Below are 57,254 nucleotides of genomic sequence, written 5' to 3'. Positions count from 1 at the left end.
CTCGTCTTCGCCGACGGGCGCGGCCCGCTTTACGACGCGCCCCTCGTCGCGAAGACCCTCGCCGTGATCGCGGGGCTCGTCGTCACCTACGCCGGCAACAAGGTGCTGACCTACCGCGATCGCCCCGCCGCCTTCAGCGTCGCCCAGGTCGCGCGGTACGCCGTGGTCAACGTCGCTGCAATCGGTTTGCAACTCGCTTGCCTCGCGTTCTCACGGTACGTCCTCGGATTCGACACGGTGCTCGCCGACAATATCGCCGGGACATTCATCGGCCAGGCGCTGGCGACCGGTCTGCGTTACGTCATGTACACGTTGTGGGTCTTCCCTCATTCGCCGGGACCCGACCCGATCACCGTCCTCGAGACGCACCTTCCCGACGAGATGCCGCACACCGGCTGACATCACCGTGTCGACCCGCGTGCTCCTCGGTGTCTCCCGCGGAGGTCACGCACCCCTCCACGACCGTCACGGCGCCGGACGGGACGCGCTCAGCGATCTGTTCGCGTGAGTTTCGCCCGCAGCGACTCGGACAGAGCGCCCACCGCACCACGGAACCCACGGGCTTCCGTCAGCGCGCCTTGCAGCATCTCGGCGTCGGTTCGGACGAGGTCGATCACCTGCGCCAGCTGGATCCGATCGCGATTGCCGGCCTCGATACGACCCTCTAGCACCAGTGCCTCGGCCTGCAGCGCCGCCACCTGCGCCTGGAGCGCCTCGACTGTGGGGAGGTCCAAGCTGGTCAGCTCCGCCTCCAGCTCCTCCGCTCGCGCCAGAGCACGACGAAGTTCTGCGCTCAAAGGGCCACTGGGAAGCGCCGCCGCCTTTCCCATCGCCACCTTCCGGCCGCGGATGATCGGCCATTCGTGGAACGGCGAATCGTAGTTGTCGATCTCGATCGACCGGTATCGGGCTCCGCCGTGCAGGAGTGCCACCATCAGGGAGAGTTGGTCGCGGCGGGAATATCGCAGCACGTGGTCGAACCACAATCTCATCGCCGCGTCCACCGCCTCCGATTTCCGGCGCACGATCATTCCGCCCCAGTGCGGACGGGCCGCGAGCACATCGGGGTACGCCAGCGAATAGTCGACGAGCTGTTCGTGGACGCGCGCCTTGTCGTCGTAATTGAGCCGAACGACTTCGTCGAACTCTTCGGCGACCGACTTCCGGAAGCTGTGAGCGGCAAAAGCCATGTCCACGTCTTCGTCGAGCCAGTCCTGGACGATTTCTTCCGGAGTGCGGCGGAGCACGACCGTCGCGTCGACGCAGAGTGTCACGTCGTACTCGGCGAGAGCTTCGTGGCCGAGGATCTTGTACACCCGCGAACTGCGGTGCAGATCCTGCGGAAACCGGGGCTCGACCAGAACGGTTCGCCAGCCATCGGCGGCGAGTTGATCGTCGTCCGTGAAGCAGATGAAGTCGGCCGAGCTGTCGTCGGAGGTCGGCTGCGGCAGAAGCGCATCGTATCCGCCCAGTAAGACCGTGTACACGCAGATCCTCGGCGTGGACGATTCGGGATCAACCGCAGAAGCAATGGAGGGCACCCGTCCACAATAGTGAGGGGCGAGCTGCGGGTAGGCTGATTGGCGGAAGTAGAGGTGTCATGCAAGCGCTTGTGACCGGTGCAGCCGGGTTTATCGGGAGTACGCTTTCCGAGCGTCTGGTAGCGGAGGGAGCGACCGTTGTCGGTGTCGACAACCTGTCCGACTACTACTCGACGGCGACCAAACGTGACAATCTCGCGCAGATCGACTCCGATCGCTTCTCCTTCGTCCACGCGGATCTCAACGAGATCGATCTGGAGCCGCTTGTCGCGGAGGCCGATGTCGTCTTCCACATCGCCGGCCAGCCAGGCGTACGCGGTTCGTGGGGCGAAGGCTTCTCGGAGTACGTCTCGGCGAACATCAGCGCTACTCAACGCCTGCTCGAGGCCACCAGCCGGACAGACTCCCGCCCGAAGTTCGTCTACGCCTCGTCCTCCTCGATCTACGGAGACGCGGAAGCGTATCCGACTCACGAACTCACGCTTCCGCGCCCCCGCAGCCCGTATGGGGTGACCAAGCTCGCGGGTGAGCAGCTGTGCCGCTTGTATGCGGCAACCTCGGGCCTCTCCACCGTCAGTCTCCGGTTCTTCACCGTCTACGGCCCGCGCCAACGTCCCGATATGGCATTCACCCGGTTCCTCACGGCGGCGCTCACCGGCACGCAGATCGATGTGTACGGCACCGGAGAACAGGTCCGTGACTTCACGTATGTAGACGACATCGTCGACGCCGTCAGTCGCGCTGCCACCGTCGATGTGGCTCCAGGATCGGTCTACAACGTATCCGGTGGCGGCAGCCATTCCGTCAACGAGGTCCTCGACATCATCGAAGAGCTCACCGGGCGTGAATTGAACGTGCGACGCCAGGGCAGTGCCGCGGGAGACGTGGCGCGCACCAGCGCCGAGACCACCGCTATCCGTCGGGATTTCTCGTGGACGCCGCGGACGGATCTCCGCGCAGGCCTGCAGAGCCAGCTCGAGTGGGTCCGCGGGGTGCTGGCGAGGGCCTGAGCCGCTCCGCTCAGCCGTGGGATGCGGTGATGGACGGGTCCGCGAAAATCGTGCCGGTCTGGCGGAACTCCAGCGGGACGAAGAACGTTGCCCCCTGCCACGCGACGTCGAATCGCTCGCCGCTCGCATCGGCCATCTCGAAGTTCACGAAGTACTGTCCCCCGGCGATGTGGAAGTCGGGCACGGTGTACCGGATCACGGCTTGCCCGACGGGCGTCGGTCCGTGCGGAATCTCGAGGCGTCTGGTCCCGGTTCCGAAGACGACCTGCCCCTGTGGAGTGTCGATGCTCATGCTCGAGTGCCAACGGTCGACCATGCTGGGGAAGTTCGCCCGGACCTCTACGAAGAGGTCGTCTCCGGGGCGGATATCCGTCCCGTCGACGCTGGATGAGGAGCTGACGGTCACCGCCTCGATCACGGGCATCGGAGTCACGGGCTCATCGGCCACCGCGGTGGCCTCCATCGTTTCCTTACGGCGTCCTTCCAGGATCTCCCGATGCACCCGCGTCGCGTCGGCGGCCGAGCCGATGAACGCGATCTCACCGCTGCTGAGGACGACTCCCTGATCGCAGATCTCCATGACCTGATCTGCGGAGTGGGATACCAGGACGATCGTGCGGCCCTCGCGTTGGAACTGGTGGATCTTGTCCATGCACTTGCGCTGGAAGGCTTCGTCGCCGACTGCGAGGACCTCGTCGACCAGGAGCAGGTCGGGATCGGTGTGCACCGCGACGGCGAAGGCCAACCGCACGTACATCCCGGAGGAATAGAACTTGACCTGGGTGTCGATGAACTCCGCGATTTCGGAGAACGCGACGATGCTCTCGAATCGCTCGTCCGTCTCGGTCTTGCTCAGGCCGAGCAGGGCGGCATTGAGGTAGACGTTGTCGCGGCCGGACAGATCGGGGTGGAAGCCGGCGCCGAGCTCGAGCAGAGCCGCCATACGACCTCGTCGCCTGACGTCGCCTGACGTCGGATCGATGATGCCGCCGATGATCTTCAGCAGCGTGCTCTTGCCAGACCCGTTCGGCCCCATGAGGCCGACCGTCGAACCCGCAGGAATGGTGAGTGAAACGTCCTTCAGAGATTGGAAGGCTTCGCGATGCGTTCGGCCTCGACGCCCGAGAGTGACCACCCGCTCCTTGAGCGAGTTGTCCTTTCGGATGACGAATTCTTTCGAGACGTTCTCTATGACGACGATGTCGGGACCGTCGATGGGGCCACGCTCGGTGTTCGATCTCATGTCACAGCTCCTGAGCGAAGTTGCCCTGCAGACGCGCGAAGACGCGTTGGAAAACCCAGATGAGAACCACTCCGATCAGGATCGCCACGACCATCCGGACAGCGAGCCCCTCGGGGTAGTCCGCGGGAGTCCCGTCGATCCAGAACGCTTTGTGGAATCCGAGGACCGCGAGTGTCACCGGATTGTTCGTGTACACCTGCAGAAGCCACGCGGGGAAGGAGAACTGGGTGAAGACGGAGTTGACCATCGTCCAGCCATAGACGATCGGGGACGCCCACATCGCCAGCATCAGCAACACCTGCGTCAGGTACTGCACATCGCGCAGGTACACGTTAAGCGCCGAGAGCAGGAGACCCAACGCCGTGCCGTAGACGACGACGATCATGAGCGACGGGATGAAGTAGAAGATCGACCAGGTGAACGGGGCCGCGCCGAGGATGATGCACGCCAAGACGAGCACACCGAGTTGCACGGCGAAGGTGAACAACGCGGACCCCACCGTCGCCAGCGGGAAGATCTCCCTCGGTACGTACACCTTCTTGACCAGCCCGGCATTGGCCACGATCGATGCAGTCGAACCGGACAACGTTTCCGAGAACAACCCGTAGATCGTCAGGCCGGAGAAGATGTAGATCGCGAAGTTGTCGATGCCCCTGGCGGCTCCGAGGAACTGACCCATGACGATGTAGTACACCGTCAACTGGACGATGGGATTGATGAGCGTCCAGAGGAGGCCGAGGACGCTGTCCTTGTAACGAGCTTTGATGTCGCGACGGATCAGCAGGCCGAGAAGTTGGCGGCGAGAGGCGATGGACTGGAGCGAGTACCAGAATCCGCGGAATCCACCCTGCCGGGATGCGACGGGCATCAATGGTTCGACGCGAAGTCGATCGAACCGCTCGAGAGCGCTGTCGGTCACTAATGCTCTCTTCTCCGTCAGCCAGGCGCAACAGCGGCCAACTATACCGTGACCGGTCCTGCGTTCTTCCTGTGTCCGTGACGACACCGGACACCCGAGCGCTGAAGTCGAGCCGGGCTACAATCGGCGCTGACCCGCATCGCCGCCTTCCGAGGCGCAATTGCGCGGATTTCAGCCCAGACACCCGCCCAGGAGATCTCAGTGCCCGAACATGTCCTCATCACCGGCGGCGCGGGATTCATCGGAACACGGCTCGCCGCACGGTTCGCCCGGGAGGGTCACACCGTTTCGGTGCTCGACGCACTTTCCCCGCAGGTCCACGGCGTGGGCGCCACCCCGTCGTCGCCTCTTCTGCAGCCGCTGAAGAAGACCGCGACGGTGCATCACGGCAGCGTCACCTCCACCGACGACGTGCGTCGGGCGCTGAGCGGCGTGACTCTCGTCGTCCACCTCGCGGCGGAGACCGGGACGGGACAGTCGATGTACGAGATCGACCGCTACGTCAACGCCAATGTCGGTGGCACCGCGAAGATCCTCGACCTGCTCGCCAACGAGAAGCACTCGGTGCGCCGCATCGTGGTGGCTTCGTCGCGCTCGATCTACGGGGAGGGCGCATACGAAACGGCGGATGGGCAGGTCGTCTACCCGCCGCACCGCTCCGACACGGATATGTCCGGCGGTGACTTCGACGTTCACATGCCCGGGTTCGGCCCCCTCACGATGATCCCGACCGATGAGGACGCCACGCTCCACCCCTCCTCCGTGTACGGGATCACGAAGCAGATGCAGGAGTCGCTCATCATGACGGTCTCCCCCACCATCGGGATCGAGCCCGTGTCCTTGCGCTACCAGAACGTCTATGGTCCGGGACAATCCCTCAAGAACCCGTACACCGGGATCCTGTCGATCTTCTCCACCCTCATCCGTCAGGGGAAGGAGATCAACATCTTCGAGGACGGTCTCGAGAGCCGCGACTTCGTGTACATCGACGACGTGGTGGAAGCCACGTACATCGCCGCGACGCATGCCCGCGCCGCCGGTGGCGTGTTCAACGTCGGGTCGGGCGTCGCCACCACGGTGAATGAAGTGGTCCGCGAGCTGTGCACCGCGTTCGGCACCGACGTGCCGACGCGGGTCACGGGCAACTACCGCCTCGGCGACATCCGGCACAACGTCGCGGACACGCGTCGCCTGCGGGACATCCTCGGTTACACACCGCAGGTCGCGTTCGCAGACGGCGTCGGCCGTTTTGTCGAGTGGGTCCAGTCCGAACCTCTCGAGAGCGACAGCTACGAGCGGTCGCTCGACGAGATGGCGACTCGGAACCTTCTCAAATGACGGGGTTCTTTCGCGCTTCGCCCTACCCGTACCGCAACAACAGCCTGAACCTGTTCAGGCTCGTCCTCGCGGGGCTCGTTCTGCTGACGCACGCGTTCTTCTTCGCAGGACGCCCGGAAAACCCCGGGTTCAACGGCGAGAACATCGGTGGATGGGCGGTTGCGGGATTCTTCGTCCTCAGCGGGTTCCTCATCACCCGGAGTCGATTCCGGACGTCGGCGGGCGCATTCCTCGTGCACCGGATCGCGCGCATCTTCCCGGCCTTCCTCATCTGCGTCACCGTCACGGCGTTCGTCTTCGCTCCGCTGGCTCTTCTTCTGCAGCAGGGAGATCTGTCGGGATTCTTCACGACCCCGGTGACCCCGTTCCAGTACGTGTGGGGCAACGCGACCCTGTACGTGCACGAATCTTCGGTCGGCGTGACACTCGCCAACGTGCCCTACCCGAATGCCTGGAACGGTTCGATCTGGACGCTCTTCTTCGAGTTCGTCTGCTACGCCGTCACCTGGGTCCTCGGCGCGTTCGCGATCTATCGGAGGTCGATGCTGCTCGTCGGCGCGGTGTGGGCGGGGAGCGTTGCGCTGCGCGCGTTGACGGGTACGGGAACAAACGCCGGTCTGGACGGGGATTTCCTGCAGCTCAGCCGGCTCTTCCCCTTCTTCGCCGGTGGCGCACTCATCTACCTCGTTGTCGTCCGGTGGGGAGTGATCAAGGCCGTCGGCGCCGCCTGCCTGCCCATTGCGGGAGCGTTGATGGCTTTCGTCCCCGTGATCGGCGGACAGCTCGCGGCACCCTTCCTCGCGTATGGATTGCTCTTCCTCTCGACCGTGATTCCGCAACCGCGCTGGGTCGCCCGCAACGACGTCTCCTACGGGTTCTATATCTACGCCTGGCCCATCCAGCAGCTCACGGTGGTCGCGGGCGGGCTCGCGTGGGGCTTCGTCGGCTACGTCGCCGTGACGATCGTGCTGACATTCGTCGTGGCTTGGGCGAGTTGGGTACTCATCGAGCGGCCCATCATGACTCGCGCGCGCAGGGAGAGCACCGCACCCGTCGACTCCCCCGGTATCCGTACCTGACCCTCGGCGTGGCTCGCCGCGGTAGCGGCTCCGCGCGCCGGGGCACCCATCGGCGACGTGGCAGGATAGGTCGTTGTGAAAGGTATTATTCTCGCCGGTGGCTCCGGAACCCGCCTGCACCCGATCACGTTGGGTGTCTCCAAGCAGCTGATCCCGGTGTACGACAAGCCGATGGTCTACTACCCGCTGTCGACGTTGATGTTGGCCGGGGTTCGAGACATCCTCATCATCACCACACCCCACGATGCGCCGTTCTTCGAACGACTTCTCGGGGATGGGTCGCAGTTCGGGGTCCAGCTCACCTTCGCGGTCCAGCCATCGCCGGACGGACTCGCACAGGCGTTCACCATCGGGGCTGATTTCATCGGTTCCGACAAGGTCGCTCTGGTCCTCGGGGACAACCTGTTGTACGGCCCGGGTCTCGGCACGCAGCTCAAGCGCTACGCCGACGTCGACGGAGGCGCGATCTTCGCTTATTGGGTCGCCGAGCCGGCAGCGTACGGAGTGGTCGAATTCGACGACGGCGGACTCGCCGTGTCCCTCGAAGAGAAGCCAACCCAGCCGAAGAGCAACTACGCCGTGCCGGGCTTGTACTTCTACGACAACGACGTCGTCGAGATCGCCCGGGGCCTGGCGCCGTCTCCGCGCGGCGAGTACGAGATCACGGACGTGAACCGTGCCTACTTGGAGGCCGGGAAGCTGAAGGTCGAGGTGTTGCCCCGCGGGACGGCGTGGCTGGACACCGGGACGTTCGACCAGATGACCGATGCTGCAGAATACGTCCGCACCATGGAACGACGCACCGGACTTCGGATCGGTGTTCCGGAAGAGGTCGCCTGGCGTCAGGGCTTTCTCTCCGACAGCGATCTGCGTGACCACGCGGCCCGGCTCGCGAAGTCCGGGTACGGGAAGTACCTGCTCGAGATCCTCGAGAGGGGGCGCTGATGTCGAAACTGCTCGTCACCGGCGGCGCCGGCTTCATCGGTTCGAACTTCGTCCACCACATCGTCGATCACACCGACCATCACGTCACCGTGCTGGACAAGCTCACGTATGCGGGCAACCGCGCCTCGTTGGCGGGGCTACCCGATGACCGCGTGGAGTTCGTCCGCGGGGACATCACCGACGCCCCACTCGTCGATGAGCTGTTCGCGCGAGCGGATGCGGTCGTTCATTACGCCGCCGAGTCGCACAATGACAACAGTCTGAACGACCCTCGCCCGTTCCTGGACACGAACATCATCGGCACCTACACGTTGTTGGAAGCGGCACGCAAGTACGATCGGCGGCTTCACCACATCTCGACCGATGAGGTCTACGGTGACCTCGAATTGGACGATCCGGCGCGGTTCACCGAGTCCACGCCGTATAACCCGTCCTCCCCCTACAGCTCCACCAAGGCGGGCAGTGATCTCCTCGTTCGCGCCTGGGTGCGCTCGTTCGGGGTGCGGGCGACGATCTCGAACTGCTCGAACAACTACGGTCCGTACCAACACGTCGAGAAGTTCATCCCGCGGCAGATCACGAACGTCCTTCGTGGCGTGCGCCCCAAACTCTATGGCTCAGGCGAGAACGTCCGAGATTGGATCCACGCGGACGACCACTCCTCCGCCGTCCTGACCATTCTCGAAAAGGGGCGGATCGGTGAGACGTATCTCATCGGTGCGGACGGCGAAAAAGACAACAAGACGGTCGTCGAACTGATCCTCTCCCTCATGGGACAAGACCGCGACGCCTACGACCACGTGACAGACCGTGCGGGGCACGATCTGCGCTACGCGATCGACTCGAGCAAGCTCCGCGACGAGCTCGGCTGGGTGCCGCAGTTCCAGGACTTCACTTCGGGCCTCGCCGCCACCATCGACTGGTACCGGGCCAACGAACCCTGGTGGGCGCCGGCCAAGGACGGCGTCGAAGCGTTCTACGCGACGAAGGGACAGTAGAAGTGACGATCGAGTTCGGCAAGTCTCTCACTGCGCACGAAACCACCATTCCCGGCCTCACCGTGTGGGATCTGCCCGTCCACGGCGACTCCCGCGGGTGGTTCAAAGAGAACTGGCAGCGGGAGAAGATGATCGCGGCCGGATTGCCCGACCTCGGACCGGTGCAGAACAACATCTCGTTCAACGATGCCGTCGGAACGACCCGTGGCATCCACGCGGAGCCTTGGGACAAGTTCATCTCCCTCGCCACCGGAAGGATCTTCGGTGCGTGGGTCGACCTGCGGGAGGGACCGACCTTCGGCGCGGTCTTCACGGCCGAGCTCGATCCTTCCAAGGCGATCTTCGTGCCCCGAGGTGTCGGAAATTCGTATCAGACCCTCGAGCCGAACACCGCTTACACCTATCTCGTCAACGACCACTGGTCGCCGGAGGCGAGCTACACCTTTTTGAACCTGGGCGACGCGGCGAGCGCCATCGCGTGGCCGATCCCTCTCGATCGAGCCGAACTGTCGGACAAAGACCGGGCCCACCCCCAGCTCGCCGAGGTGATTCCGTTCGCTCGGTGATCTCTGACGAGCCGCTCAGAGCGGACGGCTCGCCATCAGGTCGGCGATCTCGTCGGCTACGCCCCACACGGACGGTGAGTCGTACGGGCGGTCGGGGAACGCCCCGTACTCGAGGGTGATCGGCAGTTCATTCTCCGCGATGAAACCCTCGACGCGACTCGCCAAGCTCACCGGCACTCCGGAGCTGCAATTGATGACGCCGACGACCCCCTCCGCGAGCGCCACCGTCGCGATCTGCGCGGCGAGATCGTCGACGTGGATGAAGTCGTACTCGTTCTTGCCCGTCGTGAACGGCATCGACGGTTTGCCCGCTTCAACGGCTTCGAGCAGGCGAGTGAAGATGGAGTTGTTGCTGCGGTCGTCGCCGTAGATGTAGTAGCACCGCAGCCAGGTGAATTCGACCTTGGGCGCGACATGGAGGAGCAGCGAGCGCCGCAGGGCGTCTTTCGCGACGCCGTAGAGGGAACGCGGATTCGTGGGCGTCTCCGCGGTGATGCCCCCCTCGTAGTAACCGATCTCGTGCATGGTGCCCAGCACGGCCACCCGCGGTACCCCGGCCTCCGCGACTGCGCTGACGAGGTTGAAGTGCGCGGAGAGATGACGCATGTGCGAGGGGGCGTTGTGCGAGAACCCGTCCTCCCACGCGAGATGAATGAAAGCCGCCGTTCGCGTGTCCACGATCGCCGCGACGTCGAACCCCGGTGACAGGATATCTGCTTCGACGACTCGCGCTCGTGCGTCTACGCCCTCCGCCCGCCCCGGACGAACGACGGCGACGACGTCGCGACCCGCGTCCAGGAGAGCGGATACGACGTGACGGCCGATGTATCCCCGGGCCCCGGTGACGACGACCGATCCTTGCTCACTCATGACGATCTCCTGATGCCTGCGTTGACGCTGTCGTGGAGCAGAGAGCGCGGCGGGGGAACCCGTCGCTCACAGTGCCTCTATGTCTTGGGCCGCCTGCGCAGGGTCCACGACGGGAACCCTCCGGCCACGGGGTCGCGCAATATGACGCACCGTTCGGAAGGCGCCTCGGGCCGGACCGTAGACACGGTAGAGCGAAGGGATCCATGCCGGGCGATGCAGCCTCAAGTAGGCCTTTATGAAACCGAGGAGTCCACCCTCCAAGAACGACCCCGCCCTGTCCAGCAAGGCGACCTGCTCCGTGGTGTATCCCGGTAGCGTGCGCGTCACCCGGTCGAGCTTGTACTCGAGGGAGGTATGGCTGATGGCGGCGTATCGCGCGGTCGCCGTCGTTCGGGTGTGGAAACCCAGCTCGCCTGCGGCGTAGGTAGGAAGCCGTTCCAGGACGTGGGAAAGATCACCGTCGGCGTTGGAAGCCGGCGCGGGGAAGTCGCGGTAGCGCCAATCCTCTTGAGTGATCAAGCGCAGCGCCGCGGGGCGGAATGCGAACATTCCTCCGAACGGGGCGAGCGGTGAGGGATCGTCGAACGGCACCTTGATTCCGAGCTTCCGGCTCATCTCAGCCGCGGGACCCCAGTTCGTGAACCACGCCCGCCCGAGCGTGGGGAAACCGGTGTGAATAGTCGGCGGGAAAACGACGCCGAGACCCGGTTCCCGCTGGAACAGGCCGATGAGGTTGGCGGCGAACCCCGGGGTGTTCAGCAAGTTCATCATCTGGTGACGCCGGAAGAACTCGCCCTTGTTGTAGCCGTCCTGCACGGTCTTCTTGGTGTGCAGTTTGAAGACGACGTCGTACTCGTCGGAGGTGATGACGTCGCGACAACCGACGAAGAACGCGCCCATGTCGCGGCCCCGGTTCGACGGCGTCACGCGGATCTCGGTCTTCCCGTGGGACGGACCGCGGACTTCCGCGACGATCGCTTCGATCTCGGCTGCGCGTTCGTCGTCGGTGGTCGTGATGTAGAGGTCGACCTCGCCGGGGATATGGGAGACGTACTGGAGCATTTCGCGAGTGAGCTCGGTGTAGAAGACGTGAAGTGCCACCGCGATCCGCAGCGGCTTGGCCGAGTCGTATCCCACCTCGACATCGGGGAGGATCTCCAGCATCGCCGCGTTGACGTTCAATACCTTCGGCTGCGAACTCTTGCTGAGATTCTGCCAGATCATCTCCACCGGATACCCGGCTCGTTCGGCCGCCTCGACGTAGCGTCGGGGAACGACCGCGTGAAGATCCATGAAGAGCGGGTCGTGGAAGAACGGGCGACGCTTCAGGATCGGCGCGCCCGCATCGATGAGTGCCTCGCCGTCGAACAGCGACGGATTCTCCGTCGAGAAGTCGCTCTCTGGGTACGCGACGGCGAACCCGAATCCCCGCGTGGCGAAGTGATGAGTGAAGACCGCTTCGTGAGAGAGGATCGAGTCGTTGTACGACCGGATGGCGGGCATCTCGGCCCAGTAGTTCCGCCAACTGTCACTCTCGAACATCCGACGGCGCACGGCGATCCAGTGCGACTGGATGTGCCGATGCAGAACGCCCTCGCCCGTGAACGGGTTGGGGACAACACGGCCGTGATCCGTCAAGCCCCAGAAATCCACCTGCTCCGCGTCCATGCGCTCGAAGAGCTCGTCGAACGGGTGGATGGGACCGAACCAGGTGTAGTTGGACAGGACGAGCTCGTCGTACTCGGCGAGCTTCTCCTCACCGAAGTGGGCGAGCGCCGCCTTGTATCCTTCGACATCGAATCCGACGTTCTCGCGCTCCCACACGGTGTCGGCGACCGCTTCGAGACGCGAGCGCCCGTCCGGTGTGACACGCCCGTTCACGACGACGAAGATGTGTTCCGCGAAGGACCGAAGTCGTTCGAGCTTGTAGATGACGTAATCGTCTACCGCGCCTCGCGCATCCCACAGCAGGTAGAACAGAACGCGCTTGCCGCCTGCGGGAAAGGTAGTCGGGACCGCAACTTCGCTCACTCGTCCATGCTTTCTCGTCGTGGCTGCCCGCCTTCGCGGCGTGGATCAACACGCGAGAGCGGCAAGGCGGCGGAGATGCGCTCGTAGCGCCCTTCAGATCCTAACGGTCGGCCGTATCGGAGCGAATCGCGTGCGCCCGGTGGCATCAGGGCAGGGTGCCGCCTTGGAACCGCTGAGAGCAGGCCCCCGCGCTCGTGCAGGTCTGATCGGCGATCGGATAGCCGTAACGACCATGCTCGTAATTGGCGGCCGCCCACGCACGCAGTATCGCGCCTTGCGTCGCATGGGCCCCGGTCGTCGGCGTCCAGTGGACGAGTCCGCCCTGGAAGTCTTGGTAACAGCCGCCGGCGTCAAGTCCGCACTTGAGTGACGATGTCGGGTAGCCCAGCGACGACTTCTCGCTCTTCATCGACTGCCAATACGTCAGAATCGCGCCCGAGCTGGCACGAGCTCCGGTGCCGGGCGACCAGTGGATCTGACCATTCTGAAAGTCCTGATAGCACCCGCCGTCCTTGAGCCCGCATCGCTGATCGCTCGTCGGATAACCGAGTGTCGACTTCTCGCTTCCCAGCGAACGCCAGAGCACGAGCGTCGCGCCGCTCGTGACTTTCGCCCCCGTCGTCGGTGAGAAGTGGATCTGACCATTCTGGAATTCCTGGTAGCAACCGCCATTGGCGAGCACGCACTGCGTCGAGGAGGTGGGGTATCCCAACGGACCCCCCTCACCTCCGGAGGCCACCCACCGGTCGAGGATGGGACCGTAGATGGACTGCGCACTGATTCCCGACAGCCAGTAGATGCGGCCGCCCTGGAAGTCCTGCCGGCATCCGCCCTGGGTCAGCCCGCACCGGTCGTCGGTGGTCGGGTAACCGAGGGCGCCGTGCTCGTAGTTCGCGCGCGCCCACGCACCGAGAGTCTCCCCCACGGTCGCGTGAATGCCCGTGGAGGGGGTGGAGTGGACCAAACCGCCCTGGTAATTCTGGTAGCAGCCTTGTTCCTTCAGCCCGCACTTCTGGTCGCTGGTCGGGTAACGCAGAACCGACCTCTCGCTTCCTCGGGATTGCCAGTAGGCAAGGAACGGAGCACGTGTCGCGTGAGCGCCGCTCGCTGCGGAGTAGTGGATCTGTCCACCCTGGAACTCCTGATAGCACCCGCCGTCGGCGAGCACGCACTGTTCCGCGGAGAGGGGATAGCCGAGCACACCCTGCTCACTCGAGAGCGACTTCCATTCATCGAGGATCGCGCCGATGGTCGGCTGCGCACCGGTGGCGGACGTCCAGTGCATCTGCCCGTCCTGGAACTCCTGGTAGCACCCGCCGCCGACGAGGACGCAGAGTTCATCCGAACGGGGGTAACCGAGCGAACTGTTCTCGCTGCCCGCGTTACGCCACGTGTTGCCTATCGCGCCGCTCGTCTTGTACGCACCCGTAGCGGGCGTCCAATGGATCTGCCCGTTCTGGAAGTCCCGGTAGCAGCCACCCTCGGCGAGCCCGCAGGTCACGTTCCCTGTGGCCGCTCCCAGCGATCCGCCCGCTCCGCCGTACCGCTGGTAGGCCGATTCGATCGCCGCCGTTCCGCTGGGGCCGCTCGTCGTGCCGAACCAGTCGGAGAAGAGTCGCCAGAAGTTGCGGTTCCCGTAGGAGGCGCAACTGTCACCGGTGCCGTACATGTTGTTGAGCGCCGACGCGTTCGGAACGTAGGGAGTGTAGATGTACAGCCCCGCCGTCGCCTGGTTCTGGATGAAGACCCGCTGAGTGCCGCAGCTCGTGTTGTAGGGGTGCAACAGGATGTTGTTCCACCTGTCCGCCTGATAGGCGAACGAGGTGGGGTTCAACCGGTAGATCTCGTACTGTCGGGCGGCGTAGTACACCTGAAAGAAGTAGCCTGCGGTCGCCTGGTTGCATCCCGCCGTATCGGGGCAGCCCTGCCCCATGGCCTTCGCGTACTTCGTCGCCGTCGGTGCCGAGTCGGTCAACAGGCCCTGCTCCTTCTGAAGCAGGACGAGAAGGACCTTCTGGCTGACTCCGCACGAGCGCGCGACACGGTCGAGGATCGTCGAAGCGCTCTCGTTCGTGCGGCCGCTGTATCCGTCGCAATATCGATCGGCGGAGCGGTTCTCGGTGTTCTGCCGATAGTCCTTCAGACAGGTGAACCCGGCACGGCAGGTGCGTAGTTGACTTTCCATGAAAGCCTGCACCTCGCCCGAACTCATCGAATTCGAGTTGTAGAACGTGGCGTCGTCGATGATGTTGCCGGGGCGCCAGTCCGCGGCGGTCACGGCCTCGGCAGACGGGGTCGGCGCTACCGTGGCCGGGAGCGCGACGAGAATCGCGACAGCGGTGGCACAGATCGCGAGAAAAGCCACCCAGGGGCGGGCGCTGCGCTGACGGGTCATCGAGTCGACTCGACGGACGAGATCGCTGACTGGGCGCGCGTGGATGCGGACTCGTAATGCACGCGGAAACGCCATTCCTCCGCGCTGGCCTGCGGCGTCAGCGACATGATGCCGCAGTACGTCACACCGTTGCCGGCCGTCGAAGTGGCCGAAGCCGAGGTTTCCTCGCCGATGAGCTCAAGACGACAGCTTCCACCGTCTTCACTGACACCCGGCACCATCGCCGTGACCTCCAGGCGTCCTTCGATGTCCTCAGCCGTGACCACCAGGACGTCACCGTTGTACGGCGGGTCGGCCGTCGCGGTCGCGGTCGGGGTCGGGGTCGGGGTCGGGGTCGGGGTCGGCTCGGGCTCGGGCTCCGCGCTCACGGGGGTGGGTGACGGAGCTGTCGCCGTGCGGGAGGCCGTCGGGGTGGGAGACGGCTCGGCGGCTCCTCCGACCGTCGTCGCGCACGCAGGCAGCGCCAGCACGCCGACCGCCGCGATCGCCGCAAACCAGAAGCGCAGGGTGGTCGAGCCGAGGCGGGGGGCAGGGCGTGCATTCGAGCGGATCACGCAGTCATTGTCGATGCTGCCCTCCTCGGCAACCGTCTCCCACGCCGGTCGGTCACACGGATGTTACCGACCCGACACTCGATGACGAGAGGCGGGACGGCCGATTCGATCACCGCCGGTTCAGCTCCGTCGGAGACGGGCTCGCACGCGCCGCAGCCGCGACATGACCGGCTGGTGAGCGTCGATCTCCCGCCGCAGATCACCGCGCAACGTCTGAAGATTCTCCTCCATACGACGGAGCTGGCCGTCGAGCTGTTCCGACAGCCGCTGCTCCATTCCGGCCAGGTACAGCGGGAGCCCCGTACCCTCTCGGGCCATCCACTCCTGCAGCGCACGGTCGCGCACGACCTGATCGTCGCGTCGGTGCTCTGAAACGAGCCCGAACATGCTGTTCGCGTCGTCCCCGCGCGCGTCGGGGCGCTGCGTCCAGTAGGCCAGCACGCGGTCGCCGATGTAGCCGATCGGATGCTTCTCGAGCACCCGCAGATAGAACTCCCAGTCCTCGACGGCGTCGAGGGTCTCGTCGTACCACCCGACGTCGTCGTGCAGCGCTCGGCGATACAGCATCGAGATCGGCACCGCCCGGTTGATCTGCACCATCTCGGTCAGCGAGATGCGCTGCATATCGGCCCAGAACCGCGCGCGTGAGCCTTCGACCCACTCGCCGTCACGTTCGACCTCGTAGACGATCTCGGTCGCTGTTCCGACTGCCGCGTCGGCGGGGTTGTCGTCGAGCCACGCCACGGTCGCCTCGAGAAAGTCTGGGTGCCACCGGTCGTCGTCGTCGTGCAGCACGACGAATTCGGCCTCGGTGGCCCGCATGCCCGTGTTCGCGGCGATGCAGCGGCCTCCGCGGCCCGGCGCGATGTGGATGACCCTGGTGCGCTCCGCGACGGCTGATCCCGCCACCACGTCGTCGACGACCGCGGCATCGCCCCCGTCGTTGACGACGATGACCTCCGCCTCGTCGAAACGTTGTGCGGCCACGTCGGCGAGCGCACGCGCCAGAAACGCGGGCCGTTCACGGGTACGGACGACGACACCGACGCGGACTGACATGCCCCTGAGCATACGAGGGCCCTACAGGTCGGCGTGCAGCGCCCACACCCGCTCGGCGGCCTCGCGCCACGAGAACGCCTGGGCACGATCGGTGGAGAGCACCCGAAGGCGGTCGGATGCTGCGCCCGAAGCCTCTGCGAGCGCGTCGCCCATCGACTCCGGCGCCGGCAGCAGACCCGCGTCCACGAGCACCTCACGATGCACAGCGGAGTCTGCAGCCACGATCGGCACCCCGAGCGCAAGAGCCTCGACGACGCGCCACGGCCAATCCATTCGAGCCGAGGGGGCGACGAACACGGTCGCCGCGCTCAGCACCGCGGCGCGATCCCACGTATCGAGCGAGCCCCGCACGTGCACCCGGCCCTCCGAGAGACCCGACGATGCGGCGATGTCGGCAACCGACGGCTCTTCCCCGGGTGGGCAGTCGAGCACGACGACATCGCCGTCGGCCCCCGAGTCCACCACGGCACGGAAGGCGTGCGCGAGGCCGTCCGACGCCGCGCGCCCGCCGGCCACGGCGATGAACGCTGACGGCAGGTCGAGCGCCCGCAGCCGACCGACGTGGTCGTTGGGCACCCGGAATCCCGACGCGGCGGCACCGGCGATCACGCGCACCCGGCGTCCGAACCGGCCGATCTCGCCCAGTCGCGATGCCATCGCGTGCGTCGGCACGACGACGGCGTCGGCGTGCTTCTCCGCGCGCTTGAGCATCGCCCTGGTCCAGATGACCTCCGAGCGCGAGAGGGTGTCCGGCGCCTCCCATGCACGCAGATCCCAGAGCGTCGCGACCACCTGATGCGTCTCGTTCACCCGGTCGTGACGAACGAGAGGAGCGAGCAGGGTCGGCGAGTGGATCATGCCCTTCCCGACGCCCGGCACGATGCCCAACTGCCACGACGCGGCGAGCTCCCGCCTCGCGAGACCCAATCGGTGCACGTCGGCGAGCTCGACAGCATCCGTCTCGGGGATCCCCGGTGAGGGGACCAGACCGTCAACGACGCATCCTGCGGGCGAGGTGGCGGCGAGGGCGACGGCGAGCTCACGGGAGGCCTCTGCCAGCGCGGGTGACGTGGGTGCGACGAGCTGGTCGAGTACGAGCCGCAGCGCCACGGTCACGGGGTGGGCTCCGGCGTGGGCGGGTGGAGGGAGTCGCGGACGAGTTCCTGCACGTACGAGACGTCGGGCTCTTCTTGGTCGATCGAGTTCGCCTCAGGGGTGAGCTCGATCGTCTTCACTTCCTGCTCCTTGGCCTTCAGTGCGAGGTCGGCGAGCGTGGGGAGAAGGCCCTGCGGCAGATCGGTCTCCATCAAGTTGGTGCTGGCCGCCGCGACGCTCTGGAAACGCGTCAGCACGGTCTCGGGGGTGAACTGCGCGATCATCGCCTCCTGCAGCTCGCGCTGGCGGCGCATCCGGTCGAAGTCGTCGGTGGTGTACCGCGATCGGGCGTACCACTGGGCGGTGTCGCCGTCCATGCGCTGGGGTCCGGCTTCGATCCAACCGATGGCCCAGTCCTCGGCCGGCTGGCCGCCGTACTCCGGTCCGCCGCCCTTGGGCAAGCGCTGCTGCACGGTGATCTCGACACCGCCGAGCGCGTCGATCATTTCGGCGAACCCGTGCATGTCGATGAAGACGTAATACGGGATCGAGATCCCGAGAAGCCCCTCGGCAGCGTCCTTCGTCGCCTCGATACCCGGCTCCGACCCCTCGTCGACGGCGTTCGGGTAGAGCGCGTTGCCGTCGCGGCACACCTCGACCTCGGTGCGGAGCTGGTTGATGCCGCTCCCCCACCCGCAGTCCGGATCGGACTTGCCCGTGTGCACGTCGGGATAGAGCGTTTTCATGGGCCCCTCCGCGAAAGGGAAGTGCCCGAGGTCACGAGGGATGCCCGTGATCGTCGTCGCACCGGTCTCGGCGTTGACCGAGACCACCGAGATGCTGTCGAACCGCATCGAATCACGCCCCTCGCCGCTGTCGGCACCCAGGAGCAGGATGTTGTAGTACCCGTCGGAGGGAGGAACGACGGGCGCTGACGAACCGAAGATGTCACCGAGCGCTTCGCGCGTCGAGCCGGTGACCTGGGCCCCGTACGCTGCCGCGCCCGACGAGACGGCGACGAGGACGATGGCGAGCGCCGGGATGCCGATCCGCGACAGCGGCTTGGCCCGCACGAGTCGGACCAGCCGCAGGGTGTCGATGGTGAGGACGATCCACAAGACCGCGTAGCCGATGAACAGACCCTGCACGAGGAGCAACGGGAGGGGGCGCAGCAGCGACAGCGGCGCGGGAACCCACGCTCCCGAGGCGATGTTGAAAGCCACAGACGGCGCGAGCAGCGCGCACACTCCGCCGAACACGAGCAGCACCCACAAGAAGATGGTGGCGCCGAGCCCGAAGCGGCCGAGCTTGCGACTGCCCGCGAGAACCTGTGCCGAGCCCGGCACCAGGAAATTGAGACCGACGAGCCACCAGCCGCGCTTGGTCATCGTGCCCGCCGACGTGACATCGGGGTTGCGGATCGGACGCGCCTCGATGACGCTTCTGCGCACGGGGCGTTGCAGCGAGGGGCTCGCGACACTCACAGCGACTCCTTCAACCGGCGGTTCTTCTCCTCCACCTGCGCCTCGAGATCGCGCGCGAACGCCTCGACCCGATCGGCGATGGCGGGGTCGCTGGCACCGAGGATGCGGGCGGCGAGGAGTCCGGCGTTGCGCGCTCCGTTGATCGACACGGTCGCGACGGGGATGCCCGCGGGCATCTGCACGATGCTGAGCAGCGAATCAAGGCCGTCAAGGGTCGCGAGCTGGACCGGCACCCCGACGACGGGAAGGGCGGTGAGCGAGGCGAGCATGCCCGGCAGGTGGGCGGCCCCGCCGGCACCGGCGATGATCACGCGGAGGCCGCGGCCCCGTGCATCGCGACCGTAGCTGAGCAGCTTGTCGGGGGTGCGGTGGGCCGAGACGACCTCGACCTCGTGCGGGATCTGGAAGTCGGTGAGGGCTTGCGAAGCATCCGCCATCACCCTCCAGTCGGAATCGGAGCCCATGACGACGCCGACCACGGGCGCGTCGGAAGAGTGCAGCGGTCGGGTCACGCCCACCAGGCTAGGACGCATGTCTGGAAGATCCCCGCAACGGCGCGGTGATGAGGGGGTTCCGGATGCGTGCCTAGACTCCTCGGCGATGGACAGCCGCCTCTCCCCGCTCGTCTCCGCGTTCGTCGACATCGACGGCAGACGGATCGAAGTCTTCGACGTGGGAACCTCGGCGGTCGGCGACCCCGTCGTGGTCATCCTCACGGGCGCCGGCGACACCGCCCGATCGTGGCTGCCGGTGCAGACGACGCTGGCGCACGAGCTGCGCGTGGTGTCGTACGAACGCTCCGGGATCGGTGCCAGCGACCCCGGGTCGCCACGCACCGTCGCCGGCATGGTCGCCGAACTGCGCGGTGTGATCGATGCCCTGGCTTCCGGCCGCCGGGTGCTGCTGGTGGGACACTCGTTCGGCGCCCTCGTCGCCCGGGTCTACGCGGCGCGGCACCCCGACCGCGTCGCGGGCCTCGTGATGATCGACGCGACGCCCGACCTCCTCGGCGCCGATCGCCTGCGCCGGAGGGGCTACCGCCTCTACGTCGAGAGCATCGCGGCCGCGCGGCGCCTGCTGCCGTCGCGGATCTTCGCCTGGCTGGTGCGGAAGAATGCGCTCCCCTACTACCCGGGCCGCGGTCCGTTCCTCTCGACCCTCACCCCCGAAGCCCGCGCCGAGTGGGATCGCGCGGTGTCCGCCGTGTTCGTCGGTGACGCGGTCGACGAGATGCGCGCCGTCCTGCCGGGAACCGCTGAGGCGTCTGTCGAGCTCCGCAGCGCGCCGCCGGGCGGTCTCCCGGTGGCACTTCTGACCAGCGGCACCTACGGCCGCGGGTGGATCACGATGCACGACGCGATCGCGCGCCGCTACCCGAACGCCGTTCATCGGCTTTCGGGCGATCGGTTCCACAACGTGCACATGCGGCACGTCGCGCTGACCGTCGAGACGGTGCGCACCGTACTCGATGCGAGCCGCCAGCCCACCGACGGGCCGCCTCGACCTCTGACTGAGCGAGACTGAGGTCTTATCCCCGAGGAGACCCCGATGACCCTGCCTGATGCCCTGCTCGACCTGCTGCGCAAGCCCAGCCCCTGCTTCCTGTCGACGATCATGCCCGACGGCTCTCCGCAGGTGACCGAGACGTGGGTCGACACCGACGGCGAGCACGTGCTCATCAACACCGTCGTCGGCTACGTCAAGGTGCGCAACGTCGAGCGCGATCCGCGCGTAGCGGTGGCGATCCAAGACCCGGCGAACCCGTTCCGGTACATCCAGGTGCGCGGTCGCGTCATCGCGATGACGACCGAGGGGGCCGCCGAGAACATCGATGCGCTCTCGCAGAAGTACACCGGACGGCCGTACCCCTGGTACGGCGGGCGCGATCAGCAGCGCATCGTTCTGACGATCGCCGCCGAAAGCATCAGCGGTCAGGGCTGAGTCGTCGGCGCCGGAGCGGCCGATCCCATCACATCGCGCCACCCGGTGATGCGCTGCTGCGCGAACGTCGTGCTCAGCTCGTCCCGGTGCTCGGCGTGCTCTGCCCAGAAGCGCATCGCCGTGTAGATGAGCCAGGCGTGGGCCTCGTATCCGTCGAGCGAGTATTCGTGCTCGACGCGGCCGTCGGCATCTGCGGCATGCCCGAGAACAATCCCGGGTGAGAAGTCGCCCGTCTGGGAGTCGACCGCCGATACCGTCGCGCGCACTTCGGTGATGCTCTCCCAGGGCCACACGTCGACGTCGTCGATGTAATAGCGGACGACCCCGTGCCGCCCGATCGAGATGCCGATGGGTCGGCGCGCGAATGACGCGTGACGCCATCGGAGCAGCACGCCGATGCCCCCGGCGAGGGCGACGATGAGCGCCCCGAGCAGCAGCGGCGCGACCACGATGAGAGCCCAGGTGCTGCCATCCCCGACGGCCAACGCCCCGGCCCAGACGAGCGCGGTCGATGCGGCGAACCCCGTTCCCGCGAAGCACGCGACCATCCACAGCCCCGGGCCGGTCTCACGGAAGAAGTGGATCCAAGAGTCGGGCGGACGTACACGCGCCTGAGAGAGCGTCACGGCGTTGATGAATCGGGGCAGCCCCCTCTCGGCGCCCGCGTGCTGGTAACCCACGCCGACCCCGAGGCCGACCGCGGCGAACAGAGCCGTGAAGACGATGGCTCCGCCGATGTCTTCACGCAGGAGCGCGGCGAAAGCCCCACCGGCGAACGCCAGCGCGACGACGATCCACGCGACCGCCACCCCACGGCGGATCGGTTTCGCCGCCGACATGCGCCATCTCTCCGGCAGCGGGTAGGGCGACGTCGACTCGGGCACCTCCCGATGCAACCACACCGTGCGGGCGGTCGCCCTCAGTCGGCGAAGACGGATGCGGCGGCGCGGGCCTCGTAGACGACGTCGTCGAGATCATTCCCAGCGACGTTGACGTGCCCCACCTTGCGGCCCGGCCGCGGGGCCTTGCCGTAGGTGTGGATCTTCGCGGCCGGGTGCGCCGTCATGGCCGCCTCGAAACGCCCGTCGAGCGAGCCGTCGGAAGGCCCACCGAGGATGTTGATCATCGCGGTCCACGGCCGGGTCGCGGCGGTGTCGCCGAGCGGCAGGTCGAGCACCGCGCGCAGGTGCTGCTCGAACTGGCTGGTGACCGCGCCGTCCTGCGTCCAGTGCCCGCTGTTGTGCGGTCGCATGGCGAGTTCGTTGACGAGGATCCGACCGTCGACGGTCTCGAACAGCTCGACCGCCAGCATCCCGGTCACACCGATGCCCTCGGCGATGGCGACCCCCAGCTCTTCCGCGGCGGCGGCGAGCGCGGCGCTCGCGCGGGGAGCGGGAGCGAGCACCTCGGCGCACACGCCGTTGCGCTGCACGGTCTCGACCACGGGGTAGGTCCGCAGCATGCCCGAGGGGGTCCGGGCGACCTGCTGCGCGAGCTCGCGTGAGAAGTCGACGAGTTCTTCGACGAGCAGCATCCCGCCCCGGGCGTCTTCGGCGAGCGCGGCGAACCAGTCAGCGGCCTCGGTGCCGGCCGAGACCACGCGCACGCCTTTACCGTCGTAACCGCCGCGCGGGGTTTTCACGACCGCTCGCCCGCCGTGGTCGTCGATGAACGCCTGCAGCTGGTCGGTGTCGGCGACCGCCGCCCACTCCGGCTGGGGTGCCCCGAGCTCGGCCATCCGCGCTCGGAGCACGAGCTTGTCCTGCGCGACGGCGAGGGCATCGGGCCCCGGATGCACCGCGATGCCGGCGGCGACGAGCGCCGTCAGTACGTGGTGCGGAACGTGCTCGTGATCGAAGGTGACGACGTCGACGTCGCGCGCGAACGCGAGCACCGTGTCGGTGTCGCGGTAATCGCCGACCGCGGTCGCGGCGAGAGAGGCCGCCATGCCCGGCTCCTCGGCGAGAACGCGCAACTCGATGCCGAGTTCGACCGCCGGAGCGATCATCATCCGGGCCAGCTGGCCACCGCCCACCACACCGACTCGCAGCGTCATGCCACTCCCTCTGTCGAAACCGTCCGCCCCATCTTCTCGCACAAGCGTCTGCACTGACTCAGGCTCAGTGGTCGCATGCCGGCGCGGGCCCCCCGCGATTGCGGGGCGTGGGGCGCACGACCCGCCATTCAGCCTGAGTTAGTGCGCCGGAGAGGGGGCCTCGATCGAGCGCGGGGGTCGGGGCCGCAGTCGGGGCGCACCGGCGGGCGGCGGTCAGGCGGGGAGCTCGGGGCGGCGGTCAGGCGGGGAACGGCGGGACGGCGGGCGGCTGCGCGTCGCGGTGCGCCAGGATCTGGTTGACCTCGACCTGGTCGACGAGCACTTCGTAGACGAGGTGCACATTCGCGATGCGGCGCAGACGCAGGGGCGCATCGACGCCGTTCGAGAGCACGAGCGTGCCCCCGCCACCGATGCGCTGGAACACCCCGCGGCGCAGCTGCACGGTGTAGCCGCGAACGTGCGAGAGCTCTACGCGACGGCGACCGAACGGCCCCGATCGCGCGATGACCCGTCGCGTGGTGATCGTGTAGCGGTGCGCCAACCAGCTCGCGAACGGCAGGATGACCAGCAGCAGGACGATCGCCGCGGCGGCGGTCAGCAGCATCCAATCGGCGAAAGGTTCGCGCAGGTTGCCGTAGAAGAAGCCGACGGCGCCCGCGACCGCGATGAGCACGAGGGACGACCAGAACAACCGCGACGCACGCGGACGAAAGCGTGCCACACGCAACTCGGGCGTAGGGGCACCGGGCGCCGGCATGAGCGGGCGCCCCCCGATCGTGGACGGCTGGGTCACGCTCTCATTGTGACGCGCACCCGCGACGTCAGGGTGACCCCACGCGGAACACCGGCTTTCGGTTTCGCGGTGGACTCAGCGGACGTGCTGCACATCGCCGGCGGCGACGGCGATCTCGTCGCTGTCGACGACGACCACGAGGCGCCCGTCGGGATCGATCCGCCGAACGCGCCCCTCGAGGGAGCGCTCGTCGGGCAGCATGACCACGACATCGCGGCCGACGGTCGCGCACAGCGCCTCGACCTCGCCGAGCACGCCCGACGCTGCCGCATCGCCGCCCGCGGTGAACAATGCCTGCAACTGCTCGTCGAGGGCTTCGAGGTAGTCGGCCAAGAGCTTGTCGTCGTCGCACTCCATGCCGATCGCGGCGAACGAGGTCGCCGTCGACACGGGGAGATCGGCCCGTGTCATGCGCGTGTTCACACCGGCGCCGATGACGACGGCATCCATCGTGCCGGGAAGCGCCTCCGCGAGGATGCCGCAGATCTTCGCTCCGTCGACCAGGACGTCGTTGGGCCACTTCAGTTCCGCCGTGTTGCCCGTGCCCCGGAGCTGTGCGGCGACGGCCCGGGTCATCGCGGCACCCGCGATCAGCGGGATCCAGCCGCGGGAAGCGGCGGGCAGGCGCTCGACGCGCACGAGCACCGACACGGCGAGCGCCGTTCCGGGCGGTGCGGTCCAGACGCGGCCGAGCCGCCCGCGCCCGGCGCGCTGATCGGTCGTCACCAGGGCGGCCAGGTGAGGCCAGCTCTCGAGGTCGGCGGTGGCGGCGGCCACGACGTCGGCGTTGGTCGAATCGGTGGTCTCGACCACCTGCAGGCGCGGGCTGATGGAGGCGGCGAGCGGGTAGCCCTCGGCGGGGATCGGCATGCCGTCACCCTACGCGGGCGCCCGGCGCGCAGCATCCGCTCTTGACACCGCACCGCGGCGATCACGTCCGTCGAGAGACATCGACCGATGGCCCTCGCCCCGACCGAAGTGCGTCGAGCGACAGGGGATCGGGCGAGTCGTTGTGCCGACCCTCCAAGGCCCGCGCGGGGCCCGACGCTAGGGTGGAACGCGTGACAGAGCAGCCCGACCATTCCACCACCGCCGGCAAGATCGCGGACCTCCGCACGAGGTACCAGGAGGCGGTGGTCGACGCCGAGGCGGCGGCGCAGGCGAAGCAGCACGCCAAGGGCAAGTTCACCGCCCGTGAGCGCATCGAGCTGCTCGTGGATCCGGGTTCGTTCGTCGAACTCGACGAGTACGTCCGTCACCGCACCACCGCGTTCGGCATGGACAAGTCGCGCCCCTACGGCGACTCCGTCGTCACCGGCACCGGCACGATCCACGGGCGCACCGTCGCCGTGTACGCGCAGGACTTCTCGACGTTCGGCGGTTCGCTCGGCGAGGCGGCCGGCGACAAGATCATCAAGGTCATGCAGTTGGCGCTGCGCAGCGGCATCCCGATCATCGGGATCCTCGACTCCGGCGGCGCGCGCATCCAGGAGGGCGTCGTCGCGCTCGGCAAGTACGGCGAGATCTTCCGCCTCAACACCGCAGCCTCCGGCGTCATCCCGCAGATCTCGCTGATCATGGGCCCCGCCGCCGGCGGTGCGGTGTACTCCCCCGCCCTCACCGACTTCGTGATCATGGTCGACAAGACCAGCCAGATGTTCGTCACCGGCCCCGACGTGATCAAGACCGTCACCGGCGAAGACGTGGGCATGGAAGAACTCGGCGGCGCCTATACCCACAACACGCGCTCGGGTGTCGCGCACTACCTCGCCGAAGACGAACACGACGCGATCGACTACGCGCGCACGCTTCTGGGCTACCTCCCCGACAACAACATGGCCGAAGCACCGGTCTTCGACACGGGTTTCGAATTCGAGACGACGGACGCTGACCGGTCGCTCAACACGGTGATCCCCGACTCGCCCAACCAGCCCTACGACATCAACACGGTCATCGGCCGCGTGGTCGACGCTCCGACCGGATCGGGGACCGGGGAGTTCCTCGAGGTGCAGCCGTTGTTCGCCCCGAACATCGTCATCGGATTCGGCCGCATCGAAGGACGCACCGTCGGCATCATCGCGAACCAGCCGTCGCAGATGGCCGGCACGCTGAACATCGACGCCGGCGAGAAGGCCAGCCGCTTCGTGCGATTCTGCGACGCGTTCTCGGTGCCGATCGTGACGCTCGTCGACGTGCCCGGCTATCTGCCCGGCACCGATCAGGAGTGGACCGGCGTCATCCGCCGCGGCGCCAAACTGCTGTACGCCTACGCCGAGGCGACGGTGCCGCTGGTCACCGTGATCCTCCGCAAGGCCTACGGCGGCGCCTACATCGTCATGGGTTCGAAGCAGCTCGGAGCCGACGTCAACCTCGCGTGGCCGACCGCCGAGATCGCGGTCATGGGCGGCCAGGGTGCGGTGAACATCCTCTACCGCGGCGAGATCAAGCGCGCAGAAGAGGCGGGCGAAGACGTCGCCGCGGTGCGCGCGCGCCTCGCGAGCGAGTACACCTACAGCGTGGCGTCGCCCTTCCTCGCGGCGGAGCGCGGCGAGCTCGACAGCATCATCGAACCGGCGTCGACGCGCGTATCGATCGCGAAAGCCCTGCGGGCCCTCCGCGGCAAGCGCGCGAGCCTCCCCGCCAAGAAGCACGGGAACATCCCCCTGTGAGCACCCCGCGCGAGGACGCCCTCGAAGAGGGTGCCCCCGATATCCACGTACGCCGCGGTCTCCCGACCGACGAAGAACTCGCCGCGCTGATCGCGGTGGTCGGCGGCGCCTATCTGGCGGAATCGGCCGATCCGGCCCCGAGCACTCCGAAACGCTCCCGCTGGGAGCTCTCGTCGCGCGGACTCCGCCTGCCGCTGGCGCGCGAACGCGGCTGGGGCGGCTTCAGCGGCTGAGCTGCCTGCTCGAGCCGGAGGCAAATCATTTGTCCCCCGAAATACCTACAGACACGGCGTTATGGGTCGCGGATACTAAAGGAGCTAGAACGCATTACGCGTTCGGCCGCCCTGCTCGTATCGAGCCAGGTGCGGTCTCGCGGACGGTTTTCGGGTAATCGTCCGCTAGGCGAGGGGCGGGCGGCTTCGCCGCCCCTCGCCTTCTCCTTTTTCTTCTCTCTCACCGTCCTGGACCCCTCCCCTACCGGGACGGTGAGAGAGGGGTAGCCGTCGAGCGTCAGGGCCTGGAGATCTCGCGCCACAGGTCGACGCTGTCTTCGTCGGACAGGCTCTCGCCGTCGCCCGAACGCCCGACCACGGTGATGGCGATCCGTTCGTGCGGCGAGGTGCGGATGATGAGACGAGTGGATGCTGCGTCGCGCAGCGTGTCGGCGAGTTCGGCGCGCACGATCGCCAGAGCATCGTCGTCGAGGTCTTCGAGACCGCCCTCGTCGAACATGGTCACCGCAGACCCGCGGCGCCGCGCCGCCTCGAGCTCAGCGCGCACCCCGTCGTCGAGCAACCGCCTGCCCCGCAGTTCGTCGCGGAGACGACCTTCGGCCAGACGCGCTTCGATCCGCTCCTCCGCCCGGAGGTTTCCGCCCGTCTCGATCGTTCGGCCGAGCACGGGGCCTGCGGCCTGAAGTGCCCGCTGCACCTGGACGCGCCGTTCGCGCTGACGGCCGACCTGCGACGCCTGCCACGCGGAGGCCGCCTGCTGCAGGTCTGCCAGTTGCTCGGTGTCTCGGGCTGCCCGGTCGAGGGCGTACATCAGCAGCTGCGCCGCGGCGACCCAGACGATCGATCCGGGCAGACCGAGGCTGAGCGCCGGGAGCGGGCCGAGCCACACGATCGCCGACGCCGACATCAACCCGACGCCCAGCCACGCGATGACGGGTCGCCGACGCACCATGACGATCGTCGTGAGGGCGCCGATGCCACCGATGAACCATGTCGCGAACGGGAGGGTGCGCGACTCCGCCGGGACGGCGAAGAGGATCGCATTGGGCACCACGACGGCGGTGACGAGGGCCGCGAGGGCCAGCCACAGCGGAAGCACCGCGCGCGGCACCGCGCCCGCTGCCGCTCCGCGGCCGGAGCGGTACCCCCAGAAGATCACCGACCACGTGACGATCAGGAACAGCGGCAGCGCGAGGTAGTAGAGCCATGGGTTGTCGACCGCACCCGACAGCAGCAGGCCGCGGGCGGCGAGGTATGCCGTGAAGGCGACGCCGATGATCGAGACGATTCCGCGAACGGTCACCATCGGTTCCCACTCTCCCAGTGGAGCGTGACGGTGGTCCCGCTCGAACCCGACTCGATCTCGGTGCGGCCTCCGACGGCGGTGACCCGCGCCTGGATCGACCCGCGGATGCCCAGTCGATCGTCCGGGATCCGATCGATGTCGAAGCCGCCCCCGGCGTCGCGGACCCGTACGGTCACCCCGCCGGGCTCGGCGCGCCCGCGGAGTTCGACCGCGAGCCCGACCGCGTCGGCGTGCTGCACGGCGTTGGCGACGGCTTGCATCGCGGCGAGCACCAGCGCCCGTGCGACCCGCCCCGGCACGCGCGGTGTGTCTTCGTCGAGCTTGCGAGCGACGGCGGTGTCTATGCCCATCTCGCGTGCGGCCGACTCGATCTCTTCGGCGAGACGGACGGCGTCGACGGGCTCATCGCTGCCCTCCCAGGCATCTTTCTCGGCGTTGGCGAGCCGGGTGAGGGCCTCGCGGGCCATGCTCACCGCCAGCGTGCGCTCTCGGGGTGTTCCGGCGCGTTCGGCGGAGAGAAGCGCGCCCAGCACGCTGTCGTGCATCAGCGCCGCCACTGCGACGCGTTCCCGTTCGGTAGCCGCGGCCGCCGCGGCCTCCGCATAACTCGCCACCGCTCGCGCGCGCGTCTCGTCGACGTTCGCCGCCACCGAACGGTAGGTCCAGCCGAGGACGACGAGGACGCTCCCCAGAATGATCGCGAACGACACGTCGAGCCCGACCGGCACCCAGAACCGGTCGTCGAAGCCACCCTGCACCAGCCGCGTGACACCGAACAGAAGAGGAGCGGCGATCGTGGCCGCGATCTGCAGGCTGAGGGGGAAGGCGATGACCGCGGCCGCGGTCGCCACGGTGAGCAGGTAGAACGTCCACGGTTCTTCGGTCGGAATCGGCTGGGAACCGACCGTGACCGCGGGCCACAGCGCCAGCGCAGCGAAGTAGACGACGATGAACAGGGCAGAGAAGACACGTGCGAAGCGACCGATCAGGCACGCGACGATCATGGCCGCCAGCGGCCCGAAGACGGCCACCACCAGCGGGAGGTGCCAGCCTTCGCGCTCGTCGCCGGGCCCGAGGGCCGCGACGAAAGCCTGCAGGGCGAACACGAAACTCCCGGACCCGATCAGCAGCTCACTGACGCGCTCGATGCGGGTGCGGGTGAAGGATCCGTACCCCGCGGCCGTCTCACGGGTCTGCGGGATCCTCCCCCATGCCTCGTTGAGCACCGACCTTCCCGCTTCAGCCAAGGCGCTCCCCCTCGGAGGGGCCGATGATGCCGTCCTCCATCGCACGCAGACGAAGATCGATCTTCGTGGGAGCGGGGCGACCCACCTCGACGTACTTGACCCTCACACGGGTGATGTTCTCTTTGGCGGTCGAGTAGGCGACACCGAGGCGTTCCGCGACGACCTTCAACGGAAGCCCGGCGGCGTACAGCCGCAGCACTTCGCGTTCGCGCACAGACAACTGCGCGTTGGCGAACTCCCGGTCTCCTTCGACGGCGCTCGCCCATTCGACGTTGTTCAAGAGCTCGCCGCGGGCCACGGTGAGGATCGCGCCGATGACCTCGCAGATGGGTGAGGCCTTGCTGACGATCCCCGCAGCACCCGACGACAACGCCTCCCGCACCGCCGCGGGGCGGTCGGCAACACTGTGGATGAGCACGCTCGAGCCGTCGCCGACGAGCCTCTGCACGTTCTCCGAGACCATGGTCCCATCACCGAGCGTGAGGTCGAGGACGACGACGTCGGCGGGCGCATCGCCGGCGGCGAGCCGCCACTGCAGATACTCGGTGACGTTGCTCCCCGAGAAGACGACGGTGGTCGACTTCTCGCCGGCGCACGCGGCCTCGAGGCCGAGTCGCACCGACTCGTGATCGTCGATCAGCGCGACTCGCGTCATGTCGTCATGGTATCGGGGTCGCGCTCGAGCACCGCGAGCGCTTCGACGTGGTGCGAATGGGGAAAGAGGTCGACCGCGCGCACCCCGCGGCGCGCGGAGTAGCCGAGGTCGGCGAAGGTGCGGAGGTCGCGCGCGAGGGCCACCGGGTCGCAGGCGACGTAGGCGACGACGGCGGGGGCGAGGGCGGCGATGCTCTGCACGACCTCGCGGCCGGCACCCGCACGCGGTGGATCGAGCAGCACCACACCTCGAGAGAGTCGCTCCTTCTCGCGAGCGGATGCTTCGGCCACGAGCCGTGCGACGTAGCGGTCGACCCGCGCGGTCTCGGCCCGGGCACCGACCCACTCGGCGAGATTCTCGCCGGCGTGTTCCGTCGCCCGTGCATCCGACTCGACCGACGTCACGCGCGTGGCGGGCCCGCCGAGGTCGCCGAGCGCGGCGGCGAAGAGACCGACCCCGCCGTAGAGGTCGAGGTGCCACGCCTCCGGGTCGATCACCGGTCCGGTCGAGTCTGCGGGATGCAGAGCGCGCAATTCGGACTTCACCATCTCGGTGAGCGTGTGGGCGGCCAGGCGGTGTACCTGCCAGAAGCCATGGTCGTCGACGCGGAACTCCCGCGCGCCGACGCGCTCGGTGACGACCTCGGGTGCACCGGGCGCGCGGCGCTCGGAATCGGGGCGGACCAGCACCCGCACCCGCCCGTCGGCAGGCTGCACGAGATCGACGCGTCCCGGTGCTCCCGAACGGAGCCTCACCGCGGCACGCTCGATGTCGGGGGTCGCCAACGGCAGGTCGTCGACCTCGATGACGGTGTTGCTGCGCGGAGCGTACGGGCCGACGCGACCCTCTTCGTCGACGTGCAGGCCGACCCGGGTGCGCCACCCGGTGCCGTCGCTCGTTTCGGCATCGACCGAGCCGTCGGCGGCGGTCGCCGCGTGCGGCTCCTCCATCGACACGGCGAGATCGTCGAACTTGCCGATGCGCCGCAGCGCGTCGCCGAAGACGTCGAGCTTGAGCAGACGCTGCCGTGCGAGATCGACGTGCCCGAAGTCGGCACCACCCGCCCGACGCTCGGGGATCACGGTGATGTCGGCCGCTCCCCAGACGTGCGGACGGCGGTCGGGCGAAGCATCCAGAACCTCCAGCGCATCGGCACGCCAGAACGACGACTTCGACGTATCGGTCAGTCGGGCCCGCACGCGCTCCCCCGGAATCGCATCGGGGACGAACACGACGCGTCCTTCGTGGCGGGCGACGAACACGCCGCCGTGCGCGACGCCCGTGACATCGAGGTCGACGAGATCTCCTGTTTCCATCCCCCGAGCTTTTCACGTCGCGCCCGCGTCGGCGACCGCGCCGCCGGTAGCGTGAGGGCCATGCGCGTCTGCCTCGCCTCGACTTCGCCCGCCCGCCTCATGCTTCTCCGCCAGGTCGGAATCGAGCCGGAGACCCGCTCGCCGCAGGTCGACGAAGAAGCCGTGGTCGCCGAGATCGAGGCCCGGGAGGGCCGCCGTCTCCCCGCCGAAGAGCACGTCCTTCTGCTCGCGCGCCGGAAGGCCGCCGATGTCGCCTCGCGGCTCGATCCCGATTTCGACGGTCTCGTGATCGGCGGAGACTCGATGTTCGAGCTCGGCGGAGAGATTCTGGGCAAGCCCTACACGGCGGAGGTGGCCATCGCGCGGTGGAACCGGATGCGAGGGGCCACGGGCGTCTTGCACTCGGGACACAGCGTCATTCGCGTGGCCCCCGGCGAGGACGCCCGTGAAGCATTCGCCACCGCCGAAGCATCCGTCACCTTCGCCTCCGACATCACCGACGACGAGGTGGCGGCCTACGTGGCCACCGGCGAACCGCTGCAGGTCGCCGGCGCCTTCACCGTCGACAGCCTGGGCGGAGCGTTCATCGAGCGGATCGACGGCGACCCCTCCACCGTCGTCGGAATGTCTCTGTCGACGCTGCGCGTCCTGGTGCGCCGACTCGACGTCGCGTGGACGGAACTCTGGAACCGATAGAGACACCCGACACGTTTCGCCGAGTTTCTTGTGGAGTGGCGCTAAAGAGCCGCCCCCGCCCGTCGCTAGGCTGACTCTTATGCCGAAGATCGCCAAGGTGCTCATCGCGAATCGCGGCGAGATCGCCGTCCGTGTCATCCGCGCAGCGCGCGACGCGGGCAAAGCGTCCGTTGCCGTGTACGCCGACCAAGACCGCGACGCCCTCCACACCCGTCTCGCCGACGAGGCCTACGCCCTCGACGGGTCGACCAGCGCCGATACCTACCTGTCGATCGAGAAGATCCTCTCGATCGCACGCCGCTCGGGCGCTGACGCCGTGCACCCCGGCTACGGCTTCCTCGCCGAGAACGCCGAATTCGCCCGCGCTGTGATCGCCGCCGACCTCATCTGGATCGGCCCCTCGCCCGACGCGATTGAGGCGCTCGGCGACAAGGTCACCGCTCGCCACGTCGCCGAGAAAGTCGGCGCCCCGCTCGCCCCCGGCACCCCGGGGCCCGTCGCAGACGCGTCGGAGGTGCTCGCCTTCGTGGCCGTGCACGGCCTGCCCATCGCGATCAAGGCCGCGTACGGCGGAGGCGGCCGCGGCCTCAAGGTCGCCCGCACCGTCGAAGAGATCCCCGAGATGTTCGAGTCCGCGACCCGTGAGGCGATCACCGCCTTCGGCCGGGGCGAGTGCTTCGTCGAGAAGTACCTCGACAAACCGCGCCACGTCGAGACGCAGTGTCTGGCGGATGCTGCCGGCAACGTCGTCGTGATCTCGACGCGCGACTGCTCGCTGCAGCGGCGTCATCAGAAACTCGTCGAAGAAGCCCCGGCACCGTTCCTCACCGCCGAGCAGAACGACATCCTCTACACGTCGTCGAAGGCGATCCTCCGCGAGGTGGGCTACCTCGGCGCCGGCACCTGCGAGTTCCTCATCGGCGCCGACGGGACGATCTCGTTCCTCGAGGTCAACACCCGCCTGCAGGTCGAGCACACCGTGTCGGAGGAAATCACGGGCATCGACCTCGTGCGCGAGCAGTTCCGCCTCGCCGAGGGCGAAGAGATCGGCTACGGCGATCCCGCGCCGGGCGGCCACTCGATCGAGTTCCGCATCAACGGCGAAGACCCGGGCCGCGGGTTCCTCCCCCAGCCCGGACCCATCCACGTGTTCAAGACGTTCGGCGGCCCCGGCATCCGGCTCGACTCGGGCGTCACCGCCGGCGACAGCGTGAGCGGCGCGTTCGACTCGCTCCTCGGGAAGATCATCGTCACGGGGCGCAACCGCGCCGAGGCACTTGCGCGTGCGCGCCGGGCCCTCGACGAGTTCGAAGTCGCCGGTCTTCCGACCGTCATCCCCTTCCACCGCAAGGTCGTCCGCGAACCCGCGTTCACCGCCGAAGACGGGCGCTTCGGCGTCTTCACCCGGTGGATCGAGACGGAGTTCGTCAACGACATCCCGCCGTGGGACGGGGAGCTTGACGCCCCCGTCGCCGCAGCCGCGCGCCACACCGTGGTCGTCGAGGTCGGCGGCAAGCGCCTCGAAGTCAGCCTCCCCGACCGCGTCGCCGCAGCCCCCGTCGGCCGGCCCGCGGCCACGGCGCCGTCGCGGCGCGTGCACGCAGCATCCGCCGTCTCCGGTGCCACGGGCGACACGGTGAAGTCGCCGATGCAGGCCACGATCGTCAAGGTCGCCGTCGTCGAGGGCCAGCAGGTCGTCAAGGGCGACCTGGTCGTCGTGCTGGAGGCCATGAAGATGGAGCAGCCGATCCAGGCCCACAAAGACGGTGTCATCGGCTCGATCGATGCGGCCGCGGGCACCACGGTCTCGTCGGGCCACACCCTGCTGACGATCGTCTGACCCGCGTCCGGGTGGCGCGGCCTCGCCGGTCGCGTCGTTCGCACGAACTCAGGCTGGTTGCGCCGCGTTCGGCCGTACGGCGGCGTGTCGGGCGTCTCGCGGCGATCGAGCCTGAGTTAGTGCGGCCCGAGCCGACCGGCTCGGTGCGCGCCCCGCGGGAGGCCTGCCAGCGGCGCGTTCGGTCGCCGCGCGGTCGCTGCTCCCGCTCTGCACTAACTCAGGCTGAATGCGTCACACACGGCCGAAACGCGGCGTGTCCGGCCCCGCGGGCCGAACGAGCCTGAGTTAGTGCGCTGGCAACCGGGCGGAGAGTCCGGATGCTGCGGGCCGGCGGCTACTCGTCGCGGTCGTTGCGGTCGACCACGTGCATCGCGCGGGTGGCGTCGGTGATGCTCGACGACAGCGAGGGGTACACCGTGAAGACACGCGAGAGCTGGTCGATCGTCAAGCGTCGCTCCACCGCGATGGCGATCGGGTAGATGAGCTCGGACGCCCGCGGGCCCACGATCACGCCGCCGATGACGGTGCCGCTGCCCTGCCGGGCGATGATCTTGACGAACCCGTCGGTGATGCCCTGCATCTTCGCGCGGGGGTTGGCAGAAAGCGGGAGCTTCTTCACGACGCCGTTGATGCGGCCGTCGGCGATGTCCTGTTCCGACCAGCCGACCGTCGCGATCTCGGGGGCGGTGAAGATGTTCGCCGAGATCCGTCGGCGCTCGAGCGGGATGACGGTGTCACCGAGTGCGTGGAAGATCGCCGTCCGCCCCTGCATCGAGGCGACGGAGGCCAGCGGAACGAAGGTCGTGCAGTCGCCGGCAGCGTAGATGTTCGGCACCGAGGTGCGCGCGACGCGGTTGACGCGGATGTTGCCCGCCGCCGTCATCTGCACACCGGCCTCTTCGAGACCCAGACCCGCCGTGTTCGGGATGGAGCCGACCGCCATGAGGCAGTGGCTGCCCTCGATGGTGCGCCCGTCGGCGAGCGTCACGACGACGCCCTCGCCGGTATTGACGACGCTGTCGGCGCGGGCTTTCGACAGCAGCGTCATACCGCCGCGCTCGAAGACCTTCTCGAGCACGGCCGCGGCGTCGGTGTCTTCACCCGGGAGCACTTGATCGCGGCTCGAGACGAGCGTCACCTTCGCGCCCAGGTTCATGTAGGCCGAAGCGAACTCGGCGCCGGTGACACCCGAGCCGACGACGATGAGGTGCTTCGGAAGCGCGCGCATGCCGTAGAGCTGCGTCCACGTGAGGATCCGCACCCCGTCGGGTTTTGCGGAGGGGAGCTCCCGCGGCGACGACCCCACCGAGACGAGCAGGGTGTCGGCCTCGACCCGGTCGAAGTCGGTGCCACCCGGCTCGGTCGAAACCACGACCGCGGAGCCGCCCTCGAGTCGGCCGTGGCCGGAGATGATCCGCACCCCCGCTTCGACGAGCGAGGCGCGCATGTCGTCGGACTGCTGACGGGCCAGCGAAAGCAGCCGGGTGTTCACGGCGGCGAGGTTGATGGCCACTTCGGGCTGCAGCGGCTTGCCGTCGCCGCCCTTCGCGAACAGCTGCACACCGAGGGCGCTCGCGCCCTTGATCGCCACCGCGGCGTCCGCGGTCGCGATGAGCGTCTTCGACGGCACCACGTCGGTCATCACGGCGGCGCCGCCGACGCTCGCCCGCTCGACGAGTGTCACCTCGGCCCCGAGTTGGGCGGCGGCCAGCGCCGCCTCGTAACCGCCGGGGCCACCGCCGATGATGGCGACGCTCTGGGTTCGCTCGAAGCTGAGGGAGGACATACGTCCATTCTGCCGCGCGCCGCGCGGCCGCGATGCCGCTCAGGGCCCGCATCGCGTGCCGCGTGGCATCCGAACCCGCTGATTCCTAGAGTGGGCACATGTCCATTTCTGCCGAGAACCCCCTCGACGACCCCACGGCCGATCCTTTCGAGATCGCCGCGGTCGCCGCCGCCGACATCGCGCGCCTCACCGGCGTCGAGCGTCACGACATCGCCGTGACCCTCGGCAGCGGCTGGGGACGAGCCGCAGAACTGATCGGCGAGACGGTCGCGTCGTTCCCGGCGACCGAGGTGACGGGCTTCAGCGCGCCCGCCCTGGCCGGTCACGTCGGCACCCTCCGGAGCGTGCGCACCCCCGGCGGAAAGCACGTCCTCGTCATCGGGGCTCGCACGCACTTCTACGAAGACCACGGCGTTCGCCGGGTGGTCCACAGCGTGCGCACCGCGGCAGCATCCGGAGCGAAGACCATGATCCTCACGAACGGTGCCGGCGGCATCCGCGAGACCTGGACGCCCGGTCGGCCGGTGCTCATCAGCGACCACATCAACCTGACCGCCGCGTCTCCCCTCGAGGGGGCGACCTTCATCGACCTCACCGATCTGTACTCCTCGCGGCTCCGCGACATCGCGAGATCGGTCGACCCGAGCCTCGACGAGGGCGTCTACTGCCAGTTCCGCGGGCCGCACTACGAGACGCCGGCCGAGGTGCAGATGGCGAAGATCATCGGCGGTCACATCGTCGGCATGTCGACCGCCCTCGAGGCGATCGCCGCCCGTCAGGCGGGCATGGAGATCCTCGGCTTCTCGCTGATCACCAACCTGGCCGCGGGAATCCAGACCACGCCCCTCAGCCACGCCGAGGTGCTCGACGCCGGCCGCGAGGCGGAGCCCGTCATCTCCGCGCTCCTCGCCCGAGTGATCGAGGCGCTGTGAGCGGTCCTGAGGGGGCGCAGGACGACAGCGCCCTCCTCGCCGCCGCGCGCGCCTGGCTCGCGCAAGACCCCGACGGACAGACCCGCGACGAGCTGCGATCGCTGATCGCGCGGACCGAAGACGCGGATGCTGCGGCCCGCGCCGACCTCGCGAGCAGGTTCTCGGAGCGACTGGCCTTCGGCACGGCGGGCCTGCGCGGCGCCCTCGGTGCCGGACCGAACCGCATGAACCGGGTGCTGGTGACCCAGGCGGCCGCGGGGCTGGCCGCGTTCCTCATCGAGCGCGCGGGTGACGGAGCCGCTCCGTCGGTCGTCGTCGGCTATGACGGTCGACGGAACTCCGACGTGTTCGCCCGCGATTCAGCCGAGATCTTCGCCGGTGCGGGGCTCCGCGCGATCCTCCTGCCGCGGATGCTGCCGACCCCCGTGCTCGCCTACGCCGTCCGCCGCCTCGGGGCATCGGCCGGGGTCATGGTGACCGCGAGCCACAACCCGCCCGACGACAACGGTTACAAGGTCTACCTCGGTGGCGACGACGCCGGCTCGCAGATCGTCGCCCCCGCCGACGCAGCCATCGCCGCACACATCCATCGGGTTGCCGAGGGCGACATCGGCGACCTCCCTCGCTCGGTGGGGTACGAGAAGGCGGCCGAACCGGTCATCGACGAGTACGTCGCGGCGACCGCGGCCGTCGCCCCCGCACCGCCGGGGGCCGCCGGACTCCGGTGGGTGTACACCGCGATGCACGGGGTCGGCTGGGAGACCCTCGCCCGCATCGTCGAGGCCGCCGGCTACCCCGAGCCCTCCCCCGTCGAGGCGCAGTTGCACCCCGACAGCGCGTTCCCGACGGTGGCATTCCCGAACCCCGAAGAACCCGGCGCGCTCGACCTGGCGTTCGAGACCGCACGGGCGGTCGACGCCGAGCTGATCATCGCGAACGACCCCGACGCCGACCGGCTCGCCGTGGCGATCCCCGATCCCGGTGCCGAGGGGGGCTGGCGCATGCTGAGCGGCAACGAGGTGGGGCTTCTGCTGGGCTGGCGCGCGGCCCGCGCGGCAGCGACCCGCACGGCGGAGGGCACGGATGCTGCCGCATCCCTCGCCTGCTCACTGGTTTCGTCGCCGGGACTCGAGGCCATCGCCGCGCACTACGGGCTCGGGTTCCACGCCACCCTCACGGGCTTCAAGTGGATCTCGCGCGCACCCGGCATCGTCTACGGCTACGAAGAGGCCCTGGGGTACCTCGTGAACCCCGACACGGTGCGCGACAAAGACGGGATCTCCGCCGCGATCGCGGTGCTCGGCATGGTCGGAGAAGCCCGCGACCGGGGCGAGACCCTCGCCGACGTGCTCGCGGAGTTCCGCGACACCTTCGGCGCCTTTGCGAGCGACCAGATCTCGCTGCGGGTCGAGCAGGTCTCGGAGATCGCGGCGATCATGGCGGCCTTGCGCGCCGAGCCGCCGACCCGCGTCGGCGAGGCCGAGGTGGCACGCGTCGACGACCTCGCGCACGGGTTCGAGGGGCTCCCCCCGGGCGACGTGCTGCGCTATCACCTGGCCGACGGATCGCGCCTGATCGTGCGACCGAGCGGCACCGAACCGAAGCTCAAGCTCTACCTCGACGTGCGCGCCGCGACCGAGAAGAAGGCGCGCAAGCGTCTGGCAGAGCTCGACGCCGGCGCACGCGGCCTGCTCGACGCCGTGCTCTGACCCGGGCCTCGCTCCCCTGTCGCACCCGGCGGGTCTCGCCCACCGTTCGCGACAGGGGAGCCCCGGCCGCGGGCGTTCCCCTGTCACGAACGGGCGGTCGCACCCGCAGGCTGTGACAGGGGAAGATCGCTCTTCCCCGCAGAGCGGGGCGGGCGGATGCTGCGAACCGGTCCGAGCGCGTCGGCGCCCTAGGCTCGTCGGATGGACCTCGCAGCCCCCGTCACCCTTGCGAACGAATACGTGCGCCTCGAGCCGCTCACCCCTGACCACGCGGACGACCTCGCGGCGGCAGCATCCGGTCTCGAAAGCGCCTGGTACACCAGCGTGCCCGCACCCGGCGACGTCGCCGCCGAGATCGCGACGCGGCTGGAGCTGCAGGCGGACGGCTCGATGAACCCGTGGGCGGTCGTGCTGCCCGACGGCACGGCCGTGGGAATGACGACGTTCTGCAACATCGATCAGCCGCACCGCCACGTCGAGATCGGGTACACGTGGCTCTCGCCCCGGGTGCAACGCACGTCGGTGAACAGCGCGGCCAAGCTGCTGCTGCTCGGACACGCGTTCGAGGAGTGCGACGCGATCGCGGTCGAGTTCCGCACCCACTGGCACAACCGGCAGTCGCGCGCCGCCATCGAGCGGTTGGGCGCCCGACAGGACGGCGTGCTGCGCAACCACCGCCTCGGGCCCGACGGCATCCTGCGTGACACGGTGGTCTATTCGATCCTGCCCGGCGAGTGGCCGGCGGTCCGCCGCGGCCTCGAAGCCCGCTTGGCCCGCTGATCGCGGACCTCTCGCCGCGTCTCAGCCGTCGATGACGGCGACGAGTTCGTCGAGAAAGGCGGTGAAATCGGTGCCTCGTCGCACGATCCGCTGCACGCTGTCGCGTTCGCTGAACACTTCGACGAACTGCTCGAAGACCGTCTGGAACGCCTCGCGGTCTGTTTCGCTGAAGGCCACGAGCGCGACCACCTGCACGCGCCCCTCGCCCCAGGCGATCGACGGGTCGGCGATGCCGATGGCGATACGCGTGCGCGTCGCGGTCATACCCATCGCGTGGGGCACCGCCAGCGCGTCGGTGAACGCGGTCGACGAAAGCGCCTCGCGCTCGATCGCGCGGTCGACGTAGTCGTCGTCGATGACCGACTGCGCAACGAGCAGCGACCCCAGCTCGCGGATCACGCCCGGTTCGGCTCCGTGCGCCTCGATCCCCCGCACGAATGCCGTCGGGTCGAAGTACCGCTCGAGCTCCGTGCGCAGGCGGGCCAAGCGCCGACCGCGGCGGATGCGGCCGGCGGCAGACTGCACGCGCTCGACGTCGCTGTCGGTGAGGAACGGCTGGATACGCACGATGCGGTCGCTCGGGTGCGCGGGGTCGATCGTCGAGAGCACGAGGTCGGTGTCGATCGAATCCCAGTCGGGGTCGAATCGGGTCTCGACGCCGACCACCTCGATCGCCTGTCCGAGCGACCTGTCGACGCTCGAACGCAAAAGCTCGTGCAATTCGTAGTACCCCGGGCACACGATCGTGGCGGTCAGCAGCTGGTCGGCGCGCCGACTGCGCTCGAGGCGTCCGCCCACGTGCATCGCGATGTAGGCGATCTCGTCGTCCTGGATCGGAATGCCGAGGCTCTGCTGCAGCCCGCTGGCGATGTAGACGGCGACGTCGAAGATCATCGGGTACGTCGACTTCAGCGAGCGGGTCAGCGGGTTGCGCGACCACGCCTGTTCCTTCGCCCGGTGCAGCAGGTTCTGCACGTGCAAGGCGAGGCGGAGGATGAAGTCCTCGTGAGCGATGTCGACGAGGAAGTCGGCGGCCGCCCGCTCGACGACCGAACGGACGGATGCTTCGACCGCCGGATCGAGACGCGCTCGCGCGTCGTCGGCAGAGGGCGCCCCGGGGGCGACCACGCGGGTGAGGACGAGGGTGGCGAGGTGCTCGCGATCGCCCGCCCCGAGCTGCACCCCGAGATGCGCCAGCGTCAGCCGATCCAGGAGGGCGGCGACCTCGGAATGCGCGGGGGACGTGTCGGTCGCGGCGCGCTCGAGGGCGCGGTCGTGCGAGATCCGGTCGGCCGCGATGGCGATGTGCATGACGACGTCGCCGATGCCGAACTCGTTGACGAAGTACCCCATCGCGCCGAGCTCGCTGACCAGCTCCGACTTGAACGGGCCGAACGCCTGGGCGCCGACCGAGCCCTCGCCGAGGGTGCGTCGAAGCGCCGCGAGGTCGAACAGCCCCGCCTCCATCTCGTCGTGCGCGAGCTTGCTCAAGAGGCGCCGCTGCGCCATCTCGGTGCCCCGCAGCCGAGCCGTCGACGCCGAACGCTCGAGGGTCAACTCGGTGCCCCCGAGGAGTCCCCGCACTCGCGCGAGGTCGGCATCGAGGGTCGCGGTGCTGACGTGCAGCGAATCGGCGGTCTCGAACACGTCGATCCCGTTGCTCGAATCGAGGAGCGCCCGCACGAGCGTGTGCAGCCGGTCGCGGGGCGTGCCCGCCTCGAGCGCGTTCCCGGCGCGGAGGGCGGCAGAAGAATCCGCCCCCGCCCGATACCCCGACGGGCCCGATTCGATCGCCGCGCCCGACGGCACGCGGGAGTTGACGGCGTTGACGTACGAGCGGATGCTGCGGGGCGTCACGCCGAGGGCGTCGGCGAGCGATGCCGCCGTCTCCCATTCGCCGTTGCGGGTCAACAGGGCGAGCAGGCGGTCTTGACGCGCTCTGGTCACGTCAGCCTCCCCGTCCGTCGCTCCGCCGCGGAACGCGTCTCCAGTCAATCACGCGCCCACCCCCGCTCCCCCTTCGCGAGCTGCGTCGTTCCGCCGCTCTCCGACGCGGATTTCGACGAAACGGCACAACTCACGGGAGGGGTCATCCCAGGATGCGTTCCGGGGGGTGGGAAACGAACCTGGTTGTCCTCTCTCAGCCATCTCACAAGAATGGGCGAGAAGGAGGCGGATCGATGAGGATCCTCGTGGTCTGTGGTGCGGGTGCGTCGAGCACGTTCGTCGCGCAACGCGTCCGTCACGCGGCTCACGATCGCGGCCTCCCTTACACCGCGTCAGCCGGTACCGAAAGATCGCTCCCGATCGATCTCGACGCCGCTGACATCGTGCTCGTCGGGCCACACCTGTCCGACTCGCTCGAACGGATCGAAAGGGACGCTGCGGCTCGCGGTGTTCTCGTGGTCCTCCTGCCGGAAGACATCTTCACCGACCTCACCGGTGTGCGAACCCTCGACCTGATCGAAGACGCACTCCGCACGCAGGCGGCCCCCGCACCTGACCCTCTCGACGCCTGAGAAAGGACCCCCATGCCCCAGATCACCCGAACAGTGCGGATCGGCTCGTCCCACGGACTGCACGCCAGGCCCGCCAAGCTGTTCGCTCAGGCGGCGAAGAACTCCGGCATTCCCGTGACGCTCGCCAAAGGCGCCGGAGCGCCGGTCAACGCCGCGAGCATCCTCGGAGTCATCGCGCTCGGTCTCGATCAGGGCGACTACGTCACCCTCACGGCCGACGGCGACAACGCCGAGGCGACGCTCGACGCGCTCGCCGAACTCCTCACCACCGACCACGACGCATGATGACGGGAACTGAGACCATGACGGAACTTCGTGGAGTGGGAATCGGCCTCGGGGTCGCTCAGGGCCCGGTCGCGCGTATGGCGGAGCCGCTGCCGGCTCCGAGCGACGCGCCCAGCACACTGACCGTCGACGAGGAGTCGGCCCGGGTGCGCGAGGCGGTCGCCGCCGTCGCGCGCGAACTCGAAGACCGCGGCAGCCAGGCCGGAGGCGCGGCACGGGATGTTCTCGAAGCGCAGGCCATGATGGCCGAAGACCCGACCCTCGAAGCCGAGGTCGACACCCGTCTGCAGGCGGGGAAGACCGGCGAGTGGGCCGTGTTCGATGCATTCGCGTCTTTCCGCGAGCAGTTGACGGCGCTCGGCGGCTACCTCGGCGAGCGCGCGGCCGACCTCGACGACGTCGCGCAGCGGGTCATCGCCCGGCTCCGCGGAGTCGCCGCTCCCGGTATCCCCGACCCGGGTCACCCCTTCGTGCTCGTCGCGAAAGACCTGGCCCCCGCCGACACCGCACTGCTCGATCTCGACAAGGTGCTCGCACTCGTCACCACCGAGGGCGGCCCGACGTCGCACACCGCGATCCTCGCCCGCGAGAAGTCGATCGTCGCGGTCGTGGGCGCCGCGCACGCGGCGTCCCTCGCAGAGGGCGAGACCGTGATCGTCGACGCCGCCGCGAACCTCGTCATCGCCTCCCCCAGCGACGACGAGCTCGCCCGCGCGCTGACCCGCGCCGCCGATCGGGCAGCCGCAGCATCCGCGCCCCTCACCCCCGGCGCACTGGCCGACGGCACCGCGGTGCCGCTGCTCGCGAACCTCGGAAAGCCCGGCGGCGCCGCTGAGGCGGTCGAGCTGGGCGCGGAGGGCGTCGGCCTGTTCCGCACCGAGTTCCTCTTCCTCAGCGCGAGCTCGGCCCCCACGGTCGAGGAGCAGCGCAAGGCCTACACCGAGCTGCTGGCGACGTTCCCCGGCAAGAAGGTCGTCGTGCGCATGCTCGACGCGGGTGCCGACAAGCCGCTGCCGTTCCTCAACGACGCGCACGAAGAGAACCCGGCGCTGGGGCTCCGGGGGCTTCGTGCCCTGCGGGCGAGCGAAGACATCTTGCGCGAGCAGCTGACGGCGCTCGCCGAAGCGGATGCCGCGACACGGCGCTCACCCGAAGGGCCGGCCGACCTGTGGGTCATGGCGCCGATGGTCTCGACGGTGGAAGAGACGCAGTACTTCGTCGAGATGGCGAAGGACTACGGGCTGAAGACGGCGGGCGTCATGGTCGAAGTGCCCTCGTCGGCGCTCCTGGCCGACCGCATCTTCGCTCACGCCGACTTCGCTTCCATCGGCACGAACGACCTGACGCAGTACACCCTTGCCGCCGACCGGCTCCTCGGCTCGGTCGCCGCGTTCCAAGACCCCTGGCACCCGGCGGTCCTCCGCCTCGTGCGCGAGGTCGGAGCCGCCGGTCTCGCGGCGGGCAAGCCCGTCGGCATCTGCGGCGAAGCCGCGGCCGACCCGCTGTTGGCGGTCGTCCTCGTCGGACTCGGCGCGACCACGCTGTCGATGGCGCCGACCGCCCTCGCCGACGTTCGCGCGATGCTCCTCACCCACACGCTCGACGATGCCCGCCGCATCGCCGACGCAGCCTTGGCCGCCGATGGTGCGGCCTCAGCCCGCGAGGCCGCACAAGCGGTCTCGCTCGCATCAACAGCGGAGGCGGCGCACGCCACCTCCTCGACACAGAAAGAAGCAGGCAAATGACGACGACGTCGAAAGACGTGACCGGCCAGAAGGGCGGCGCTCGCGTCGCCGTTCAGCGGTTCGGAACGTTCCTCTCGGGCATGATCATGCCCAACATCGCGGCCTTCATCGCGTGGGGCCTCATCACAATGCTCTTCATCCCTGCCGGATTCTTCGGCGCGGACAGCCCGTTCGGGTGGCACTGGGCACCCGTCGCCGAGATCATCGGTGGCGGCGGGGACGCCGCCACCATCGGATGGAACGGTGCCATGACGGCCGTTGCCGAGGGCGACACCGGCAACTTCTTCGCCTACGTCGGCCTCGTCGGCCCGATGGTCACCTACCTCCTCCCCCTCCTCATCGCCAACACCGCGGGCCGCATGGTCTACGGCGAGCGCGGTGGTGTGGTCGCAACGATCGCCGTCATGGGTGTCATCGTCGGCACCGACATCCCGATGTTCCTCGGCGCAATGATCATGGGCCCGATCGCGGCCTATGTCACCAAGCAGATGGACCGCATCTGGGACGGCAAGATCCGCCCCGGCTTCGAGATGCTGGTGAACAACTTCTCCGCGGGCATCCTCGGGGTCATCCTCGCGATCATCGGCTTTTTCGTCTTCGGCCCGATCATGCTCGGCATCAGCACCGTGCTCGGTGCGGCTGTGGACTGGCTGGTGTCGTTCAACCTGCTGCCGCTCGTCTCGATCATCGTCGAGCCCGCGAAGGTGCTGTTCCTCAACAACGCCATCAACCACGGCGTCTTCACCCCGCTCGGCATCGAGCAGGCGACCGAGACCGGCAAGTCGATCCTCTTCCTCATCGAGGCGAACCCCGGCCCCGGCCTCGGCCTGCTGCTGGCGTTCACGTTCTTCGGCGTCGGTGCGGCGAAGGCATCTGCACCGGGAGCCGCCATCATCCAGTTCTTCGGTGGCATCCACGAGATCTACTTCCCGTACGCCCTGAGCAAGCCGACCACGATTCTGGCGCTCATCGCCGGTGGCGCGACCGGCGTCACCACCAACATGCTTCTCGGGGGCGGCCTGGCATTCCCGGCCGCGCCGGGAAGCATCATCGCGGTCACGGCTGCAGCCGTCGGCCCGGGCGTTCCGAACCTCTTGGTCGTCTACCTCTCGGTGGTCCTTGCAGCGGTCGTGACGTTCCTCATCACGGCGGTCATCCTGCGGGCTTCCCGCAAGACCGACCTCCTGGCCGAGGGAGACACCTTTGGTGCCGCCATCGCGCAGACCGAGAAGAACAAGGGCAAGTCATCGGCCGCGATGGATTCGTTGCGCACTTCGACGGGCACCGACCGCGAAGCTGACGAGTCACTCGACCGTCGCGAGACGGCGCGGGCGACAGACGGGGCTCTCACCGGAGGCATCGTCGCGACGAAGCAGATCCAGAACGTGGTCTTCGCATGCGACGCCGGTATGGGGTCGTCGGCGATGGGCGCGAGCGTGCTGCGCAACAAGTTCAAGAAGGCCGGACTCGAGAACGTCTCGGTGACCAACAAGGCCATCGCGAACCTCGATCCGTCGGCCGACCTGGTCATCACGCAGAACCAGCTCACCGATCGCGCGCGCAACCAGACGCCCGGCTCGATCCACGTGTCGGTCGACAATTTCATGAACTCGCCGAAGTACGACGAGGTCGTGGATCTCGTGCGCGACCAGCAGCAAGACGGCCGATAATTCGAATTATCATAGATCCGTCCGCGGGACAACCGATCCGCGGACGGATCTCGCCGGCCCGAGTGAAGCTTGGGTGAACACCACCGGAGAAGACGCTGAAAGAGCGGCCGAATCCTTGAGGGCGCCGTCGCGCAGTCGAAAGACTGGCGGCGCATCCGGGAATTCCCCCATCCTCAAGATCGGAGCTACACATGACCATTCAGATCAAAAAGTCCCTCCGCAAGATCGGTGCTGGCGTCACGGCATTTGCCGGCGTTTTCCTCCTCTCGGTCGCTCTCGCGCCCTCGGCGTCCGCGAACAACGGGACGGCCAACATCACCAACGGCGGCTCGGCGGTTCTCCTCGTGTGCGAGAGCGCTGCGTCAGAAACTGAGTGCGGCGGGACCTTCGGCGGGTTGAACCCGGGCGATAACAGCCAGACGCACAAGGGGTGGGTCGACACCGACATGGTCAAGGTGCCGGCGAACTGCGCCATCGAGCGCTACGTGTGGTCGAGCAGCATGGGCAACCACTGGCAGACCTTCGCCACGGCGGGAGCCTCCGACCGATGGATCAAGACCGGCGGCACCCCCACGGGATCGGTCAACTACAACCTCCGCGCGGTGTGCTGATCGCAGGAGACACCCCCGGCTTTCCGCCGGACGTCATAGACCTGCTGCGCGAGCAGCGGGAAGATGGCAGGTAAGAACGCGAGACCTGTGGGGCCGGAGCGCGAAAGCCTCCGGCCCCACAGGTCTCCAAGACACCGGATGCTTCCGCATCCGTTCGATGAAACGAAAGGCGGACGACATGGCACGCGATGTTCTCAATTTGGGACAGGTGCGCATCCACAGCGGAGGCGCGACGCGCGAAGAGGCGATGAAAGAGGCCGCCGATATCCTCCAGTCCGCGGGCGCGGTCACGGGTGCCTATTTCGACGCGATGCAGAGCCGCGAAGAGACCGTCTCGACCTACATGGGCAACGAGCTGGCCATCCCACACGGCACGAACGAGACGAAAGACGCGATCCTCGAGTCGGCGTTGTCTGTCGTTCGCTACGACGGCGGGGTCGATTGGGGCGGAGAGCCCGTGACCTTCGTCATCGGAATCGCCGGCAAGGGCGACGAGCACCTCGAGATCCTTTCGCAGATCGCGATCCTGTTCTCGGATGAAGACGAGGTCGTCCGCCTGAAGCAGCTCGACACGCCCGAAGCGCTCTACGAGGCGCTGGCCGCGGTCAACAACGCATGAAGGCCGTCCACTTCGGCGCCGGCAACATCGGCCGCGGGTTCGTCGGCGTGCTCCTGCACCAGGGCGGCTACGACCTGGTGTTTTCCGACGTCGCAGCGCCCCTCGTCGACGCGATCAACGCGGCCTCCGAGTACACCGTGCACGAGGTCGGAGAGGGCGGTGTCGACACCGTCGTCACCGGCTTCCGGGCGATCAACAGCGCCACCGACGCGCCGGCGCTCGTCGACGAGATCGCCAGCGCAAACGTGGTCACCACAGCTGTCGGTCCGACCATCCTGAAGTTCGTCGCCCCGCACATCGTGGCCGGCCTCGGACTCCGCGATCCCGCGTCGCCTCCGCTGCAGATCATGGCCTGCGAGAACGCGATCGGTGCCACCGACACCCTTCGCGAAGAGATGATCGCGGCCGCGGGCGACGCGTGGGACGCCGTCTCGGCGCGCGCCGTCTTCGCCAACACCGCGGTCGACAGGATCGTGCCCGCCCAGGCCGCCGGCGGCGGTATCGACGTGACCGTCGAGCCCTTCTCCGAGTGGGCGATCGAGCGGCTGCCGTTCGGCGACGAACCGCCCCGCATTCCGGGGGCGCACTTCGTCGACGACCTGACGCCGTACATCGAGCGCAAACTCTTCACGGTCAACACGGGGCACGCCACCACGGCGTACTTCGGTGCCGAGGCGGGTATCGAGAAGATCTCCGACGCCTTGGCCGACCCCGAGATCGCCGACAAGGTCGAACGGACGCTCCGCGAGACCTCGGAGCTGCTCATTCAGAAGCACGAGCTCGAACCCTCGGTGCAGCACGAGTACCGCGCCACGATCCTGCAGCGCTTCCGCAACCCCGCCCTCCCCGACACGGTGTGGCGCGTGGGCCGACAGCCGCTGCGCAAACTGTCGCGCCACGAACGGTTCGTCGGCCCCGCCGCCGAAGCGCTCGACCGCGGACTCGAGGTCGACGCCCTCGTCTCGGCGATGGGCGCCGCGCTGCGCTTCGCCGACGACGACGACGCACAGGCGGTCGACCTGCAGCGGATGCTGCGTGAGCAGTCCGCTGCGGAGTTCACAGCGGCCGTGACCGGCCTCGATCCGCAGCATCCGCTCTTCGCACGGATCGAGTCGCAGGTCGCGGCACGCCAGGCCGAACTCGCGGCGTGAGCACCTCCGACGAGACGCCGGCCGGGGACTCCTCCCCGCGCCGGCGCCGCCGTTTTCGGGCGTTGCGGTGGACGCTGGGAATCGTCGGCACCGTCGTGGTCGCCCTCGTGGTCGGCGTGGTGATCTGGAGTCAGGTCGGGGTCATGGCGGCCGAGCCCGAACCGCTCGCGGGCGTGGAGGCCGATCCGGCGATCGTGATCACGGACGACGCGGCGGCCGTCGTTCTCGCACCCGCCGACGGCGGCAGCGAGTTGGGGCTGGTGTTCATCCCGGGAGCGAAGGTCGATGCCTGGGCCTACGCGGCCAAGCTCTCGCACCTTGTCGCCGACGAAGGTGTCACCGTCGTGATCACCAGACCGTGGCTCAACCTCGCGTTCTTCGACCTCCGGCCCCTCGATACCTTCACCGGCCTCGCCCCCGAGGTCGGCACCTGGGCGGTCGGCGGTCACTCCCTCGGCGGCGTGCGCGCGTGCCAGCTGGCGGGCGACGCCGACGCCCTCGTGCTGTTCGCGTCCTACTGCGCGACCGATCTGAGCGGAACCGATCTGCCCGTGCTGAGCATCGGCGGCTCCGATGACGGGCTCTCGACGCCGCAGAAGATCGCTGACGCCCGCGGCGAGCTGCCCTCCGACGCGGAGCTGATCGAGATCGCCGGCGCGTCGCACTCGTCGTTCGGCGATTACGGGCTCCAGCCGGGCGACGGCACGCCGACCGTCTCCGACGCCGACATGACGGCGGCACTCACCGAGGCGATCGCCCCGTTCCTTGCCGGCTCGCGCTGACCCGGGCGTTCACGGCCGCTTCCGCTGTCGCAAACGGTGGGCGCGACGCGTCATTCGCGACAGCGGAAGAGGGTTCATCTCCGCTCCCCTGTCGCAAACGGCTCGTCGCACCCGCCCTTCGTGACAGGGGAACGCCGAGCCCGGGACTGCGAGCGCGAGACCCGGTCCGCCCGGCGGAACCCCGTCAGAATGTCGGGGCCTGGCCGGGCGGAGACGGTTGCGCGGAGGGTCAGCCGCCGAAGCCTGCGGCGATGAGCTCGATGAGCTCCTCGCGCTCTTCGACGGGCAGGAACGCGCCCGCCGCGGCGTTGAGCTGGAAGGCCTCGAGATCGCCCAGGTCGTAGCCGAAGGCGTCGACCAGGAGCGAAAGCTCGCGCGTGAGCGAGGTGCGGCTCATCGTGCGGTTGTCGACGTTCACCGTGACCGAGAAGCCGAGCTGGTAGAGCAGGTCGAACGGGTGGTCGTCGATCCCCGTGCCCCAGGCCTCGATCGCCCCGGTCTGCAGGTTCGACGACGGCGAGAGCTCGAGGGTGATCTCGCGGTCGCGCACCCAGCGCGCGAGGTCGCCGAACTGCACCATCACCTCTTCGCCCGAGCGCTCGATCACGTTCAGGTCCGACGCGAGCCGTACCCCGTGACCGAGGCGCAGGGCGCGTCCGTCGATGAGGGCCGAACGGATGCTGTCGAGCCCGGCCGCCTCGCCGGCGTGCACCGACGTCGGGAAGAACTCCTGCGCCAGGTAGTCGAACGCGTCGCGGTGAAGGGCGGGAAGGTAACCGTCTTCGGGCCCGGCGATGTCGAAACCGACCACCCCGCGGCCACGCCACGCGACGGCGAGCTCGGCGATGTCGCGCACGTGGTCGGTGTGGCGCAGGCCCGAGAGAAGCTGACCGACGCGGATGTCGCGGCCGGCGCTCTCCGCAGCATCCTCACCCTCTTCGATGCCGTCCTGCACGGCCTCGACGACTTCATCGAGGGTCAGGCCGTTCGTCAGATGCTGCTCGGGTGCCCAACGCACCTCGCCGTAGATGACGCCGTCGGCTGCGAGGTCTTCGACGAACTCCCGCGCCACCCGGGTGAGGTTCTCGCGCGTCTGCATCACGCCGACGGTGAGGTCGAAGCTCTTCAGATACTCCACGAGCGACCCGGTGTCGCTGCGGTCGGCGAACCAGTCGGCCAGGGCCTCAGGATCGGTCCCTGAGCCAGTCGAAAGGTCGGGCAGAGCGACGCCGGCGGCATCGGCGAGTTCGACCACCGTCGCGGCGCGCACGCCACCGTCGAGGTGGTCGTGCAGCGACACCTTGGGCAGCCCTCTCAGCGAGACCCCTTCGAGGCGGGCGTCTTCGTGCTGGTCGATCGACATGGTTTCCTCCAGTGCGCGGGGACGGTCAGGCCGTGATGCGCTCACGGACGAGCGGCAGCGTGTCGACCGCCGTGTCGGCGATCTCCCATGCTCCCGAAACGGCCTCGAGTGCGCGGCCGAACCGCTTCTCATCATCGGCCAACAGAGTGAACAGTGGTTGACCTGCCGCCACCCGATCACCGGGCTTCACGTGCAGATCGACGCCCGCCGCGTGCACGACCGGGTCTTCGGCGCGGGCTCGACCGGCTCCGAGCCGCCACGCGGCGATGCCGAACGGCAGCGCGTCGATGCGCGAGACGATGCCCGATCGGTCCGCCGTCACGGTGTGCGTGTCGCGGGGGGTCGGGAGGGCAGCATCCGGGTCGCCGTCTTGGGCGCGGATCATCGCGCGCCACGTGTCCATGGCGCGCCCGTCGGCCAACGCGGCTTCGACATCGGCATCGGGGCGGCCGGCGAGCGTGAGCATCTCGCGGGCTAGGGCGATCGTGAGTTCGACGATATCGGCGGGACCGCCACCGGCGAGCACCTCGACCGATTCGCGCACCTCGTTGGCGTTGCCGATCGCCCGGCCCAGCGGGGTGTTCATGTCGGTCAGGAGAGCCGTCGTCGCGACCCCCGAGTCGGTGCCGAGCGCCACCATCGTCCGCGCCAACTCGCGCGCCTTGTCGATGTCGGTCATGAAGGCGCCCGAGCCGAATTTCACGTCGAGCACCAGCGAGTCGGTGCCCTCGGCGATCTTCTTCGACATGATGCTCGAGGCGATCAGCGGAATCGCCTCGACCGTTCCCGTCACGTCTCGCAGGGCGTACAGCTTCTTATCCGCCGGGGCGAGGCCCGACCCTGCGGCGCAGATCACGGCGCCCACGTCGCGGAGCTGGGCGAGCATCTCATCGTTCGACAGCGCCGCTCGCCAGCCCGGAATCGACTCGAGCTTGTCGAGCGTGCCGCCGGTGTGCCCGAGGCCTCGTCCCGAGAGCTGCGGGACGGCCACACCGAACGACGCGACCAGCGGCGCGAGCGGCAGGGTGATCTTGTCGCCCACTCCCCCGGTCGAGTGCTTGTCGACCGTGGGCTTGCCGAGGGAGGAGAAGTCCATGCGCTCGCCCGAGGCGATCATCGCGTCGGTCATGACGCGGATCTCGTCGCGCGACATGCCGTTCAGCAGCACCGCCATCGCGAAGGCCGACATCTGCGCGTCGGAGACGTAGCCGTACGTGTAGTGCTCGATCATCCAGCGGAGAGCGGGCTCCGAGACCGCCGCCCCGTCGCGCTTCGCGCGGATGATGTCGACGGCGTCGTGAGGGTGCACGGCCGTCATCGCGAGGCCTCCTCGAGGTCGCGCGGCCCGAAGGCATCGGGCAGCACCTCGTCGATCGTGCGGATGCCCGAGACGGTCTCGAGGAGCATGCCGGGGATGGCATGCTCGAAGAGCAACTGCCGGCATCGGCCGCACGGCATGAGGGTGCGACCGTCGCCGTCGACGCAGACGAAGGCGACCAGCTGGCCCCCACCCGAGCGGTGCAGCTCGCTGACGAGTCCGCATTCGGCGCAGAGCGTCACCCCGTACGAGGCGTTCTCGACGTTGCAGCCCGACACGATGCGGCCGTCGCTCACCAGAGCCGCCGCACCCACTTTGAAACGCGAGTAGGGCGCGTACGCGTGGTGCATGGCGTCGGTCGCCACAGTGCGCAGCTCGTCCCAATCGATGTCGGTCATCGGTCCTTCTCTGTGTGAATCGGATGCTGCGGCAAGGATCAGCCCTTGATGTAGGGCTTGCCCGCGGCTGCCGGTCCGCGGGCTTTGCCGACGAGCCCGGCGACGGCGAAGATCGTCACGATGTAGGGCAGCATCAGCAAGAAGTCGCTCGGGATCGGCGAGCCGATCGCCCCGAGGGTGTTCCGGAGGTTGGACGTGAACCCGAACAGCAGCGCCGCGAGCGTCGCCTTGATCGGATCCCAGCCGCCGAAGATGACGGCGGCCAAAGCGATGTACCCGGCTCCGGCGGTCATCTCCTGGTTGAACGAGCCGACCGATCCGACGGTGAAGAACGACCCGCCGAGCCCGGCGATAGCGCCGCCCAGTGCCACGTTCCGGAAACGGGTGCGGGGGATGTTGATGCCCACCGTGTCGGCCGCCTCGGGGTGCTCGCCGACGGCGCGGAGGCGGAGCCCCCACCGCGTGTGGAACAGACCGATGTAGACGGCGGCCACCGCGACGTAGACGAGGTAGACCACGATCGTCTGGCGGAAGAACATCGGTCCGAGAAGCGGGATGTCGGACAACAGCGGGATCGGGATGACCTCGAGACGGGGCGGGGTGTTCAGCATCGCCTTGTTCGGGGCGAGCAGCTGCGAGAACAAGAAGCTCGTGACACCGACCACGAGCACGTTGAGGACGACGCCCACGATCACCTGGTCGACGACGTACTTGATCGCGAAAGCCGCCAGGACGAACGACACCAGCACCCCCGCGACGGCGGCGGCCAGCATGCCGAGCACGGCCTGGCCGGTGAGAGTCGCGACGACGGCGGCGGTGAACGCCCCGGCGAGCAGCTGCCCCTCGATCGCGATGTTGACCACGCCGACCCGCTCGCTGACGACACCCGCCAGGGCTCCGTAGATGAGGGGCACGGAGAGGCTGATTCCGCCTGCGAGGAGGCCCGCGAGCGGAATGACCTGGCTGGTGGTGCCGCCCGCTGCCGCCCACGCCAAGAAGCCGACGACGAAGAAGAGGCCGAAGAGGACCGTCATCCACAGCGGCACGCGCCGTCGCACGCGGACGAGCAGCGCGCTGCCCACCGTGAGGGCGGCGAGCACGACCACGACGACGACCCCGGCGACGAAGCCGTTGAAAGAGATCTCGGGCACCTGGACGGCGTCACCGGGCGTCGAGATGCGGAACACCGCATCGGCGTCATTGCGCGCCACGATGAAGAGGACGATCGCCAGCACGGTGACGACGGCGTAGACGATCGGTGCTTTCCAGCTGACCACGACGGTCGAGGCGAGCGCGTCGGGCCGAGTCGTCGCCGCGTTGTGCTGCGAGGGTGCCGGCTGGTGGGTCGCTTCGGTGCTCATCGCGCGCTCACCTTCTTCGTGTTTCGGGCTCTGCGCGGGCGGCCCCCGGGAGCGGGGAGGCGAAAGATCGCGCGGACCAGCGGCGGAGCCGCGATGAACAGCACGATCAGCGATTGCACGACGAGCACGATGTCGATCGGCACGCCTTCGGCGGCCTGCATCGAGAACCCGCCGGCCTTGAAGGCGCCGAACAGGATTCCCGCGACGAGCACGCCGACGGGAGTGGAGCGACCGAGGAGCGCCACGGTGATCGCGTCGAACCCGATCCCGGCGTCGATGCCGCTCGAGAACCCGGTCGTGACGGTGCCGAGCACCTGGTTGACGCCGGCCAGGCCCACGAGGGCGCCGGAGATCAGCATGGCGTAGACGTACATCGACTTCACGTTGATGCCGGCGACGCGAGCCGCGTGCGGGTTCTCGCCGACGGCGCGGAACCGGAAGCCGAGCGACGAGCGCTCGAGGATGTACCACACGACGACGACCGCGATGAGCGAGAGGATGAAACCGAAGTGCAGGTTGTAACCGGCGCCGAACAGGTCGGGGAGGATCGCGGTGTCGCGCATGCCGGGGGTGGTCGGGTTGTTCGAACCCGGGGCCTGCAGAAGACCGGGGGTGCTCAGCATCCACGACACCAGATACAGCGCCACGTAGTTGAGCATGATCGTGACGATCACCTCGTGCGCACCGGTGCGGGCCTTGAGCAGCCCCGCGATGCCCGCCCAGATCGCGCCCGCCGCCATACCCGCGAGAAGGGCGACGATCATGTGGATGCCCCAAGGCAGCTCGACGCCGAAGCCCACCCAGCCGGCCGCCGCTGCCGCGACGAGCATCTGGCCACGTCCGCCGATGTTGAACATGCCGACCCGGAACGCCAGCGCGACGCCGAGCCCCGCCGCGATCAGCGGCGTGGCGAAGGTCAGGGTCTCGGTGAGCGGGCGGATGCCGGTGAGGAAGTCCGGACGACGGAAGTTGTACACCGCACCCTGGAACAGGGCGGAGTAGGCGCCGGCGACCGACTCCCAGATGGCCGAGAGCATGTCACCGGGGCGCGCGAAGAAATACCCGCCCGCGGCCTGCACGTTCTCGTCGGTCGCGGCGATCATGACCGCGCCGATCAGAAGGGCGAGCACGACGGCCAGCACGGAGATGATCGCGTTGCCGGTGACGATCTCGCGCAGCGCGCGGCTCCAGCGTCCGTCGGCAGCGGGCTCCTCCGGCGTCAGGACGCGCGCGCCGACGGCGGGGTCGACGGATCCGGTGGCCTCGAGGGCGACGTCGGGGTCACCGGTGGGTGTCTTCGGGTCGCTCATGCGGCGACGCCCCCCTCTGTAGTCGCCCGCGCGTTCTCGGGGGTCTCTCCGGCCATCATCAAACCCAGCACGTCGCGCGAGGTGTCACCCGGCACGATGCCGACGACCCGTCCGCGATACATCACCATGATGCGATCGGCCAGCGCCGTGACCTCATCGAGCTCGGTGGAGACGACGATCACCGGAACGCCGGAATCCCGTGTCTCGATGACGCGTTTGTGGATGAACTCGATCGACCCGACGTCGACACCGCGGGTGGGCTGCGCGGCGACGAAAAGACGGAGTTCGCGGCTCAGTTCTCGAGCGAGGACGACTTTCTGCTGGTTGCCGCCGGAGAGGCGACCCACCTTCGTCTCGATCGACGGCGTCCGCACGTCGAATTCCGCGACCTTCTCGCGCGCGAACGCGGCGAGCGTCGAAAGCTGCAACGTGCCGCCCTTCACGAACGGAGCGCCGTCGGCCCGGTCGAGCATGAGGTTCTCGGCGATCGTGAACTCGCCCACCAGACCGTCTTCTTTGCGGTCCTCCGGCACGAATCCGACCCCGGCGTCGAGAATGCGCCGGACCGAAGATCCGTGGAGCTCGATACCGTCGAGGACGATCGACCCCTCGACGCGATCCTGCAGGCCGACGAGCGCCTCGGTGAGCTCGGTCTGCCCGTTGCCCTGGACGCCCGCGATCGCCAGGACTTCGCCCCGGCGCACTTCGAACCCCACATCGTTGACGACCAGTTGCCCGATCGGATCGATGACCGTGAGCCCGGTGACCGTCAGCGCGACGTCGCCGAGCGTCGGCGGATCTTTGTGCACGGTGAGCTCGACCGCACGCCCGACCATGAGCGATGCGAGTTCGGCATTGGACGCCGTCGGTTCAGCCTCGCCCACGACCTTGCCCAGACGCACGACCGTGATGCGGTCGGCCACTTCGCGCACCTCGCGGAGCTTGTGGGTGATGAAGACGATCGAGGTGCCCGCGGCCTTGAGCTGGCGCATGATCACCATCAGCTCGTCGGTCTCTTGCGGGGTCAGCACCGCGGTGGGTTCGTCGAACACGAGAACGCGAGCGTCGCGCGAGAGCGCCTTGATGATCTCGACGCGCTGCTGCACCCCGACCGGGAGATCTTCGACCAGGGCATCGGGATCGACGTCGAATCCGAACCGGTCGGAGATCTCTCTCACCCGCGCCCGCGCGGCGGCGAGGTCGAGCCGGCCCCCGAACTTGGTGGGCTCGTGGCCGAGCATGACGTTCTCGGCGACCGTGAAGACCGGGATCAGCATGAAGTGCTGGTGGACCATGCCGATACCCGCACGCATGGCATCGCCGGGACCGGAGAACCGCTGGACGACGTCGTCGAGCAGGATCTCGCCCCCGTCGGCCTGATACAGGCCGTACAGGACGTTCATCAGGGTGGATTTTCCTGCACCGTTCTCACCGAGCAGGCAGTGGATCTCGCCGGCCTCGACAGTGAGGTCGATGTGATCGTTCGCCACCAGGGAACCGAATGTCTTCGTGATCCCGCGGAGTTCGAGCTTCATTCTCCCGATCCTAAGTTCTCACAGGCCGATCTGCGGCCCGGGCAGACAATGACCGGGGGGAGGCCGGCTTGCGCCGACCTCCCCCCGGAAAGGTACTTCTCGATCAGCCGGCGAGGTAGGACTCGACGGTGACCTCGCCCGCGATGATCGCGGCCTGGAGGTCTTCGACCTCGGTGGCCAGATCGGCCGGAACGCGGTCGTCCCAGTCGTGGTACGGGGCAAGGCCGACGCCCTCGTTCTCGAGCGTCCCGATGAACGGGGTCGCGTCGAACGCGTCTTCGCCGGCTTCGGTGATCGCCGTCTCGGTGGCGACGTCGATGCCCTTGCGGATCGACGTCAGCAGAAGGTCGGCGACCTCGGGGTCGGTCTCGTACACGTCGGCGTCGACACCGATGAGCGCGATCTCACGGCCCGCGTCGCGGATGGCGACGGCAGCCGACTGGTAGATCGGACCACCGACGGGCAGGAGCACGTCGACGTTCTGGTCGATGAGACCCTGTGCCGCCTGGCGGGCGGTGTCGTTGGCCTCGAAACCACCGGTGAACAGGTCACCGCCGAGCACGGTCACCGAGGTGCCCTTCTGCGCGTTGTAGTAGTCGACGCCCTGGGCGAAGCCGTCCATGAAGATCGTGACGGTCGGGAAGTTCTGTCCACCGAAGGTGCCGACGACACCGGTCTCGGTCACACCGGCCGCGAGGTAGCCCGCGAGGAACGCCGCCTGAGCGGTGTCGAAGATGAGCGGCTTGATGTTCGGGGCGTCGGTCGCGCCGTCGAAGTCCTGGTCCACCGGGTCGTCGATCGAGACGAACTCGATGTCGGGGTTGGCGATCGCGGCCTCGAGGGCTGCCGGAGCGAGGGCGAAGCCCACGGTCACGATCGTGCTGCAGTTCTGGTCGACGAGGTTCTGCAGGTTCGACGCGTAGTCGGTCTCGGCCTGCGATTCGACCTCGATGGTGTCCACGTCGAGTGCCTCGGCGGCGGCGTCGAGACCCTCCTTGCCCAGCTGGTTGAACGAACGGTCATCGAAACCGCCGAAGTCGGAGACCATGCAGGGCAGGTAGTCGCTTGCGGCAGCACCACCGCTGGCGGTGCCGCTTTCTTCGGGTGCGGCTCCGCAGCCGGCCAGCAGTGCAACGGCACCGGCCATTGCGAGACCGCTGAGAACGGCCTTCTTCGTCGTCTTCACAGAGTCCTCCAGAACGGGGGTTCGAACCCCCGGGTTCGGGGATCGATGCAGTCACATTACAGAGTGTGACGCTCGCCGAAACGGCCGGAACCGAGCGGGGGCGCAATGGTTACAAAGACGCAACAGAGCCGACACGGATGCGGCGCCCTCGCACCGGTCGTCCGGCGCGGCCCCGCGGCATCCGCCCCTCAGAGGACGTCGTTGCGTCCGGTGAGTTTGAGTGCGTCGACGACGCCTTTGACGCGTTGGGCGTTGTCGCTGGTGGTGACGAGGAGTGCGTCGGGGGTGTCGACGACGACGATGTCGTGGACGCCG

51 protein-coding genes and 2 pseudogenes (1 of these 53 running past the window's edge) are annotated in these 57,254 nt (G+C 68.2%); 24 read left to right on the top strand and 29 right to left on the bottom strand.

The features are described 5' to 3' along the window. Positions 1–399, top strand: partial view of a GtrA family protein gene (locus ACFXQA_RS07175; RefSeq protein ID WP_394519137.1) — the 3' portion only. Its footprint begins 120 nt before the window's first position; only the last 399 of its 519 coding nucleotides appear in the window; its start codon lies beyond the left edge, outside the window; the stop codon is at positions 397–399. Positions 400–488: 89 nt separating this feature from the next. Here ACFXQA_RS07175 and ACFXQA_RS07170 read toward each other — a convergent pair whose 3' ends face one another. Continuing rightward, positions 489–1,487, bottom strand: a complete 999-nt coding sequence (locus tag ACFXQA_RS07170; RefSeq protein ID WP_394519136.1) for a glycosyltransferase domain-containing protein — start codon at positions 1,485–1,487, stop codon at positions 489–491. A 113-nt stretch (positions 1,488–1,600) separates the two neighbouring features. On the opposite strand from ACFXQA_RS07170, the gene ACFXQA_RS07165 reads away from it, so the two are divergent. Beyond that, positions 1,601–2,551, top strand: coding sequence for an NAD-dependent epimerase/dehydratase family protein (locus ACFXQA_RS07165; RefSeq protein WP_394519135.1), 951 nt, complete (start codon positions 1,601–1,603; stop codon positions 2,549–2,551). Between the two features lie 10 nt (positions 2,552–2,561). Here ACFXQA_RS07165 and ACFXQA_RS07160 read toward each other — a convergent pair whose 3' ends face one another. Both ACFXQA_RS07160 and ACFXQA_RS07155 read right to left on the bottom strand, forming a co-directional pair. Beyond that, positions 2,562–3,794: an ABC transporter ATP-binding protein gene (locus tag ACFXQA_RS07160; RefSeq protein WP_394519134.1), complete on the bottom strand. Its 1,233-nt coding sequence runs from the start codon at positions 3,792–3,794 to the stop codon at positions 2,562–2,564. 1 nt (position 3,795) lies between these two features. Further along, on the bottom strand, positions 3,796–4,713 hold the full coding sequence (locus ACFXQA_RS07155; protein WP_394519133.1) for an ABC transporter permease: 918 nt from the start codon (positions 4,711–4,713) through the stop codon (positions 3,796–3,798). A gap of 201 nt (positions 4,714–4,914) precedes the next feature. Between ACFXQA_RS07155 and ACFXQA_RS07150 the strand changes: the two genes are divergently transcribed. The 5 genes and pseudogenes from ACFXQA_RS07150 to ACFXQA_RS07130 all read left to right on the top strand — a co-directional run. Then, complete coding sequence (locus ACFXQA_RS07150; RefSeq protein ID WP_394519132.1) at positions 4,915–6,051, top strand: NAD-dependent epimerase/dehydratase family protein; 1,137 nt, start codon at positions 4,915–4,917, stop codon at positions 6,049–6,051. Next, a complete protein-coding gene (locus tag ACFXQA_RS07145) occupies positions 6,048–7,130 on the top strand; it encodes an acyltransferase family protein (RefSeq protein WP_394519131.1) in 1,083 nt (360 codons plus the stop codon). Before ACFXQA_RS07150 ends, ACFXQA_RS07145 begins: the two co-directional genes overlap by 4 nt. A 75-nt stretch (positions 7,131–7,205) precedes the next feature. After that, positions 7,206–8,075: a glucose-1-phosphate thymidylyltransferase RfbA gene (rfbA, locus tag ACFXQA_RS07140; protein WP_394519130.1), complete on the top strand. Its 870-nt coding sequence runs from the start codon at positions 7,206–7,208 to the stop codon at positions 8,073–8,075. Continuing rightward, positions 8,075–9,073, top strand: coding sequence for a dTDP-glucose 4,6-dehydratase (rfbB, locus tag ACFXQA_RS07135; RefSeq protein ID WP_394519129.1), 999 nt, complete (start codon positions 8,075–8,077; stop codon positions 9,071–9,073). Before rfbA ends, rfbB begins: the two co-directional genes overlap by 1 nt. Positions 9,074–9,075: 2 nt before the next feature. Beyond that, positions 9,076–9,627 (top strand): annotated as a pseudogene (locus ACFXQA_RS07130) (dTDP-4-dehydrorhamnose 3,5-epimerase family protein); the annotation flags it as partial. A gap of 27 nt (positions 9,628–9,654) precedes the next feature. Here the strand turns inward: ACFXQA_RS07130 and ACFXQA_RS07125 are convergent. The 8 genes from ACFXQA_RS07125 to purE form a co-directional block, all read right to left on the bottom strand. Then, the gene (locus ACFXQA_RS07125) at positions 9,655–10,509 is read right to left on the bottom strand and encodes an NAD-dependent epimerase/dehydratase family protein (RefSeq protein WP_394519128.1); all 855 of its coding nucleotides are present in this window, start codon (positions 10,507–10,509) and stop codon (positions 9,655–9,657) included. Positions 10,510–10,575: 66 nt separating this feature from the next. Then, positions 10,576–12,540, bottom strand: coding sequence for a rhamnan synthesis F family protein (locus ACFXQA_RS07120; protein ID WP_394519127.1), 1,965 nt, complete (start codon positions 12,538–12,540; stop codon positions 10,576–10,578). A 145-nt stretch (positions 12,541–12,685) separates the two neighbouring features. Further along, a complete protein-coding gene (locus ACFXQA_RS07115) occupies positions 12,686–14,935 on the bottom strand; it encodes a hypothetical protein (protein WP_394519126.1) in 2,250 nt (749 codons plus the stop codon). Next, positions 14,932–15,489, bottom strand: coding sequence for a hypothetical protein (locus ACFXQA_RS07110; RefSeq protein ID WP_394519125.1), 558 nt, complete (start codon positions 15,487–15,489; stop codon positions 14,932–14,934). The genes ACFXQA_RS07115 and ACFXQA_RS07110 overlap by 4 nt, the downstream gene beginning before the upstream one ends. Positions 15,490–15,609: 120 nt before the next feature. Next, positions 15,610–16,548: a glycosyltransferase family 2 protein gene (locus ACFXQA_RS07105; RefSeq protein WP_394519124.1), complete on the bottom strand. Its 939-nt coding sequence runs from the start codon at positions 16,546–16,548 to the stop codon at positions 15,610–15,612. A 21-nt stretch (positions 16,549–16,569) separates the two neighbouring features. After that, positions 16,570–17,664: a glycosyltransferase gene (locus ACFXQA_RS07100; protein ID WP_394519123.1), complete on the bottom strand. Its 1,095-nt coding sequence runs from the start codon at positions 17,662–17,664 to the stop codon at positions 16,570–16,572. Beyond that, positions 17,661–19,127: an LCP family protein gene (locus tag ACFXQA_RS07095; RefSeq protein WP_394519122.1), complete on the bottom strand. Its 1,467-nt coding sequence runs from the start codon at positions 19,125–19,127 to the stop codon at positions 17,661–17,663. The genes ACFXQA_RS07100 and ACFXQA_RS07095 overlap by 4 nt, the downstream gene beginning before the upstream one ends. After that, positions 19,124–19,591 carry a 5-(carboxyamino)imidazole ribonucleotide mutase gene (purE, locus tag ACFXQA_RS07090; RefSeq protein ID WP_394520205.1) on the bottom strand — a complete coding sequence of 156 codons (468 nt, stop codon included), beginning with the start codon at positions 19,589–19,591 and terminating at the stop codon, positions 19,124–19,126. The genes ACFXQA_RS07095 and purE overlap by 4 nt, the downstream gene beginning before the upstream one ends. Before the next feature lie 136 nt (positions 19,592–19,727). Between purE and ACFXQA_RS07085 the strand changes: the two genes are divergently transcribed. After that, positions 19,728–20,651, top strand: a complete 924-nt coding sequence (locus ACFXQA_RS07085; protein WP_394519121.1) for an alpha/beta fold hydrolase — start codon at positions 19,728–19,730, stop codon at positions 20,649–20,651. Between the two features lie 24 nt (positions 20,652–20,675). After that, positions 20,676–21,068, top strand: a complete 393-nt coding sequence (locus ACFXQA_RS07080; RefSeq protein WP_394519120.1) for a PPOX class F420-dependent oxidoreductase — start codon at positions 20,676–20,678, stop codon at positions 21,066–21,068. On the opposite strand, the gene ACFXQA_RS07075 is transcribed toward ACFXQA_RS07080, so the two are convergent. From ACFXQA_RS07075 to ACFXQA_RS07060, 4 genes are all read right to left on the bottom strand, one after another. Then, the gene (locus ACFXQA_RS07075; protein WP_394519119.1) at positions 21,059–21,952 is read right to left on the bottom strand and encodes a hypothetical protein; all 894 of its coding nucleotides are present in this window, start codon (positions 21,950–21,952) and stop codon (positions 21,059–21,061) included. The two genes, ACFXQA_RS07080 and ACFXQA_RS07075, sit on opposite strands and share 10 nt — an antisense overlap. A gap of 35 nt (positions 21,953–21,987) precedes the next feature. Then, positions 21,988–23,124, bottom strand: coding sequence for a 5-(carboxyamino)imidazole ribonucleotide synthase (locus ACFXQA_RS07070; RefSeq protein WP_394519117.1), 1,137 nt, complete (start codon positions 23,122–23,124; stop codon positions 21,988–21,990). 238 nt (positions 23,125–23,362) lie between these two features. Then, on the bottom strand, positions 23,363–23,881 hold the full coding sequence (locus ACFXQA_RS07065; RefSeq protein WP_394520204.1) for a PH domain-containing protein: 519 nt from the start codon (positions 23,879–23,881) through the stop codon (positions 23,363–23,365). 111 nt (positions 23,882–23,992) lie between these two features. Further along, positions 23,993–24,787, bottom strand: a complete 795-nt coding sequence (locus ACFXQA_RS07060; protein WP_394519116.1) for a biotin--[acetyl-CoA-carboxylase] ligase — start codon at positions 24,785–24,787, stop codon at positions 23,993–23,995. Between the two features lie 191 nt (positions 24,788–24,978). Between ACFXQA_RS07060 and ACFXQA_RS07055 the strand changes: the two genes are divergently transcribed. Continuing rightward, positions 24,979–26,586, top strand: coding sequence for an acyl-CoA carboxylase subunit beta (locus ACFXQA_RS07055; RefSeq protein WP_394519115.1), 1,608 nt, complete (start codon positions 24,979–24,981; stop codon positions 26,584–26,586). Continuing rightward, positions 26,583–26,819: an acyl-CoA carboxylase subunit epsilon gene (locus tag ACFXQA_RS07050; RefSeq protein ID WP_394519114.1), complete on the top strand. Its 237-nt coding sequence runs from the start codon at positions 26,583–26,585 to the stop codon at positions 26,817–26,819. The genes ACFXQA_RS07055 and ACFXQA_RS07050 overlap by 4 nt, the downstream gene beginning before the upstream one ends. A 277-nt stretch (positions 26,820–27,096) precedes the next feature. Here ACFXQA_RS07050 and ACFXQA_RS07045 read toward each other — a convergent pair whose 3' ends face one another. From ACFXQA_RS07045 to ACFXQA_RS07030, 4 genes are read right to left on the bottom strand one after another with little or no spacing between them, the layout of a single operon-like run. Next, a complete protein-coding gene (locus ACFXQA_RS07045; protein ID WP_394519113.1) occupies positions 27,097–28,125 on the bottom strand; it encodes a hypothetical protein in 1,029 nt (342 codons plus the stop codon). Next, positions 28,119–29,372, bottom strand: coding sequence for a sensor histidine kinase (locus ACFXQA_RS07040; protein WP_394519112.1), 1,254 nt, complete (start codon positions 29,370–29,372; stop codon positions 28,119–28,121). The genes ACFXQA_RS07045 and ACFXQA_RS07040 overlap by 7 nt, the downstream gene beginning before the upstream one ends. After that, positions 29,365–30,027 carry a response regulator transcription factor gene (locus ACFXQA_RS07035; RefSeq protein WP_394519111.1) on the bottom strand — a complete coding sequence of 221 codons (663 nt, stop codon included), beginning with the start codon at positions 30,025–30,027 and terminating at the stop codon, positions 29,365–29,367. Before ACFXQA_RS07035 ends, ACFXQA_RS07040 begins: the two co-directional genes overlap by 8 nt. Then, the gene (locus ACFXQA_RS07030) at positions 30,024–31,343 is read right to left on the bottom strand and encodes a class I SAM-dependent RNA methyltransferase (RefSeq protein ID WP_394519110.1); all 1,320 of its coding nucleotides are present in this window, start codon (positions 31,341–31,343) and stop codon (positions 30,024–30,026) included. The genes ACFXQA_RS07035 and ACFXQA_RS07030 overlap by 4 nt, the downstream gene beginning before the upstream one ends. Positions 31,344–31,403: 60 nt before the next feature. Between ACFXQA_RS07030 and ACFXQA_RS07025 the strand changes: the two genes are divergently transcribed. Next, positions 31,404–32,039, top strand: coding sequence for a Maf family protein (locus tag ACFXQA_RS07025; protein ID WP_394519109.1), 636 nt, complete (start codon positions 31,404–31,406; stop codon positions 32,037–32,039). Positions 32,040–32,118: 79 nt separating this feature from the next. Further along, positions 32,119–33,879 carry an ATP-binding protein gene (locus ACFXQA_RS07020; protein ID WP_394519108.1) on the top strand — a complete coding sequence of 587 codons (1,761 nt, stop codon included), beginning with the start codon at positions 32,119–32,121 and terminating at the stop codon, positions 33,877–33,879. Between the two features lie 334 nt (positions 33,880–34,213). On the opposite strand, the gene ACFXQA_RS07015 is transcribed toward ACFXQA_RS07020, so the two are convergent. Beyond that, complete coding sequence (locus ACFXQA_RS07015) at positions 34,214–35,665, bottom strand: NAD(P)H-quinone dehydrogenase (RefSeq protein WP_394519107.1); 1,452 nt, start codon at positions 35,663–35,665, stop codon at positions 34,214–34,216. A 98-nt stretch (positions 35,666–35,763) separates the two neighbouring features. Between ACFXQA_RS07015 and ACFXQA_RS07010 the strand changes: the two genes are divergently transcribed. The 3 genes from ACFXQA_RS07010 (at position 35,764) to ACFXQA_RS07000 (ending at position 39,086) form a co-directional block, all read left to right on the top strand. Next, the gene (locus ACFXQA_RS07010; RefSeq protein WP_394519106.1) at positions 35,764–36,597 is read left to right on the top strand and encodes a purine-nucleoside phosphorylase; all 834 of its coding nucleotides are present in this window, start codon (positions 35,764–35,766) and stop codon (positions 36,595–36,597) included. Next, positions 36,594–38,306, top strand: a complete 1,713-nt coding sequence (locus ACFXQA_RS07005; protein ID WP_394519105.1) for a phospho-sugar mutase — start codon at positions 36,594–36,596, stop codon at positions 38,304–38,306. Before ACFXQA_RS07010 ends, ACFXQA_RS07005 begins: the two co-directional genes overlap by 4 nt. Before the next feature lie 201 nt (positions 38,307–38,507). Next, positions 38,508–39,086: a GNAT family N-acetyltransferase gene (locus ACFXQA_RS07000; RefSeq protein ID WP_394519104.1), complete on the top strand. Its 579-nt coding sequence runs from the start codon at positions 38,508–38,510 to the stop codon at positions 39,084–39,086. Positions 39,087–39,107: 21 nt separating this feature from the next. Here ACFXQA_RS07000 and ACFXQA_RS06995 read toward each other — a convergent pair whose 3' ends face one another. Then, on the bottom strand, positions 39,108–41,033 hold the full coding sequence (locus ACFXQA_RS06995; RefSeq protein ID WP_394519103.1) for a BglG family transcription antiterminator: 1,926 nt from the start codon (positions 41,031–41,033) through the stop codon (positions 39,108–39,110). Positions 41,034–41,266: 233 nt separating this feature from the next. Here ACFXQA_RS06995 and ACFXQA_RS06990 point away from each other — a divergent pair, with 233 nt between their 5' ends. The 8 genes from ACFXQA_RS06990 to ACFXQA_RS06955 all read left to right on the top strand — a co-directional run bounded on the left by ACFXQA_RS06990 (position 41,267) and on the right by ACFXQA_RS06955 (position 48,468). Next, entirely contained in the window at positions 41,267–41,605 is a 339-nt protein-coding gene (locus ACFXQA_RS06990) for a PTS sugar transporter subunit IIB (protein ID WP_394519102.1), read from the top strand. Positions 41,606–41,617: 12 nt separating this feature from the next. Beyond that, the gene (locus ACFXQA_RS06985; RefSeq protein WP_394519101.1) at positions 41,618–41,890 is read left to right on the top strand and encodes an HPr family phosphocarrier protein; all 273 of its coding nucleotides are present in this window, start codon (positions 41,618–41,620) and stop codon (positions 41,888–41,890) included. A 17-nt stretch (positions 41,891–41,907) separates the two neighbouring features. Beyond that, positions 41,908–43,635 carry a phosphoenolpyruvate--protein phosphotransferase gene (gene ptsP / locus ACFXQA_RS06980; protein ID WP_394519100.1) on the top strand — a complete coding sequence of 576 codons (1,728 nt, stop codon included), beginning with the start codon at positions 41,908–41,910 and terminating at the stop codon, positions 43,633–43,635. Continuing rightward, entirely contained in the window at positions 43,632–45,305 is a 1,674-nt protein-coding gene (locus ACFXQA_RS06975) for a PTS mannitol transporter subunit IIBC (protein WP_394519099.1), read from the top strand. Before ptsP ends, ACFXQA_RS06975 begins: the two co-directional genes overlap by 4 nt. Before the next feature lie 191 nt (positions 45,306–45,496). After that, positions 45,497–45,916, top strand: a complete 420-nt coding sequence (locus ACFXQA_RS06970; RefSeq protein WP_394519098.1) for a hypothetical protein — start codon at positions 45,497–45,499, stop codon at positions 45,914–45,916. A gap of 178 nt (positions 45,917–46,094) precedes the next feature. Beyond that, complete coding sequence (locus ACFXQA_RS06965; protein ID WP_394519097.1) at positions 46,095–46,535, top strand: PTS mannitol transporter subunit IIA; 441 nt, start codon at positions 46,095–46,097, stop codon at positions 46,533–46,535. Further along, positions 46,532–47,686: a mannitol-1-phosphate 5-dehydrogenase gene (locus tag ACFXQA_RS06960; protein WP_394519096.1), complete on the top strand. Its 1,155-nt coding sequence runs from the start codon at positions 46,532–46,534 to the stop codon at positions 47,684–47,686. The genes ACFXQA_RS06965 and ACFXQA_RS06960 overlap by 4 nt, the downstream gene beginning before the upstream one ends. Beyond that, positions 47,683–48,468 (top strand): alpha/beta hydrolase, encoded by a 786-nt coding sequence (locus tag ACFXQA_RS06955; protein ID WP_394519095.1) that lies wholly within the window; start codon positions 47,683–47,685, stop codon positions 48,466–48,468. The genes ACFXQA_RS06960 and ACFXQA_RS06955 overlap by 4 nt, the downstream gene beginning before the upstream one ends. A gap of 229 nt (positions 48,469–48,697) precedes the next feature. On the opposite strand, the gene ACFXQA_RS06950 is transcribed toward ACFXQA_RS06955, so the two are convergent. From ACFXQA_RS06950 to ACFXQA_RS06915, 8 genes and pseudogenes are all read right to left on the bottom strand, one after another. Then, a complete protein-coding gene (locus tag ACFXQA_RS06950; RefSeq protein WP_394519094.1) occupies positions 48,698–49,831 on the bottom strand; it encodes an adenosine deaminase in 1,134 nt (377 codons plus the stop codon). A gap of 25 nt (positions 49,832–49,856) precedes the next feature. After that, positions 49,857–51,149 carry a thymidine phosphorylase gene (locus ACFXQA_RS06945; protein ID WP_394519093.1) on the bottom strand — a complete coding sequence of 431 codons (1,293 nt, stop codon included), beginning with the start codon at positions 51,147–51,149 and terminating at the stop codon, positions 49,857–49,859. Then, complete coding sequence (locus ACFXQA_RS06940; RefSeq protein WP_394519092.1) at positions 51,146–51,547, bottom strand: cytidine deaminase; 402 nt, start codon at positions 51,545–51,547, stop codon at positions 51,146–51,148. Before ACFXQA_RS06940 ends, ACFXQA_RS06945 begins: the two co-directional genes overlap by 4 nt. Before the next feature lie 38 nt (positions 51,548–51,585). Further along, positions 51,586–52,908, bottom strand: coding sequence for an ABC transporter permease (locus ACFXQA_RS06935; protein WP_394519091.1), 1,323 nt, complete (start codon positions 52,906–52,908; stop codon positions 51,586–51,588). Continuing rightward, complete coding sequence (locus tag ACFXQA_RS06930; RefSeq protein WP_394519090.1) at positions 52,905–54,218, bottom strand: ABC transporter permease; 1,314 nt, start codon at positions 54,216–54,218, stop codon at positions 52,905–52,907. The genes ACFXQA_RS06935 and ACFXQA_RS06930 overlap by 4 nt, the downstream gene beginning before the upstream one ends. Continuing rightward, entirely contained in the window at positions 54,215–55,753 is a 1,539-nt protein-coding gene (locus ACFXQA_RS06925; RefSeq protein WP_394519089.1) for an ABC transporter ATP-binding protein, read from the bottom strand. Before ACFXQA_RS06925 ends, ACFXQA_RS06930 begins: the two co-directional genes overlap by 4 nt. 103 nt (positions 55,754–55,856) lie before the next feature. Then, positions 55,857–56,900 (bottom strand): BMP family lipoprotein, encoded by a 1,044-nt coding sequence (locus tag ACFXQA_RS06920; RefSeq protein WP_394520203.1) that lies wholly within the window; start codon positions 56,898–56,900, stop codon positions 55,857–55,859. A gap of 227 nt (positions 56,901–57,127) precedes the next feature. Further along, positions 57,128–57,254, bottom strand: a pseudogene (locus ACFXQA_RS06915) (mannose-1-phosphate guanylyltransferase); the annotation flags it as partial.

It is taken from the genome of Microbacterium shimangi, from assembly GCF_043556445.1.
GTDB lineage: Bacteria > Actinomycetota > Actinomycetes > Actinomycetales > Microbacteriaceae > Microbacterium.
The sequence above is the reverse complement of the archived record's forward strand: the minus strand, read 5'-3'. Positions and strand labels throughout refer to the sequence as shown.

Bases quoted from the DNA above. Each gene is read 5' to 3' on its own strand.
- ACFXQA_RS07070 (WP_394519117.1), bottom strand. From the start codon at position 23,124: ATGACGCTGCGAGTCGGTGTGGTGGGCGGTGGCCAGCTGGCCCGGATG.
- ACFXQA_RS07065 (WP_394520204.1), bottom strand. From the start codon at position 23,881: ATGCCGGCGCCCGGTGCCCCTACGCCCGAGTTGCGTGTGGCACGCTTT.
- ACFXQA_RS06990 (WP_394519102.1), top strand. From the start codon at position 41,267: ATGAGGATCCTCGTGGTCTGTGGTGCGGGTGCGTCGAGCACGTTCGTC.
- ACFXQA_RS07085 (WP_394519121.1), top strand. From the start codon at position 19,728: ATGGACAGCCGCCTCTCCCCGCTCGTCTCCGCGTTCGTCGACATCGAC.
- ACFXQA_RS07125 (WP_394519128.1), bottom strand. From the start codon at position 10,509: ATGAGTGAGCAAGGATCGGTCGTCGTCACCGGGGCCCGGGGATACATC.
- ACFXQA_RS07145 (WP_394519131.1), top strand. From the start codon at position 6,048: ATGACGGGGTTCTTTCGCGCTTCGCCCTACCCGTACCGCAACAACAGC.
- ACFXQA_RS07115 (WP_394519126.1), bottom strand. From the start codon at position 14,935: ATGACCCGTCAGCGCAGCGCCCGCCCCTGGGTGGCTTTTCTCGCGATC.
- ACFXQA_RS07020 (WP_394519108.1), top strand. From the start codon at position 32,119: ATGCCGAAGATCGCCAAGGTGCTCATCGCGAATCGCGGCGAGATCGCC.
- rfbB (WP_394519129.1), top strand. From the start codon at position 8,075: ATGTCGAAACTGCTCGTCACCGGCGGCGCCGGCTTCATCGGTTCGAAC.
- ACFXQA_RS07015 (WP_394519107.1), bottom strand. From the start codon at position 35,665: ATGTCCTCCCTCAGCTTCGAGCGAACCCAGAGCGTCGCCATCATCGGC.
- ACFXQA_RS07025 (WP_394519109.1), top strand. From the start codon at position 31,404: ATGCGCGTCTGCCTCGCCTCGACTTCGCCCGCCCGCCTCATGCTTCTC.
- ACFXQA_RS06950 (WP_394519094.1), bottom strand. From the start codon at position 49,831: ATGTCGATCGACCAGCACGAAGACGCCCGCCTCGAAGGGGTCTCGCTG.
- ACFXQA_RS07045 (WP_394519113.1), bottom strand. From the start codon at position 28,125: ATGGTGACCGTTCGCGGAATCGTCTCGATCATCGGCGTCGCCTTCACG.
- ACFXQA_RS07165 (WP_394519135.1), top strand. From the start codon at position 1,601: ATGCAAGCGCTTGTGACCGGTGCAGCCGGGTTTATCGGGAGTACGCTT.
- ACFXQA_RS07105 (WP_394519124.1), bottom strand. From the start codon at position 16,548: ATGTCAGTCCGCGTCGGTGTCGTCGTCCGTACCCGTGAACGGCCCGCG.
- ACFXQA_RS06975 (WP_394519099.1), top strand. From the start codon at position 43,632: ATGACGACGACGTCGAAAGACGTGACCGGCCAGAAGGGCGGCGCTCGC.
- ACFXQA_RS06920 (WP_394520203.1), bottom strand. From the start codon at position 56,900: ATGGCCGGTGCCGTTGCACTGCTGGCCGGCTGCGGAGCCGCACCCGAA.
- ACFXQA_RS07010 (WP_394519106.1), top strand. From the start codon at position 35,764: ATGTCCATTTCTGCCGAGAACCCCCTCGACGACCCCACGGCCGATCCT.
- ptsP (WP_394519100.1), top strand. From the start codon at position 41,908: ATGACGGAACTTCGTGGAGTGGGAATCGGCCTCGGGGTCGCTCAGGGC.
- ACFXQA_RS07060 (WP_394519116.1), bottom strand. From the start codon at position 24,787: ATGCCGATCCCCGCCGAGGGCTACCCGCTCGCCGCCTCCATCAGCCCG.
- ACFXQA_RS06945 (WP_394519093.1), bottom strand. From the start codon at position 51,149: ATGACGGCCGTGCACCCTCACGACGCCGTCGACATCATCCGCGCGAAG.
- ACFXQA_RS06970 (WP_394519098.1), top strand. From the start codon at position 45,497: ATGACCATTCAGATCAAAAAGTCCCTCCGCAAGATCGGTGCTGGCGTC.
- purE (WP_394520205.1), bottom strand. From the start codon at position 19,591: ATGGGCTCCGATTCCGACTGGAGGGTGATGGCGGATGCTTCGCAAGCC.
- ACFXQA_RS06940 (WP_394519092.1), bottom strand. From the start codon at position 51,547: ATGACCGACATCGATTGGGACGAGCTGCGCACTGTGGCGACCGACGCC.
- ACFXQA_RS07035 (WP_394519111.1), bottom strand. From the start codon at position 30,027: ATGACGCGAGTCGCGCTGATCGACGATCACGAGTCGGTGCGACTCGGC.
- ACFXQA_RS06935 (WP_394519091.1), bottom strand. From the start codon at position 52,908: ATGAGCACCGAAGCGACCCACCAGCCGGCACCCTCGCAGCACAACGCG.
- ACFXQA_RS07160 (WP_394519134.1), bottom strand. From the start codon at position 3,794: ATGAGATCGAACACCGAGCGTGGCCCCATCGACGGTCCCGACATCGTC.
- ACFXQA_RS07030 (WP_394519110.1), bottom strand. From the start codon at position 31,343: ATGGAAACAGGAGATCTCGTCGACCTCGATGTCACGGGCGTCGCGCAC.
- ACFXQA_RS07000 (WP_394519104.1), top strand. From the start codon at position 38,508: ATGGACCTCGCAGCCCCCGTCACCCTTGCGAACGAATACGTGCGCCTC.
- ACFXQA_RS06985 (WP_394519101.1), top strand. From the start codon at position 41,618: ATGCCCCAGATCACCCGAACAGTGCGGATCGGCTCGTCCCACGGACTG.
- ACFXQA_RS07080 (WP_394519120.1), top strand. From the start codon at position 20,676: ATGACCCTGCCTGATGCCCTGCTCGACCTGCTGCGCAAGCCCAGCCCC.
- ACFXQA_RS06960 (WP_394519096.1), top strand. From the start codon at position 46,532: ATGAAGGCCGTCCACTTCGGCGCCGGCAACATCGGCCGCGGGTTCGTC.
- ACFXQA_RS06965 (WP_394519097.1), top strand. From the start codon at position 46,095: ATGGCACGCGATGTTCTCAATTTGGGACAGGTGCGCATCCACAGCGGA.
- ACFXQA_RS06925 (WP_394519089.1), bottom strand. From the start codon at position 55,753: ATGAAGCTCGAACTCCGCGGGATCACGAAGACATTCGGTTCCCTGGTG.
- ACFXQA_RS06930 (WP_394519090.1), bottom strand. From the start codon at position 54,218: ATGAGCGACCCGAAGACACCCACCGGTGACCCCGACGTCGCCCTCGAG.